53 protein-coding genes (1 of these 53 cut by a window edge) are annotated in these 55,912 nt (G+C 74.1%); 36 read left to right on the forward strand and 17 right to left on the reverse strand.

Going from position 1 to position 55,912, the window contains the following annotated elements:
- Nucleotides 1-33 precede the first annotated feature (33 nt).
- Nucleotides 34-900, forward strand: a complete 867-nt coding sequence (locus IF73_RS0114055) for a lysophospholipid acyltransferase family protein (protein ID WP_078868060.1) — start codon at nt 34-36, stop codon at nt 898-900.
- Here IF73_RS0114055 and egtD read toward each other — a convergent pair.
- The 4 genes from egtD to egtA are packed head-to-tail and all read right to left on the reverse strand — an operon-like array spanning nt 795 to nt 5,114.
- The gene (gene egtD, locus IF73_RS0114060; protein WP_031007381.1) at nt 795-1,760 is read right to left on the reverse strand and encodes an L-histidine N(alpha)-methyltransferase; all 966 of its coding nucleotides are present in this window, start codon (nt 1,758-1,760) and stop codon (nt 795-797) included. The genes IF73_RS0114055 and egtD overlap by 106 nt on opposite strands.
- Complete coding sequence (egtC, locus tag IF73_RS0114065; RefSeq protein ID WP_031007385.1) at nt 1,757-2,509, reverse strand: ergothioneine biosynthesis protein EgtC; 753 nt, start codon at nt 2,507-2,509, stop codon at nt 1,757-1,759. The genes egtD and egtC overlap by 4 nt, the downstream gene beginning before the upstream one ends.
- A complete protein-coding gene (gene egtB, locus IF73_RS0114070; protein ID WP_031007387.1) occupies nt 2,509-3,858 on the reverse strand; it encodes an ergothioneine biosynthesis protein EgtB in 1,350 nt (449 codons plus the stop codon). Before egtB ends, egtC begins: the two co-directional genes overlap by 1 nt.
- On the reverse strand, nt 3,855-5,114 hold the full coding sequence (gene egtA, locus IF73_RS0114075; RefSeq protein WP_031007391.1) for an ergothioneine biosynthesis glutamate--cysteine ligase EgtA: 1,260 nt from the start codon (nt 5,112-5,114) through the stop codon (nt 3,855-3,857). Before egtA ends, egtB begins: the two co-directional genes overlap by 4 nt.
- 220 nt (nt 5,115-5,334) lie before the next feature.
- Here egtA and IF73_RS0114080 point away from each other — a divergent pair, with 220 nt between their 5' ends.
- Nucleotides 5,335-6,165: a TIGR02452 family protein gene (locus IF73_RS0114080; protein WP_031007393.1), complete on the forward strand. Its 831-nt coding sequence runs from the start codon at nt 5,335-5,337 to the stop codon at nt 6,163-6,165.
- An 89-nt stretch (nt 6,166-6,254) separates the two neighbouring features.
- The gene (locus IF73_RS41430; protein WP_199806649.1) at nt 6,255-6,425 is read left to right on the forward strand and encodes a hypothetical protein; all 171 of its coding nucleotides are present in this window, start codon (nt 6,255-6,257) and stop codon (nt 6,423-6,425) included.
- An 87-nt stretch (nt 6,426-6,512) separates the two neighbouring features.
- Here the strand turns inward: IF73_RS41430 and IF73_RS0114090 are convergent, their stop codons facing one another.
- The 3 genes from IF73_RS0114090 to IF73_RS0114100 all read right to left on the reverse strand — a co-directional run bounded on the left by IF73_RS0114090 (nt 6,513) and on the right by IF73_RS0114100 (nt 9,583).
- On the reverse strand, nt 6,513-7,940 hold the full coding sequence (locus IF73_RS0114090; RefSeq protein WP_031007395.1) for a flotillin family protein: 1,428 nt from the start codon (nt 7,938-7,940) through the stop codon (nt 6,513-6,515).
- Between the two features lie 94 nt (nt 7,941-8,034).
- Complete coding sequence (locus IF73_RS0114095) at nt 8,035-8,238, reverse strand: hypothetical protein (protein ID WP_037879187.1); 204 nt, start codon at nt 8,236-8,238, stop codon at nt 8,035-8,037.
- A 79-nt stretch (nt 8,239-8,317) separates the two neighbouring features.
- Entirely contained in the window at nt 8,318-9,583 is a 1,266-nt protein-coding gene (locus IF73_RS0114100) for an MFS transporter (RefSeq protein ID WP_031007399.1), read from the reverse strand.
- Between the two features lie 156 nt (nt 9,584-9,739).
- On the opposite strand from IF73_RS0114100, the gene IF73_RS0114105 reads away from it, so the two are divergent.
- From IF73_RS0114105 to IF73_RS0114115, 3 genes are all read left to right on the forward strand, one after another.
- Nucleotides 9,740-10,786 carry a LacI family DNA-binding transcriptional regulator gene (locus IF73_RS0114105; RefSeq protein WP_031007401.1) on the forward strand — a complete coding sequence of 349 codons (1,047 nt, stop codon included), beginning with the start codon at nt 9,740-9,742 and terminating at the stop codon, nt 10,784-10,786.
- A gap of 17 nt (nt 10,787-10,803) precedes the next feature.
- On the forward strand, nt 10,804-11,073 hold the full coding sequence (locus tag IF73_RS0114110; RefSeq protein ID WP_031007403.1) for a hypothetical protein: 270 nt from the start codon (nt 10,804-10,806) through the stop codon (nt 11,071-11,073).
- 195 nt (nt 11,074-11,268) lie between these two features.
- Nucleotides 11,269-12,456, forward strand: a complete 1,188-nt coding sequence (locus tag IF73_RS0114115) for a thiolase family protein (protein ID WP_031007406.1) — start codon at nt 11,269-11,271, stop codon at nt 12,454-12,456.
- 107 nt (nt 12,457-12,563) lie between these two features.
- On the opposite strand, the gene trxA is transcribed toward IF73_RS0114115, so the two are convergent.
- The gene (gene trxA / locus IF73_RS0114120) at nt 12,564-12,929 is read right to left on the reverse strand and encodes a thioredoxin (protein ID WP_031007408.1); all 366 of its coding nucleotides are present in this window, start codon (nt 12,927-12,929) and stop codon (nt 12,564-12,566) included.
- Between the two features lie 111 nt (nt 12,930-13,040).
- On the opposite strand from trxA, the gene IF73_RS0114125 reads away from it, so the two are divergent.
- Together IF73_RS0114125 and IF73_RS37630 are read left to right on the forward strand one after the other, a co-directional pair.
- Nucleotides 13,041-14,501, forward strand: a complete 1,461-nt coding sequence (locus IF73_RS0114125; protein WP_031007410.1) for a dihydrolipoyl dehydrogenase family protein — start codon at nt 13,041-13,043, stop codon at nt 14,499-14,501.
- Nucleotides 14,502-14,538: 37 nt separating this feature from the next.
- Nucleotides 14,539-15,345, forward strand: a complete 807-nt coding sequence (locus IF73_RS37630; RefSeq protein WP_051716769.1) for a hypothetical protein — start codon at nt 14,539-14,541, stop codon at nt 15,343-15,345.
- A gap of 11 nt (nt 15,346-15,356) precedes the next feature.
- Here the strand turns inward: IF73_RS37630 and IF73_RS0114135 are convergent, their stop codons facing one another.
- Nucleotides 15,357-15,914: a TetR/AcrR family transcriptional regulator gene (locus IF73_RS0114135; protein ID WP_234338232.1), complete on the reverse strand. Its 558-nt coding sequence runs from the start codon at nt 15,912-15,914 to the stop codon at nt 15,357-15,359.
- 246 nt (nt 15,915-16,160) lie between these two features.
- Between IF73_RS0114135 and IF73_RS0114140 the strand changes: the two genes are divergently transcribed.
- Nucleotides 16,161-17,621 (forward strand): purine-cytosine permease family protein, encoded by a 1,461-nt coding sequence (locus IF73_RS0114140; RefSeq protein ID WP_051716771.1) that lies wholly within the window; start codon nt 16,161-16,163, stop codon nt 17,619-17,621.
- A gap of 61 nt (nt 17,622-17,682) precedes the next feature.
- The gene (locus IF73_RS0114145) at nt 17,683-19,344 is read left to right on the forward strand and encodes an amidohydrolase (protein ID WP_031007418.1); all 1,662 of its coding nucleotides are present in this window, start codon (nt 17,683-17,685) and stop codon (nt 19,342-19,344) included.
- A gap of 27 nt (nt 19,345-19,371) precedes the next feature.
- On the opposite strand, the gene IF73_RS0114150 is transcribed toward IF73_RS0114145, so the two are convergent.
- The 4 genes from IF73_RS0114150 to IF73_RS0114165 form a co-directional block, all read right to left on the reverse strand.
- Nucleotides 19,372-20,247, reverse strand: coding sequence for a F510_1955 family glycosylhydrolase (locus IF73_RS0114150; RefSeq protein WP_031007420.1), 876 nt, complete (start codon nt 20,245-20,247; stop codon nt 19,372-19,374).
- Nucleotides 20,248-20,379: 132 nt separating this feature from the next.
- Nucleotides 20,380-21,009, reverse strand: coding sequence for a DUF305 domain-containing protein (locus tag IF73_RS0114155; RefSeq protein WP_031007421.1), 630 nt, complete (start codon nt 21,007-21,009; stop codon nt 20,380-20,382).
- Nucleotides 21,010-21,101: 92 nt separating this feature from the next.
- Complete coding sequence (locus tag IF73_RS0114160) at nt 21,102-21,563, reverse strand: DUF6153 family protein (RefSeq protein ID WP_324616081.1); 462 nt, start codon at nt 21,561-21,563, stop codon at nt 21,102-21,104.
- 25 nt (nt 21,564-21,588) lie between these two features.
- Nucleotides 21,589-21,933 (reverse strand): tetratricopeptide repeat protein, encoded by a 345-nt coding sequence (locus IF73_RS0114165; protein WP_031007425.1) that lies wholly within the window; start codon nt 21,931-21,933, stop codon nt 21,589-21,591.
- A 159-nt stretch (nt 21,934-22,092) separates the two neighbouring features.
- On the opposite strand from IF73_RS0114165, the gene IF73_RS0114170 reads away from it, so the two are divergent.
- The 23 genes from IF73_RS0114170 (at nt 22,093) to IF73_RS0114280 (ending at nt 49,562) form a co-directional block, all read left to right on the forward strand.
- A complete protein-coding gene (locus IF73_RS0114170) occupies nt 22,093-23,058 on the forward strand; it encodes a pirin family protein (RefSeq protein WP_031007428.1) in 966 nt (321 codons plus the stop codon).
- Nucleotides 23,059-23,278: 220 nt separating this feature from the next.
- Nucleotides 23,279-23,941 (forward strand): hydrolase, encoded by a 663-nt coding sequence (locus tag IF73_RS0114175; RefSeq protein ID WP_031007430.1) that lies wholly within the window; start codon nt 23,279-23,281, stop codon nt 23,939-23,941.
- A gap of 5 nt (nt 23,942-23,946) precedes the next feature.
- A complete protein-coding gene (locus tag IF73_RS0114180; protein ID WP_031007432.1) occupies nt 23,947-24,456 on the forward strand; it encodes a DoxX family membrane protein in 510 nt (169 codons plus the stop codon).
- A gap of 120 nt (nt 24,457-24,576) precedes the next feature.
- Nucleotides 24,577-25,155, forward strand: coding sequence for a Dps family protein (locus IF73_RS0114185; protein ID WP_031007433.1), 579 nt, complete (start codon nt 24,577-24,579; stop codon nt 25,153-25,155).
- Complete coding sequence (locus IF73_RS0114190; protein ID WP_031007436.1) at nt 25,155-26,579, forward strand: dihydrolipoyl dehydrogenase family protein; 1,425 nt, start codon at nt 25,155-25,157, stop codon at nt 26,577-26,579. The genes IF73_RS0114185 and IF73_RS0114190 overlap by 1 nt, the downstream gene beginning before the upstream one ends.
- Nucleotides 26,580-26,701: 122 nt before the next feature.
- A complete protein-coding gene (locus IF73_RS0114195; RefSeq protein ID WP_031007438.1) occupies nt 26,702-27,523 on the forward strand; it encodes an alpha/beta fold hydrolase in 822 nt (273 codons plus the stop codon).
- Nucleotides 27,524-27,565: 42 nt separating this feature from the next.
- Nucleotides 27,566-28,519, forward strand: coding sequence for an alpha/beta hydrolase (locus tag IF73_RS0114200; RefSeq protein ID WP_031007441.1), 954 nt, complete (start codon nt 27,566-27,568; stop codon nt 28,517-28,519).
- Nucleotides 28,520-28,536: 17 nt separating this feature from the next.
- Nucleotides 28,537-30,426 carry an amidohydrolase gene (locus IF73_RS0114205; RefSeq protein ID WP_234338237.1) on the forward strand — a complete coding sequence of 630 codons (1,890 nt, stop codon included), beginning with the start codon at nt 28,537-28,539 and terminating at the stop codon, nt 30,424-30,426.
- A 14-nt stretch (nt 30,427-30,440) separates the two neighbouring features.
- The gene (locus IF73_RS0114210; RefSeq protein ID WP_031007445.1) at nt 30,441-31,169 is read left to right on the forward strand and encodes a GPR1/FUN34/YaaH family transporter; all 729 of its coding nucleotides are present in this window, start codon (nt 30,441-30,443) and stop codon (nt 31,167-31,169) included.
- Between the two features lie 47 nt (nt 31,170-31,216).
- Nucleotides 31,217-31,531, forward strand: coding sequence for a GNAT family N-acetyltransferase (locus IF73_RS0114215; RefSeq protein ID WP_031007447.1), 315 nt, complete (start codon nt 31,217-31,219; stop codon nt 31,529-31,531).
- A gap of 30 nt (nt 31,532-31,561) precedes the next feature.
- On the forward strand, nt 31,562-32,290 hold the full coding sequence (locus IF73_RS0114220; RefSeq protein WP_031007450.1) for an alpha/beta fold hydrolase: 729 nt from the start codon (nt 31,562-31,564) through the stop codon (nt 32,288-32,290).
- A gap of 104 nt (nt 32,291-32,394) precedes the next feature.
- On the forward strand, nt 32,395-33,726 hold the full coding sequence (locus tag IF73_RS0114225) for an ABC transporter substrate-binding protein (RefSeq protein WP_031007454.1): 1,332 nt from the start codon (nt 32,395-32,397) through the stop codon (nt 33,724-33,726).
- Nucleotides 33,726-34,691, forward strand: coding sequence for a carbohydrate ABC transporter permease (locus IF73_RS0114230; RefSeq protein WP_031007456.1), 966 nt, complete (start codon nt 33,726-33,728; stop codon nt 34,689-34,691). The genes IF73_RS0114225 and IF73_RS0114230 overlap by 1 nt, the downstream gene beginning before the upstream one ends.
- Complete coding sequence (locus IF73_RS0114235) at nt 34,688-35,575, forward strand: carbohydrate ABC transporter permease (RefSeq protein ID WP_031007459.1); 888 nt, start codon at nt 34,688-34,690, stop codon at nt 35,573-35,575. Before IF73_RS0114230 ends, IF73_RS0114235 begins: the two co-directional genes overlap by 4 nt.
- Nucleotides 35,576-35,607: 32 nt before the next feature.
- Nucleotides 35,608-38,379, forward strand: a complete 2,772-nt coding sequence (locus tag IF73_RS0114240; RefSeq protein ID WP_031007460.1) for a helix-turn-helix transcriptional regulator — start codon at nt 35,608-35,610, stop codon at nt 38,377-38,379.
- A 131-nt stretch (nt 38,380-38,510) separates the two neighbouring features.
- Complete coding sequence (locus IF73_RS0114245) at nt 38,511-39,347, forward strand: alpha/beta fold hydrolase (protein WP_031007462.1); 837 nt, start codon at nt 38,511-38,513, stop codon at nt 39,345-39,347.
- 53 nt (nt 39,348-39,400) lie between these two features.
- Nucleotides 39,401-42,235, forward strand: coding sequence for a helix-turn-helix transcriptional regulator (locus IF73_RS0114250; RefSeq protein ID WP_031007464.1), 2,835 nt, complete (start codon nt 39,401-39,403; stop codon nt 42,233-42,235).
- Between the two features lie 135 nt (nt 42,236-42,370).
- The gene (locus IF73_RS0114255; protein WP_031007467.1) at nt 42,371-43,618 is read left to right on the forward strand and encodes a PucR family transcriptional regulator; all 1,248 of its coding nucleotides are present in this window, start codon (nt 42,371-42,373) and stop codon (nt 43,616-43,618) included.
- A gap of 137 nt (nt 43,619-43,755) precedes the next feature.
- Nucleotides 43,756-44,607: an alpha/beta fold hydrolase gene (locus IF73_RS0114260; protein ID WP_031007469.1), complete on the forward strand. Its 852-nt coding sequence runs from the start codon at nt 43,756-43,758 to the stop codon at nt 44,605-44,607.
- Between the two features lie 41 nt (nt 44,608-44,648).
- Nucleotides 44,649-45,557, forward strand: a complete 909-nt coding sequence (locus IF73_RS0114265; RefSeq protein ID WP_234338233.1) for a helix-turn-helix domain-containing protein — start codon at nt 44,649-44,651, stop codon at nt 45,555-45,557.
- Nucleotides 45,558-45,601: 44 nt separating this feature from the next.
- Complete coding sequence (locus IF73_RS0114270; protein ID WP_031007471.1) at nt 45,602-46,315, forward strand: alpha/beta fold hydrolase; 714 nt, start codon at nt 45,602-45,604, stop codon at nt 46,313-46,315.
- A 308-nt stretch (nt 46,316-46,623) separates the two neighbouring features.
- Nucleotides 46,624-47,115, forward strand: coding sequence for a MarR family winged helix-turn-helix transcriptional regulator (locus IF73_RS0114275; RefSeq protein ID WP_031007473.1), 492 nt, complete (start codon nt 46,624-46,626; stop codon nt 47,113-47,115).
- 374 nt (nt 47,116-47,489) lie between these two features.
- A complete protein-coding gene (locus tag IF73_RS0114280) occupies nt 47,490-49,562 on the forward strand; it encodes an MMPL family transporter (RefSeq protein ID WP_031007475.1) in 2,073 nt (690 codons plus the stop codon).
- A 24-nt stretch (nt 49,563-49,586) separates the two neighbouring features.
- Here the strand turns inward: IF73_RS0114280 and IF73_RS0114285 are convergent, their stop codons facing one another.
- Nucleotides 49,587-51,482 (reverse strand): FHA domain-containing protein, encoded by a 1,896-nt coding sequence (locus IF73_RS0114285; RefSeq protein ID WP_031007478.1) that lies wholly within the window; start codon nt 51,480-51,482, stop codon nt 49,587-49,589.
- A gap of 278 nt (nt 51,483-51,760) precedes the next feature.
- On the opposite strand from IF73_RS0114285, the gene IF73_RS0114290 reads away from it, so the two are divergent.
- Nucleotides 51,761-52,192: a hypothetical protein gene (locus IF73_RS0114290; RefSeq protein ID WP_031007480.1), complete on the forward strand. Its 432-nt coding sequence runs from the start codon at nt 51,761-51,763 to the stop codon at nt 52,190-52,192.
- 29 nt (nt 52,193-52,221) lie between these two features.
- Here the strand turns inward: IF73_RS0114290 and IF73_RS0114295 are convergent, their stop codons facing one another.
- Complete coding sequence (locus tag IF73_RS0114295; RefSeq protein WP_031007482.1) at nt 52,222-52,524, reverse strand: hypothetical protein; 303 nt, start codon at nt 52,522-52,524, stop codon at nt 52,222-52,224.
- 130 nt (nt 52,525-52,654) lie between these two features.
- On the opposite strand from IF73_RS0114295, the gene IF73_RS0114300 reads away from it, so the two are divergent.
- Nucleotides 52,655-52,987: a helix-turn-helix transcriptional regulator gene (locus IF73_RS0114300; protein WP_031007484.1), complete on the forward strand. Its 333-nt coding sequence runs from the start codon at nt 52,655-52,657 to the stop codon at nt 52,985-52,987.
- Nucleotides 52,988-53,016: 29 nt separating this feature from the next.
- On the opposite strand, the gene IF73_RS0114305 is transcribed toward IF73_RS0114300, so the two are convergent.
- Nucleotides 53,017-53,274: a lipopolysaccharide assembly protein LapA domain-containing protein gene (locus tag IF73_RS0114305; RefSeq protein WP_051716774.1), complete on the reverse strand. Its 258-nt coding sequence runs from the start codon at nt 53,272-53,274 to the stop codon at nt 53,017-53,019.
- Between the two features lie 169 nt (nt 53,275-53,443).
- Between IF73_RS0114305 and recQ the strand changes: the two genes are divergently transcribed.
- Nucleotides 53,444-55,531 carry a DNA helicase RecQ gene (gene recQ / locus IF73_RS0114310; RefSeq protein ID WP_107049249.1) on the forward strand — a complete coding sequence of 696 codons (2,088 nt, stop codon included), beginning with the start codon at nt 53,444-53,446 and terminating at the stop codon, nt 55,529-55,531.
- 45 nt (nt 55,532-55,576) lie between these two features.
- Here recQ and IF73_RS0114315 read toward each other — a convergent pair whose 3' ends face one another.
- On the reverse strand, nt 55,577-55,912 hold the final stretch of the coding sequence (locus tag IF73_RS0114315) for an MFS transporter (RefSeq protein ID WP_078868057.1). It continues 966 nt past the right edge of the window; only the last 336 of its 1,302 coding nucleotides appear in the window; its start codon lies beyond the right edge, outside the window — the gene reads right to left on this strand; it ends in the stop codon at nt 55,577-55,579.

Genomic DNA, 55,912 nt, shown 5'->3' on the forward strand with positions numbered 1-55,912 from the left:
GCCCCCGCCGCCTTCCGGCCCGCCCCCGCCCCGCTGGCCTGCGCCCGCCTGGCGGCCGGGCTCGCGACCGTCCTCCTCGGGGTGCTCCTCCTCCCGGCGGTGGGACCGCTGCCCACCGCGGGCAGACTCGCCCTCGTACGGCTCTGGGCGCGGACGGTCCTCCGCGCCTTCGGCGTCCGGCCGGCCGTCACCGGAGCCCCGCCGGCCGCCGGCCGGCCCGTCCTCGTGGTCGCCAACCACGTCTCCTGGCTGGACATCCCCCTCGTCGCCGCGGTCCTGCCCGGCCGGATGATCGCCAAGCGCGAGGTGCGCGACTGGCCGGTGCTGGGGGTGCTCGCGGCCCTCGGCGGCACCCTCTTCATCGACCGCGACGGGCTGCGCCGGCTGCCCGGCACCGTGCGCGAGGTCGCGGGGGCGCTGGCGGCGGGCGGCCGGGTGGCCGCCTTCCCGGAGGGCTCCACCTGGTGCGGCCGGGCCGGCGGGTGGTTCCGTCCGGCCCTCTTCCAGGCCGCGGTGGACACCGGATCCGATGTCCAGCCGGTACGGATCGACTACCGGCCGCGGGGGGCGGCGGCGTACGTGGGGGAGGACCCGCTGGGCGCGTCGCTGTGGCGGGTGGTGCGGACACCGGGACTGGCCGCCGAGATTCGGATACTGGACCCGATATCCGTGATCCAGTATCCAGAGCGCAGGCTCCTCGCCGCGGCGGCCCAGCGAGCCGTCCACCCCTCGGAGCCCGCCCGCCCGACCGCCGCCCCGCTCCCCGCCGTCCCCCGGCAGCCCGCCCCGCCCGGCTACCGGGCCGTCGCCAGCGACAGCGCGAACCGGCCCTCGTCGTCCGTCCACCACCGCGACAGCTCGAACCCGGCCTCCGCCAGCTCCGCCCGCACCCCCTCCTGACGGAACTTCGCCGACACCTCCGTCCGCAGCTCCTCACCCGCCTCGAACGGCACCACCAGATCGAGGTCCCGGATCTTCACGGTCAGCGCGTGCCGGGCCCGCAACCGCATCTCGATCCACTCCTGCTCCCGGTCCCACCGGGCCACGTGGTCGAAGTCGGCCGGATCCGCGTCCGCGCCCAGCTCCCGGTCGATCACGGCCAGCACGTTCTTGTTGAACTCCGCCGTCACCCCGGCCGCGTCGTCGTACGCGGCCACCAGGGTCGACTCGTCCTTCACCAGGTCCGTGCCGAGCAGGAAGCCGTCACCCGGCGCCGTCATCGACCGGACCGAACGCAGGAACGCCCGCCGCTCGTCCGGCAGCAGATTGCCGATCGTCCCGCCCAGGAACGCCACCAGCCGCGGCCCGGGCGTCTGCGGCAGCGTCATCCCCTGGGTGAAGTCGGCGACCAGCGCGTGCACCCGCAGCTCCGGCCGCTCCGCCAGCAGCGCCTCCGCGGCCCCCGTCAGCGCCGACTCGCTCACGTCCACCGGCACGTAAGCGGCCAGACCCGGCCGCAGCGCGTCGATCAGGAACCGGGTCTTCTCCGACGACCCCGACCCCAGCTCCACCAGCGTCCGGGCGCCGGTCGCCGCCGCGACCTCCGCCGCCCGCGCGATCAGGATCTCCCGCTCCGCCCGCGTCGGGTAGTACTCGGGCAGCCGGGTGATCTCGTCGAACAGCTCACTGCCCCGCGCGTCGTAGAACCACTTCGGCGGCAGCTCCTTCGGCGAGCGGGTCAGCCCCTTCAGCACGTCGGCGCGCAGATCGGCGGCGGCGGCGTCCGGGGCGAGGGTGCGGGTCAGCTGGAACGTGCTCACGCGGCGAACTCCTTGAGCGGGGTGAGGACGACATCGGCCCGGGAGGCGGTGACGAGCGTGTGCTCGGGCACCTCCCGCCAGCCAGGATCGTCGTCGTACGGTTCGGAGGCCACGACCACCCGGCCGGGACCGGAAAGACACCACAGGCTGTTGCCCCAGGTCGTCGCCGACAGCTGGTCGCCGTCGGTGAGCAGCAGGTTCAGCCGCGCCTCCGGAGCGGCCTCGGCCGCCGCCAGGACCGTCCCGGCGAGCGCGTCACCGGGCGGCTGACCGGCCCGCAGCCGGTGCAGCACCAGCGCCCACAGCAGCGCCGAGTCGGTCCGCGCCTCCAGTTCGAGCAGCTCGGCCGCCGGCAGACCCGCGGCCAGCGGTGTCAGAGCCCCCGGCCAGCCCGGTACGGCTCCGTTGTGGCTGAAGAGCCACGGCCCGGAACCGAACGGCGCCGCCGCGGCCTCCCCGTCCGCGCCCGGCAGCGTCGCCCCCCGCACCGCGCCGAGCAGCGCCCCGCTCCGTACCACCCGGGCGAGGTCCGCGAAGGAGAGGTCGCCCCAGATCGGGCCGGTGCGCCGGTACCGGGCCGGGACCGGGTCCCCGTCCGCGTACCAGCCGACGCCGAAGCCGTCCGCGTTCACCACCCCGCTGGTCTGCGTGCGCGGCGCCCACGCCTGGTACACCAGCGCGTGCGGCGGCCGGACCAGGAGGTCGCCGAGCGCCACCGGATCGCCGAGGTAGGCGAGGTGACGGCACATCAGTCCAGCTCCGCGGAGCGGGCGGTGCGGAAGCCGGCGAAGATCTGCCGCCGCACCGGATAGTCCCAGTTGCGGAAGGTGCCCCGGCAGGCCACCGCGTCGACCGCGAAGGAACCGCCGCGCAGCACCTTGTACTCCGGGCCGAAGAACACCTCCGAGTACTCCTTGTACGGGAAGGCGCGGAAGCCCGGGTACGGCAGGAAGTCGCTCGCCGTCCACTCCCACACGTCGCCGATCAGCTGCCGCACCCCGAGCGGCGAGGCGCCCGCCGGATAGCTCCCCGCCCGCGCGGGCCGCAGATGCCGCTGGCCCAGATTGGCGTGGTCCGGGCCCGGATCGGCGTCGCCCCACGGGTAGCGGCGGGACCTGCCGGTCACCGGGTCGTGCCGGGCCGCCTTCTCCCACTCCGCCTCCGTCGGCAGCCGCCGGCCCGCCCAGCGCGCGTAGGCGTCCGCCTCGTACCAGCTGACGTGGACGACGGGCTCGTCCTCCGGCACCGGCTCGGTCACCCCGAACCGGCGGCGCAGCCACTGCCCGGCCTCCTGTCGCCAGAACAGCGGGGCCACGACGCCGTGTTCACGGACCTGAGCCCAGCCGTCCGGATGCCACCACCGGCGGTCGGTGTAGCCGCCGTCCGCCATGAAGGCCAGATAGGCGCCGTTGGTGACCGGCACGGTGTCGATGTGGAAGGCGGCCACGGTACGGGTGTGCGCGGGGCGCTCGTTGTCGAGCGCCCACGGCTCGTCCGAGGTGCCCATCGTGAACGGCCCGCCGGGCACCAGGACCTCCGCCGGCAGCGGGCCCGAGGGATGGACCGGCGGCGGGGGAGCGGTCAGCGCCACCGGCCCCCGCCGCAGCTGATGGGTGATCAGCATGGTCTCGTCGTGCTGCTGTTCGTGCTGGGCGATCATCCCGAAGGCGAAGCCGGCGTCGAGCAGCGGACGTCCCTCCATCCGGGCCCCGGCCAGCACGTCGAGGACCCGGGTCCGCACGTCGGCGGCGTACGCCCGGGCCTCCGCGGGCGACAGCAGGGGCAGCGAGGGGCGCTCGGAGCGCGGATGGGCGAAGGCGTCGTACAGCGAGTCGATCTCGGGCCGCAGCGCCTCCCGGCCCGCAACCTCCCGCCACAGCCACTGCTCCTCCTGGTTCCCGATGTGCGCCAGGTCCCAGACCAGCGGCGACATCAACGGTGAGTGCTGGGCGGTGAGTTCACCGTCCTCCACGCTGTCGGTGAGGAGCCGGGTGCGGTCCCGGGCCGTGGTGAGCGCGGCCAGCGCGCGGGTCCGCAGCGACTCCGCGTCCGGCACCGTGCCCGTGCCGTGCGTACCGGTGTCGGTCGTTCCGGTCATGACGTCATCACCTGGAGTTCGTCGGCCGGGCAGCCCCCGGGTTCCACGTACCGTTCCTGGAAGGCGTCCACGGCCCGCCGCACCCGCTCGCTCGCGCCGATCCGGCGCAGGGCGGGCCGGGCCGCCGCGAAGGCGTCGAGGGCGACCGCGTGCAGCACCGGATCGGCGAGCCCGTCGCGGGCCGCCCGCCGCCAGAGCGGGTTGCGGGGCGCGGGTTCCGCACCGGACAGCGCCGCCAGCGGGCGTACCGCCCGGTACACCGCCTCGGCCGCCTCCGGGTCCTCGAAGACCGCCGTCGTCAGCGCCACCGGCACCATCCAGCCGTCCGGGCCCGGCTGCGCGTCGATCATCCGCAGCTCCAGATGGCCGCGCGGCCGGACCGGCGGGAACAGCGTCGTCAGGTGGTAGCGCAGGTCGTCGGCGTCGGCCGGCCGAGGCAGCCCGGTCCGCAGCCACTCCCGGAAGGTCAGCCCCTCCGGCACCAGCCAGGGGCCCTCCTCCGCGCGGACGCAGAGCACCGGCGTGTCCAGGACGTGCGCGGTCCACTCGGCGCGCGGCTCGCCGTCCGTCGGCGGCGCGAGGCTCCGCCGCGGGTCGAGGTCAGCCCAGAGCGACTGCCGGGTGGAACGCCAGCCGGTGCGGCGCCCGCCGTGCTGCGGGGAGTTGGCGAAGACCGCCACCAGCACCGCGCCGAACAGGTGCGCCAGCTCCCAGCGGCGCAGATAGCCCAGCGGGCCCGGCTCGTCGAGGCCGGCGTCCAGGCAGACCTGGACCGAGGCCGACTCGCACATCATGGCGCGGCCCGCCGGTCCCGTCCGGGCGAGCGCGGTCTCCATCGCGTCGTACCGCGGCTCGCGCAGCACCCGCTCGCGCGGCGCGTGCCAGGGGTCGACGCCGTAGCCGCTCAGCGTCAGGCCGAGCGGACCCAGCGCCGACCGCACCGCCGCCAGGTCGGAGGCGAGCGAGTCCAGGCATTCCATCAGGGAACCGGCCGGTCGCGAGCTGAGCTCCAGCTGACCGCCGGGTTCGAAGGTGAGCGCCGACACCAGCGGCAGGGACCGCACGGCGTCGAGCGCGGTCGCCAGCCGGGGCGGACGCACCGGCTCGCGCGGGTCGCGCAGGTCGTGGACGAGCCATTCCAGCTCCGCCCCCACGGTCCGGGGCGGGCCGGTCTTGAAACAGATACAGCGCAGCAGGTCCTCCGCCGCCTCCTCGGTGAGGGGCGGGCCGCCGCGCGGGGTGCCGCTGGGCGCCATCCGTGCACCTCCAGGTGCTGGTCGCGGAACCGTTCGGGAAGCCGCTGCCTTCCACCTAAAGGCACCGCCGGGCGGCGTGCAAGAGCGCCTCAGCGCCCCCACGCGCGCCTCCTGTGCCCCCGAACGTCCGTAAAGCGCCGCTCGGGCCGGGGCATGGGCGGGGCACGGGCCAGGGGAAAACCGTTTGTCCTGGTCGCGCGGGAACGATCATCCTGCGGGCATGAGTGCACGACTGCGCGAGATCGCGCGGCAGACCGAGGCGATCGTCGCCGCCGGCTCCTACACCGCCCCCGACGGGCGGACCGTCTCCCTCCACGAGGACCTCGCGGCCGCCCTGGCCGGAACACGTCTCTACGGGCCCGAGCCCGTCCCCGTCACCCCCGGCACCGACCGCCCGGGCCGGATCGAGGTGACCGGCGAGAGCAGCCTCGCCGCCGCCCGCCGGATGACCGACGCCGACCCCGGCCGCCCGGTCGCCGTCCTGAACTTCGCCTCCGCCCGCAACCCCGGCGGCGGCTACCTCAACGGGGCCCAGGCCCAGGAGGAGGCGCTCTGCCGCGCCTCCGCCCTCCACGCCACCCTGCTCCGCGCCCCCGCCTACTACGAGCACCACCGCGGGGACAAGGACACCTTCTACACCGACCGGGTGATCCACTCGCCCCGGGTGCCCGTCTTCCGCGACGACCGGGGCACCCTGCTCGCCACCCCCTTCACGGTCGGCTTCCTGACCTCGCCCGCGCCGAACGCCGGCGTCGTCCGCCGCCGGAACCCGGGGCAGGCCCACCGGCTGCCCGAGGCGCTGGCCTCCCGCGCCGAGCGGGTCCTGGAGACGGCCGCCGCCGAGGGGTACCGCCGGATCGTCCTCGGCGCCTGGGGCTGCGGCGTCTTCCAGAACGACCCCGCCGACGTGGCGGGCGCCTTCAGGGCGCTGCTGACCGGTGACGGACGGTTCGCCGGCCATTTCGACGAGATCGTCTTCGCCGTCCTGGACCGCGCCTCCGGAACACCGACGCTGGCCGCGTTCCGCCGCGCCCTGGAGCCTTCCGTGTGATGCGTCCCGCCATGCGTACCTCGTACCCCCGTGCGAGCCTGTAGGGACACGGATTCGCGTCCGAGAGCCGTCGCACGGGAGGCACGATCGTGGGCAAGAAACAGACCCGGGTCAACAAGGGCGCCCGGACGGGCGGTCACGAGCACCGCGAGACCTCGTCCGCCAAGGAGAAGGGCGGAAGCCGGGCCGCGGCCGAGCCGCCGCGATCCGTCATCGAGACGCCGTCCCACCGCAGAGAGCGGAAGTTCGGGCACAACTGACCACGGGGGAGACGGACACGGCGGGGATACGGGACGGGGCCCGGCGCCTTCGCGGCACCGGGCCCCCTCCTTCGCGCGTCCGGGGTGTCACGCGTCGTCGCCGACGGTGATCTCCACGGTCGTCACCTCCCCCTCGCCGTCCCGGGCGGCCGGCACCGCCGCGGTGGCCGCCGCCCCGCCGGTGCCGTTCGGCCCCATGTCGGCCAGGAGCCGGCGGGCCAGGCCGAGGCCGGTCCCGCCCATGGTCAGGGCCTTGGCGAACATGTCGGCCATGCCGTCGGCGCCGTTCAGCAGGACCATCTGGTCCACGTTGCCGAAGGCGGACGCGCCCGCCTCGACGATCTCCGGCCACTTCTCGGCCAGCTGCTGGGCGACCACGGCCTCCTGGTTCTCCGCGAGCGCCGCCGCCCGCGCCTTGATCGCCTCCGCCTCGGCCAGACCCCTGGCCCGGGCGGCCTCGGCCACCGCGAGCCCCTTGGCGTGCGTCGCGGCGGCCTCGGCCTCGCCGGTGACCCGGGTGGCCGTCGCCGCGGCGGCGCTGGCCAGCTCGGTCTCCCGCGCCTTGGCCTGGGCGGCCGAGATCCGGGCGTCGCGCTCGGCCTCGGCGAGCGTCCGCGTCTCGTACGCCATCGCGTCGGCGGGCTTGCGGACGTCCGCCTGGAGCTGCTGCTCCTTGCGGTGCGCCTCCAGCTCGGCGACCCGGGTCTCCTGGACGACGACCTCCTGGCGGGAGGCGGCCTCGGCGAGCGGGCCCGCCTGCCGGGCCCGGGCACTGGCCTGGTCCCGCTCGGCCTGGTAGCCGGCCTGGAGGATCTCGCTGTCGCGGGTGGCCTCCGACATCCGGGCGGCCGCCTGCTGCTCGGCCTCGGTCGCCCGCCGGTTGGCCTCCGCCTGCGCGATGCGGGCGTCGCGCTGGACGGCGGCCGCGTGCGGGGCGGCGAGGTTCCTGATGTAGCCGGTCGGGTCCTCGATCTCGTGGATCTGCAGCGAGTCGACGATCAGACCGAGCTTCTCCATCTCCGTGCCACAGGCCGAACGGGCCTGCCCGGTCAGCTTCTCCCGGTCACGGATCATGTCCTCGACGGTCAACCCGCCCACGATGGCGCGGAGATGACCGGCGAAGACGATGTGCACCCGCTCGCTCATCAGCTTCTGCTGGTCGAGGAAGCGGCGGGCCGCGTTGGCGATCGACACGAAGTCGTCGCCCACCTTGAAGATCACCACACCGCGGACCTTGAGCGGAATGCCCTGGTGGGTGACGCACTCGACCTGCAACTGGGTCTCGTTGAGGTCCAGCGACAGCTTCCGCACCGCCTGGACGCCGGGCACCACCAGGGTGCCGCGTCCGGTCACGATGCGGAATCCCATCCCCTCGCCGAGGCCCTCGTTCTTGTGGTTGGAACCGGAGATGATGAGCGCCTCGTTGGGTTCCGCGACACGCCACATCATCTTGAACAGGACGATCAGGACGGCGAGCGAGCCGACGACGGCGCCCGCCAGAATGCCGATGCCCATGGGCAGGGTCCCCCTTCACCGGAGCCGTGCGGATCCGGTGAGGGGAGTGTGCGCCCGGGAGGGACGCGGCTCAACCGCCGTGCCGTACGTCGTGTCAGACGTCGTACACGGTTGTGACGTAGACGGTGCGCGGAGGGAGGTGTTCCACGACGGTGACGAGGGTGCCGACCTCGATCCGCTGCTTCGGCGAGGCGGCGTAGGCGAGGAAGTGCTCGGCTCCGCCGCGGATCCGGAGGATCACCTCGCCGACGAGCCCGGGGCCGACGGTCCCGGTCACCCGGCCGAGCAGTCCCACCATCGAGCTGTCCATCGACTCGTCCATGCCCGAACGGTACGTCAGAACCCGTGGCTCCGGAGGGGGGTGCGCGTCCGGGTGATCAGCGGACCGAGCGGATCGGCCGCACCGCGAGGGCGCCCAGGACCGACAGGACGGCCGCGACGAGGAACAGCGGCGTGTAGCCGCCGCCGATCGAGACCACCGCGGAGGCGACGAACGGCGCCACGATCTGCGGCCCGGCGTTGGCGATGTTCAGGACGCCCATGTCGCGCGCCGCGTCCTCCGCCTTCGGCAGGACCATCGTCACCAGGGCCGTGTCCACCGCCATGTAGCAGCCGAAACCGAGGCCGTTGACGACCGAGAAGGCGAGCATCGCCGTCCAGCTGGTGGAGACCGCCGGGACCAGCAGGGCGACCGCGGCGAGCGCGGCCGAGGCGCCGACGAAGAGCTTGCGGCGGTCGAAGCGGTCCGACAGCCAGCCGCCGAGGACCGTGGAGACCACCATGGCCACGGAGTTCACCGGCATGAGGATGGCGACGGCCTCCTCGGCCGAGAGCCCGGCCGGCAGCTCGGTGTGGTCCTTGAGGATGTACAGCTGGAAGCCGGCCACCGCGAAGTAGCCGAGGACCAGCAGGGCGCGGCCGATGAACGCCCAGCGGAAGTCGTGGTCCCTGAGGGCGCTGCCGAAGGCGGCGATCTGCGCCTTGACCGGCATGGGCGCCCTGGCCGGCATCCGCTCCTCGCGGGCGAGCGAGGTGAAGACGACCGAGGTGACGGCGACGACGGCGCCGAAGACCAGGTAGCCCGTCCGGAAGTCGTCGGAGAAGGCCGCACCGACCAGCGCGCCGACGGTGGAGCCGATCGGCAGGCCGAGGCCCACCGCCGCCGACGCCTTGCCCCGCGAGGCGAGCGGCACCCGGTCGGGCACCACGGAGGTGATGGCCGCCTGGTAGACGTTCATCACGGCCTGCCCCAGACACCAGGCGATGGTGACCAGCAGGATGGTGTCCACGCTGCCGAGCAGCAGCATCACCGGCACGGCGAGCAGACCGCCGGCCAGGATCCACGGGTTGCGGCGCCCCGAGCGGTCGGAGAGCGCGCCGGCGACCGGGTTGAAGACCGTGGCGAAGATCGCGGATATGCCGGAGACGAGGCCGAAGTTCGCCACCTTCGAGGCCGGGTCGATGGCCTCGATCTGGAGCGCGAGCAGCAGCCCGGGCACGCCGATGTAGAGCGCGTACATCGCGGTGTTGCCGAGGAGGAGCAGCGGGAGCAGGCCGCGGGTGGGGCGGGCGGCGGGGGAGTCGGGGCCGGCGGTGGCGGCGGAGCCCGTACCGGCTCCGGTCCCGCGGGAGGAAAGGGCCACGTTGCCCTCCAGGGGAGAACGCCCGGTGAGGGGGCGGTAAGCGGATGATTTCGGGGTAGTGACACGTGTCAGTGACGCGTGTCAGCATTGTGTAGCACTCAAATCCGGCCATCCGCCAGACCCTGCGCCGGATTGTTCTGGAAAGATGCCGAAGCGATGAGTCAGTCGATCGAACAGCCTGCCGACGGCCCTCCGGGCCGCACTCCCGTCCGTGCCGTGCCGACCAGCGCGGACGTGGCGCGCCTCGCCGGCGTCTCCCGGGCCACCGTCAGCTACGTCCTGAACAACACCTCGGCCGTCCGCATCAGCGAACCGACCCGCGAACGGGTCCGCGAGGCGGCCCGCGAGCTGGGCTACGTCCCCCACGCGGCCGCCCGCACGCTGCGTGCCGGCCACAGCCGGATGGTGCTCCTGCCCACCGCGCACGTGCCCGTCGGCCCGCTCTACAGCCGCTTCCACAACGACCTCCAGTGGGCCCTGCGCCGCCTGGACTACACCGTCGTCCAGTACGGCAGCGTCGGCCTCGCCCCCGAGGACGCCGCCCGCGCCTGGGCCGAACTGCGCCCCGCCGCCGTCGTCTCGACCGGAGAGGTGGAGGTGACGCCCGAGGCCGTGGAGATCCTCAAGCGCTCCGGCGTCAAGGCCGTCATCACCGTCGGCACCCGGCCGTCCGACGGCACCCACTCCCTCGTCCTGGACCAGCCGCGCGTCGGCGCGGCCGCCGTCGAGCACCTGATCGCGACCGGCCGCCGCCGGATCGGCGTCATCGTGCCCGAGGAGCCGGGCCTCGGGATGTTCTCCGGACCGCGCCTGGAAGGCGCCCGCCGCGCCGCCGAGGCCGCCGGCGCCACCGTCGTGCCGCTGCCCCTCGCGTACACCGAGGAGTCCGCGGAGGAGCTCGCCGGGCGCTGGCCCCGCCTCGGCCTCGACGCCGTCTTCGCCTACAACGACGAGTACGCCATGCTCCTGATGCGCGCCCTCCAGGACGCCGGCACCACCGTGCCCGAGGAGACCGCCGTCGTCGGCGCCGACGACCTCCTCCTCGGCCGCCTGCTGCGCCCCCGCCTGAGCACCGTCCGGATCGACATGATGCTCGGGCGCGAGCTGGCCGAGCTGGTCGACAACGCCGTGAACGGCGTCGCCGGCGCCACGGACGCCCGCTCCCTCCTGGACTCGCGGGTCGTCCGGCGGGAGTCCAGCTGACGGCTTAGCGTCGGGACATGAGCACTCACCCGAACCGTTACGAGATCCTCCTGGTGCCCGCCCACGTCCAGGACCGGGGCGGAGCGAGCGTCGCCGACAGCGCGGTCCGGTCCGCCGTGGTGGAGCGCACCGGCCGCCACGGCGAGTCCGGGTACCCGATCTACGAGGGCCACGGCATGGTCGCCGACATCGACCCGGAGACCGGCACGGTGGAGGCCCTCCTGGTGGACGGCCGCGAACTGGACTACGGCCTGGTGGCGCTGGTGCGGGACGCGACGACGGGGTGACGGGGCCCGTCAGCGGGTCCGCCGCGCGCTGGGCGGGGGCACCGCCCGCACCCCGCGGCCCGCGCCGGCCGGCCCGGGCCTCGGGGTGCCGTTGACAGGGCGGACCGGGAGGCCCAGACTCTGCGCGCGCACCAGCGCGAAACTTCTTTCACCAGGCGAACAGAGTCGTTCCGCCGGTCACCCGGGAGAGATCCGATGAGCATCCGCGACGTGTACATCGTCGACGCCGTCCGCACCCCGATCGGGAAGTTCGGCGGCGGCCTCGCCTCCGTACGGCCGGACGACCTCGCCGCCCATGTCGTCAAGGCCCTCGTCGACCGCACCCCCGGCCTGGACCCGGCCCGTATCGACGACGTCTACTTCGGCGACGCCAACGGCGCCGGCGAGGACAACCGCGACGTGGCCCGCATGGCCGTCCTGCTCGCCGGACTGCCGGCCGGCGTCCCCGGCGTCACCGTCAACCGGCTCTGCGGCTCCGGCCTGGAGGCCGTCATCCAGGCCGCCCGCGCGATCGCCCTCGGCGACGCCTCCGTGGCGATCGCCGGCGGCGTCGAGTCCATGTCCCGCGCCCCCTGGGTCCTCCAGAAGCCCGAGCGCGCCTTCCCCGCCGGCCACCAGCAGCTCCACTCGACCACCCTCGGCTGGCGCATGACCAACCCCCGGATGCCCGCCGAGTGGACGGTATCCCTCGGCGAGGGCGCCGAGCTCGTCGCCGACCGGCACGGCATCGGCCGCGACCGCCAGGACGCCTTCGCCCTCGACAGCCACCGCAAGGCCGCCGAGGCGTGGGCCAAGGGCCTGTACGACGGCGAGGTCGTCCCGTACCCCGGCGCGGAGCTCGACCGCGACGAGTGCGTCCGCGAGAACACCTCCCTGGAGGCGCTCGGCCGCCTCAAGCCCGCCTTCCGGCCCGACGGCGGCACCGTCACCGCCGGCAACGCCTCCCCGCTCAACGACGGCGCCGCCGCCCTCCTCCTCGTCGACGAGGACGGCCTCCGCGAGACCGGCCGCGAGCCGCTCGCCCGCGTCCGCACCTCCGCCGTCACCGGCATCGAGCCCCAGCTCTTCGGCCTCGGCCCGGTCGAGGCCGTCCGCCGCGCCCTGACCAGGTCCGGCCGCTCCTTCGCCGACCTCACGACCTTCGAGCTCAACGAGGCGTTCGCCGCCCAGGCCCTCGGCTGCCTCGCCGAGTGGCCGGAACTCGACCCCGCCGTCGTCAACCCGCGCGGCGGCGCCATCGCCCTCGGCCACCCGCTCGGCGCCTCCGGCGCCCGCCTCGCCGGCTCCGTCGCCCACCAGCTCGCCGCGGCCGGCTCCGGCACGGGCCTCGCGGCCCTCTGCATCGGCGTCGGCCAGGGCCTGGCGCTGGTCCTGGAGCGCTGACACGCCCTCCGCGCACACACGCCCTCCGCGCACACACGCCCTCCCGCACAGACGGAAGGAGCCCCCGCCGGAGCGGGGGCTCTCTCACCGTACGGGGCGCTTCCGCGTCACTCCGCCTGCTGCGCGGCGACCGACTTGCGGACCTCGTCCATGTCCAGCCGCCGGGCCTGCCCGATGACGTCCTCCAGGGCGGCCTCCGGCAGCGCGCCCGGCTGCGCGAAGATCGCCACCTTCTCCCGGACGATCATCAGGGTCGGGATCGAGCGGATCTCGAAGGCGGCGGCCAGCTCCTGCTGCGCCTCCGTGTCGACCTTGGCGAAGACCAGGTCCTGGTGGCGCTCGGACGCCGCCTCGTAGACCGGGCCGAACTGACGGCACGGACCGCACCAGGAAGCCCAGAAATCGATCAGGACGAAGTCGTTCCCGCTCACGACCTCGTCGAAGTTGTCCTTGGTGAGCTCGATGGTGCTCATGCCGCCGCCTTTCCGTCTCCGATGGTGCCCTTACGGTCCCCTGGGGACTCGTCCCGCACAACGGACCTTCGCGCCGTGCTATTCCGGCCTCCACCGACCAGACTGGTCCGCATGACGCGAACGGTGGAGAACGAGCACGAGTACGACGTGGTGGTCCTCGGGGCGGGACCGGTCGGCGAGAACGTGGTCGACCGGGTGAGGGCCGCCGGTCTGACCGCCGCGATCGTGGAGGCCGAACTCCTCGGCGGCGAATGCTCCTACTGGGCCTGCATGCCCAGCAAGGCCCTGCTCCGGCCGGTCCTCGCCCGCTCCGACGCCCGCAAGGTCCCCGGACTGCGCGAGGCGGTCTACGGGCCGCTGGACGCCCTGGACGTCTTCGCCCACCGGGACGAGACCGTCGGGCACTGGAAGGACGACGGGCAGGTCGACTGGCTGGACTCGATCGGCGTACCCGTCTACCGCGGGCACGGGCGCGTGCGGGGGCCCCGCCGGGTCGCCGTCGACGGCCCCGAGGGCGAGCACCACGTCCTGACCGCCCGGCACGCCGTCGCCGTCTGCATCGGCAGCCGCGCCGTCCTGCCCCCGCTGCCCGGGCTCACCGGCGCCCGCCCCTGGACCAGCCGCGAGGCGACCAGCGCCGACCGGGTCCCCGGACGCCTGGTCGTCGTCGGCGGCGGTGTCGTCGGCGTCGAGATGGCCACCGCCTGGCACGCCCTCGGCTCCCACGTCACCATGCTCGTCCGCGGCGACCGGCTGCTCCCGCGGATGGAGCCCTTCGTCGGCGAGCGGGTCGCGGAGGCCCTGCGGGCCCGCGGCGCCGACGTGCGCACCGGAGTCTCGGTCGAGGCGGTCGTCCGCGACGGCGGCACCGGCCCGGTCACGGTGGTCCTGGAGGGCGGCGAGACCGTCGAGGGCGACGAGGTCCTCTTCGCCACCGGCCGCGCCCCCCGCACCGACGACATCGGCCTGGAGACCGTCGGCCTGGAACCCGGCTCCTGGCTCGACGTCGACGACAGCCTCCGCGTCACCGGCACCGACTGGCTCTACGCGGTCGGGGACGTCAACCACCGCGCGCTCCTGACCCACCAGGGCAAGTACCAGGCGCGGATCGCGGGCGCCGCCATCGCCGCCCGCGCGGACGGCGGCGGCGGGTCCGAGGACCCCGCGCCCTGGGGCCCGCACGCCGCCACCGCCGACCACGCCGCCGTCCCCCAGGTGGTCTTCTGCGACCCCGAGGCGGCCGCCGTCGGCCTCAGCCTCGCCGAGGCCGAACGCGCCGGTCACCGGGTCCGCGCGGTCGACGTCGACATGAGCTCGGTCGCCGGCGCCGGCCTCTACGCCCACGGCTACCGCGGCGCGGCGCGCCTCGTCGTGGACCTCGAGCGCGAGGTCCTCCTCGGCGCCACCTTCGTCGGCCCCGCCGTCGGCGAGCTGCTCCACGCCGCCACCGTGGCCGTCACCGCCGAGGTGCCCGTCTCCCGCCTGTGGCACGCCGTCCCCTCGTACCCCACGCTCAGCGAGGTCTGGCTGCGGCTCCTGGAGGCGTACCGGGACGGCGCCGACCCGGCGTGAGCCCGAGCGCGAGCGCCGCACCAGCCGGGTGGAGCCCGTGAGTCCCGAGGAGCGCGCCAACGCCTACGACGCCGTCTGCGCCCGCTGCGGCGGTCCGGTACCGGCGGGCGTCGGCGTGCTCCGGCACGGCGCCCGGGGCTGGGACGTGTACCACCGTGACCACGCACCCGCGCCGGGGCCCCCGCCGGCCGGTGACCATCCGGGCTGGCACCGGCGGCGGCTGCTCTCCCTGGATATCGGATCCACCGGGAACCGTCCGGAGCGGGACCGGATCACGGCGGCGGCGGTGCGGGGGAGCGACGGGGTGGCGCGGGATTGGGTCTTGGATCTCGGATCCAAGACCCAGGAGACCGGATCCGATGTCCCGCTCGCCCCACCCGCCCAAGCCCTCGAGGAGCTCGCCACCCTCCTCGCCGCCCACCTCGCGAGCCGTGAACTCCTCGTCGTCTGGTACGCCCCCCACGTCCTGACGACCCTCCACGCCGAGCTCCTCCGCCACGGTCTCGCCCCGCTCGCCGGCCGTCTCCCGGAGGGCGTGGTCGCCCCGGTCTGCGATCCGCTGGTCCTCGACCGGCACGCGGACCGGTACCGGCCCGGCGGGCGGTCGCTCTCCGCCGTCGCCGCGTGGTACGGCGTGGCGCACGAGCGGCCGGGCGACCCGGCGGCGGACGCGCGGGCGGCGCTGGGGGTGGCGGTCGCGGTGGCCGCCGCGTACCCGGCGGTCGCGCGGCTCTCCCGGCCGGCTCTCCACACCGAGCAGGTCCTCTGGTACGCGGAGCAGACGGAGCGTCATCCCGACGCGCCCGCCTGGCCGTTCGAGGAGGTCATGCCTGTCGACGAGTGACAGGGCGGGCGTCAGGCGCGCGGGACCAGCAGGGCCGCCGCGGCGCGGGCGGCCTGCAGGGCGGGGCGGGGGTCGGGGGCGGAGTCCTGGCCGAGGACGACGCGGGTGCTCAGCCCGTCGAGGAGCGCGAGGAGTTCGGAGGCGCGGGCGGTCGCGTCGAGCGGCGCGAAGCGGCCACGGGCCGCACCGGTGGCGAGCAGCGACTCCAGGTCGCGCTGCCAGTCGGCGTCCAGCTCCCGCTGGGCCTCGCGGAGTTCGGGGTTGCCGGGGGTCCTGGCCCAGAGCTCGATCCACAGCGTCCAGCGCGGGTCGCGCGGGCCCCGCGGAAGGTAGAGCCGCAGGAAGTCGTCGAGCTTCCGCTCGGCGGTGGTCCGCCGGGCGAGCAGGGCCCGGCGCTCGTCGGCGAGCGCGGCCTCGCTCCAGCGCAGCGCGGCGAGCAGCAGCCGGTCCTTGGAGCCGAAGTAGTACAGGATGTGGCCGCCGCTGGTGCCGAGCCGTTCGGCCAGCGCCGACATGGTGAGGGAGGCGAGGCCGTCCTCGGCGATCGCCGCCATGGCCTCCTCCAGCATCCGTTCCTGCGTGACGTGTCCGTCGCGCCGTCGCGCCGCCCCTGCCACCGTCGCCCTGCCCCGTTCCCTCGCCCGGCCCGTCCTCGTACGCCCACGACCTTAACCGGATCGCGGTCGGGGTCTTGACGTGGCCGGAACCTGTCACTCATCTTGAATGCCGTTCAAGAACTTAGAACGTCATTCAAGATCCGGCCCGACGGCCGGTCCACGAGAGATCCAGGCAGGGGTTCAGGCATGGGTTCAGGCATGCGAAGAGAGGAGCGCGGGGTGCTCGACGACCAGCCGGCGGCCACGACCGCCACCACCGGTACCACCGCCACGACGACCGCGACCGTCACCAAGGACGAGGTCTTCCAGGTCGAGGAACACGGCATCGACCCCATCCCCGACGCCGAGCGCCACGGCAGCGCCAAGGACGTCTTCTGGGTCTGGTTCGGCTCGAACCTCACCTTCACCTACGTCATCAACGGCGCCCTCGCCGTCGCCTTCGGCCTCTCCTTCTGGCAGGCCACCGCCGTCGTCGTCATCGGCGGCCTGGCCTTCCTCGCCATCGGCGCCGCCGGCCTCGGCGGCGTCCGCACCGGCACCGCCACCCTGGTGCTCTCCCGCGCCGCCTTCGGCCCCCGCGGCAACCGCCCCGCCGGCGCGCTCAACTGGGTCGTCAGCATCGGCTACACCATCGTCAACACCGTCGTCGGCACCCTCGCCCTCGAAGCGTTCCTGGCCGCCCTCGGCTGGACCGGCGGGGCCGCGCCGCGTGCCCTGGCGCTCGCCGTCACCCTCGCCCTGACCTTCGCGATCTCCTTCTGGGGCCACGCCACCGTCCAGTTCGCCGAGCGCTGGATGGCGTACGTCCTCGCCGCCGGCTTCGGCGTCCTCGTCGTCCTCCTCGTGCCCGGCGCCGACACCTCGGCCCCCGCGACCGGGCCCGGCGCCGCCGGCTGGAGCCTCGCCTTCGTGGTGATGCTCGCCGGCCCGTTCTCGTACCTCCCGATGCCCGCCGACTACACCCGCTACCTGCCCCGCACCACCAGCCTGCGCGCGGTCACCGTCAGCGGCGCACTCGGCGGCTTCGTCTCCTCGGTCGCCCTCGGCGTCGCCGGCGTCGCCGCCGCCACGCGGACCGACATGACCGACGCGGTGGCCGGTGCCGAGAGCCTGCTGCCCGGCTGGTTCCGGCCGGTCTTCCTCGCCCTCGTCCTCGGCGGCTCCGTCACCAACTCGGTCATCACCCTCTACTCCTCCGGCCTCAACCTCCAGGTCCTCGGCATCCCCTGGAGCCGCGCCCGCGCCCTCGTCGTCAGCGCCGCCGTCACCGCCGCCGGCTCCCTCGGCGCCCTCTTCCTCACCGACTTCACCACCTCCCTCCTCTCCTTCCTCTCCCTCCTGATCATCGTCTTCGCCCCCTGGGGCGGCGTCTTCCTCGCCGACATGGTGCTGCGCCGCTGCCGGTACGACGCCGACGCCCTCCACCGCACCGGCCCCGGCGGCGCCTACTGGTACCGCGCCGGCTGGCATCCGGCCGGTGCCGCCGCCCTGCTCGCCGGCGGTCTCTTCGCCGCCCTCACCTGCGACTCCGCGCTCTGGACCGGCCCGCTCGTCGCCCCGCTCGGCGGCGCCGACCTCACCCTGCTCGGCGCGCCCGTCGCCGCGCTCGTGTACGTCCTCCTGGCCCGCCGCACCGCCGTCCCGCACCCGGCCGCCTGACCGGGCGCGACCCGTCCCGGACCGCCGCCACCCCACCCGTACGACAAGGAACGCACCCCGCATGAACGGCACCGCCCCCGCCCCCGCCGACCTGCTCGTCACCGGCGCCCGCATCCACACCGTCGATCCCGCGCTTCCGGAGGCGGAGGCGATGGCCGTACGGGACGGGCGGATCGTCTGGATCGGCGCCGACGCCGACGCGGCCGCCTGGACCGGTCCCGGCACCCGCGTCCTCGACGCCGCCGGACGGCTCGTCCTGCCCGGCTTCGTCGACGCCCACAACCACGTCCGGCTCGGCTCCGACGACGCCTGCGTGCAGCTCGCCGGCGCCCGCACCCTCGACGAGATCCACGCGCGCGTGCGGGCCTGGCACACCGCCCACCCCGACGCCGCCTGGATCGAGGCCGAGGCGTTCGACTACTCCGCGATCCCCGGCGGCCGCATGCCGACCGCCGCCGACCTCGACCCCGCCACCGGCGACACCCCCGCCCTCGTCCTCAGCTACGACGTCCACACCGCCTGGCTCAACACCGCCGCCCTGCGCGTCCTCGGGGTCGACCGCGACCACACCGACCTCCCCTTCGGCAGCGCGGTCACCGACCCCGCCACCGGCGAACCGACCGGCTTCGTCAAGGACTTCGCCGTCAAGGGCCTCTCCCGCGACGGCCACCGCGCCCTGCGCGCCCTCGGCGTCCCCTGGGCCTCGCCCGACCGCCAGTACGGCCGCCTGGCGAAGAGCCTCGACGACGCCGTCCGCTTCGGCATCACCACCGTCGTCGAACCGCAGAACTCCCTCGACGACCTCGCCCTCTTCACGCGCGCGCGTGCCGAGGGCCGGCTCCGCTCCCGGATCGTCGCCGCCCTCTTCCATCCGCGCGGCACCACCGACGCCGACCTCGACGCCTTCGAGGCGGCGGCCCGGGAGCACGCCGACGACCGCTTCCGGGTCGGCCCGCTGAAGCTGTACATCGACGACGTCGTCGAACCCCGCACCGCCGCCCTCCTGGAGCCGTACGCGGGCTGCGCCCACCACCGGGGCGACACCTTCTACCCGCCCGAGGAGTTCGCCGCCCTGCTCGCCCGCCTCGACGCCCGCGGCTTCCAGTGCTTCGTGCACGCCACCGGCGACCGCGGCATCCGGACCGTGCTCGACGCCGTCGCCCACGCGCGCGTGGCCAACGGCCCGCGCGACGCCCGCCACCAGGTCGTCCACGTCGAGTGCCTCGACCCCGCCGACACCCCGCGCTTCGCCGCGCTCGGCGTCGTCGCCTGCATGCAGCCCCGGCACGCCGCCCCCGACATCGCCGGCCCCGGCCAGGACTGGGCGGAGAACGTCGGCCCCGAGCGCTGGCACAAGGCGTGGCCCCTCCGCGACCTGCGGGACGCCGGCGCCGTGCTGGCCCTCTCCAGCGACTGGAACGTCGCGGAGATGGACCCCATGGTCGGCATCCACGCCGCCGTCACCCGCCGCCCGCTCGCCGGCGGCGAGCCCTGGACGGAGGAGCAGGCCCTCACCGTCGCCGAGGCCGTCGAGGGCTACACGATGGGCTCCGCCTACGCCAACTTCCTGGAGCACGAGCGGGGCTCGCTCACGGTGGGCAAGCTCGCCGACTTCGTGGTCCTCTCCCGGGACATCCTGCGCATCGCCCCGGAGGACATCCCGGGCACGGTCGCGGAGACGGTCGTCGTCGGCGGCGAGGTCGTCGTGCCCGCCGCCGGGTGACCGGGAGGGCGTCCCGGCTCCGCGCGCTCAGTGCCCGTCGGAGCCGGACGCCACCTCCATGCGGCGCACGAACGAGCGACCCGCGTCCCCGGACTCGTACACCCCGTCCCGCGTGGCCACGAGCAGCCGTCGCCCGTCGACGGCGGTCAGCGCCTGCGGCCGCCCTCCGGGCACGGTGCCGATCCGGGTCCAGGCGGTGCCGCCGTCCCCGGAACGGAAGAGGGCCCCGTCCGGTGAGACGCCGTAGAGGGCGTCCGCCGCGCCCCAGGAGACGTACGCGAGGACCTGCCCGGTCGCCGGCGCGAAGGTCCTGCCGCCGTCGGTGCTGCGGGCGACGCCGGTCTCGGTGGTGGCGAGCACGGTGTCCGGCGCGGCCGGCGAGACGGCGATGTCGAGCGCGCGGAGATCGGCCCGGTCCTCCCACGTCTTCAGGTCGTGGGTGACCCGGAGCCGGCCGTCGGTGCTGTCGTAGCCGTAGACCGGCCCGCCGGGCGCGGTGTCGAGGGAGTGGAAGTCGACCTCGCCGCCGAGGGACTGCTCCGTCCAGGTGCGGCCGGTGTCGGCGGAGGCGATCAGACCGAGGTTCGAGGGGCCGCCGCTGCCGGGCGCCGGGTGGCCGCCGGCGAGGAAGGTGCCGTCGGGCGCGACGGTGAAGCCCATGAAGTCGTCGCGGCGGTCGCCGACCAGGACGGGGGCGCCGCCCGGGCCGGGGGAGTGGATCCCCTCGTGCGTGGCGACGTACAGGGTGCCCCGGTGGAGGCCGAGCCCGTGGATGTGGGAGAGCGCGGAGGCCGGTTCCGTGCCGGTGTCGGCGGGCCGGGAGCAGGCGGTCAGGGCGAGTGAGAGGGAGAGGAGGGCCGCGGCGGAGACGGCGGCGGCCCGGGGAAGGCGCTGCGTGGTCATGCGTTCTTTCCAAGGAGGGAGAGGGGGGCGTCCGGGCGCGGCCGAGGGGCCCGCCCCGGTCTCCCGGGGCGGGCTCGGCGGATCACGCCGCGGACGTCAGGTCGCGGACCGGAGGCCGGCCCGGCCGTGCCGTCAGAGCCGGTCGAGGATCGTCCGCAGCTCGGCGATCTCGGCGGTCTGGGCCCGGACGACCTCGCCGGCCAGGGCCTTCGCCTCGGCGTTGGCGCCGTTCTGCTGCTCGTCCTTCGCCATCTCCACCGCTCCCTCGTGGTGGGCGATCATCAACTCGGCGAAGGCGCGGTCGAAGTTCCCGCCCTTGGCGGCGGCGAGGTTCTTCATGTCCTGCTCGGACATCATCCCGGCCATCGCGTGGCCCGTCCCGGCGGACTCGGGCTTCCCCCAGCCCTTCAGCCACGCCTTCATCTTCTGGATCTCGGGGTCCTGGGCCTTCTCGACGGCGGCGACGATCTTCCTGACGCCGTCGTCCTCGGCGCGCCCGTCGGCGAGCTTCGCCATCTCCAGGGCCTGCTCGTGGTGGGGGATCATCATCTGCGCGAACATCACGTCCGCGTCGTTGAAGGCCCCGGAGGCCGACGGGGCGGCGGAGGACGCGGCCGGGGCGGTGGCCGAGGCGGTCGCGCCGCCGTGGTCCATCCCGCTCATGGCGGCGTCGTCGCCGCAGGCGGCCAGGAGCAGGGCGGTGGCCGTGACGGCGCCGGCCAGGCCGAGGGTGCGGGTGGTGCGGTTCAGGAGAGTACGCATGGTGATACCTCGTGTGCTGTACGTACGGTCATGGGCTCATACCGGTGGTGCCGCGGGGCGTCGCGAAGCGACCCGCGGCGCGGGGGTACGGCCTAGATCCGCAGGACCGACAGCCGGGCGAGGTCGGGCGGGCGGCGCGGCGGGGCGTGCGGCCGGAGGGCGGGCGCGAGCCGCGCCAGGAGGAGGACGAGCCAGTCGGGGCGGCGGCCGAGCGCGGCCCGGACGAGACCGGCGAGCAGCCAGGCGCCCAGGACGGCCACGCAGAGCGTGGTCATGTCCATCCCGGAACCGGGTGCGTGCCCCTCGTCCTGAGAGGAGGACCCATGGGCGCCGGCGCCCGCACCGGCGTCCGCCGCGTGGGCCCCGCCGCCATCGACAGCCGCGGTGGCCGCGTGGGAGGACGACGTCCCCTCGGGATGTCCCACGGAGTGCATCATGAACACCCCGAGCGCGAGCACGACGACGAGCAGGAGGTGCGCGAGGGCACCTCCCGCTCGTGCGCCGTGGCGCGGCCGGGGTGTGGGCATGATCAGGACCTCCAGGGTCCCGACCATACCGTGCCGGGGTATCAGATCCGCGTCAGGACGGCAGCTCGCCGCTCATCGCCGCGGCCATCCGCAGATGCGGGGCGGCCTCGTCCGCGCGGCCCTGGCGCTCCAGCGTGCGGCCGAGCATCAGCCGCGCGTAGTGCTCCACGGGGTCGCGCTCCAGGACGGCCCGCAGCTCGGTCTCGGCGAGCCGCAGCTGGGCGGAGTGGTAGTAGGCGCGGGCGAGCAGCAGCCGCTGGGCCGTCTGGTCCGGGTGCTCGGCGACGAGGCCGCGCAGGATGCGGACGGCGGTCTGGTACTCCTTCGCGTCGAAGAACAGCCGCGCGCGATCCCAGCGGTCCGCGGCCGTTCCGAACTCGTAGTACGTGTCGCTCACTTGCTCTCCCTGTTCCGGGGTGCCCGATCTGCCACCCTGGGGGGTGGCACGCCCTCGTCAACACCGAAGAGTAGTTGAACATTCCACCATCGGACTCCGGTGGATCCCGCATCGGATCCCCCATCGGATCTCCCCCCACCCGAGAGGTGTCGATCCCCCATGAGCAATCTCGACCGCAAGGCCGAGCTCGCGGTGTGCGGTGGCCGCGGCTTCGTCGTCGCCGAGCCCGTACGCGAACTCCTCAGCCCCCGTCACGTCCAGCTCGGCGAGTCGACGGAGGTACGGCGGCTGCTGCCGAACCTCGGCCGGCGGATGGTCGGCGCCTGGGCCTTCGTCGACCACTACGGCCCCGACGACATCGCGGACGCCCCCGGCATGCAGGTCCCGCCCCACCCCCACATGGGCCTCCAGACCGTCAGCTGGCTGCACGAGGGCGAGGTCCTGCACCGGGACTCGACCGGCAGCCTCCAGACGATCCGGCCCCGCGAGCTGGGCCTGATGACCTCGGGCCGGGCGATCTCCCACTCCGAGGAGAGCCCCCGCTCGCACGCCCGCCTCCTGCACGGCGCCCAGCTCTGGGTGGCACTCCCCGACGCCCACCGGCACGTCGAGCCGCACTTCCAGCACCACAGCGACCTGCCCCGGGTCACCGCGCCCGGCCTCACCGCCACCGTGATCCTCGGCTCCCTCGACGGCGCGGCGTCGCCGGGCACCACGTACACCCCGATCGTCGGCGCCGACCTCGCGCTCGCCGCCGGCGCCGAGACGGAGCTCCCGCTCGACCCGGACTTCGAGTACGCCGTCCTCGCCATGTCCGGCGAGGCCCACGTCGACGGCGTCCCCGTCCTCCCCGGCTCCATGCTCTACCTCGGCTGCGGCCGCACCGCCCTCCCGCTCCGCGCGGTCTCCGACGCGGGCCTGATGCTCCTCGGCGGCGAACCCTTCGAGGAGGAGATCGTCATGTGGTGGAACTTCATCGGCCGCACCGACGACGAGATCCGCAAGGCGCGGCAGGACTGGGCGGCCGGCGACCGCTTCGGCGAGGTGAGGGGGTACGACGGCGCCCGGCTGGACGCCCCGGAGGTTCCGCCGGCCCGGCTGAAGGCCCGCGGCAGGCGGCGCTGACCCGGGATCTCCTCCCGGAGCCGCGAGAAGGGCGGGGCCGCCACGGCCGGGCCGGCCACGGCCCGCCCGTGGCAGCCCCCTGCCTCGGCCGGTTGTGCGCCCTCGTGCCAACTCCCGGGCGCGGGAGGTCAACACGGCCGGTCGGCCCGCTCGTAGCTTGAGGACGTGCCGAGCCGCCGAGGCGGCGGGCGCGCTACCGAACGCTTCGAAGGGACCCCTCATGTTCGACATCACCAAGGTGCACGCCGCTCCGAGCAAGGACCTGCTCACGCCCGACAACTCGGTCATGCTCTTCGTGGACCACCAGCCGCAGATGTTCTTCGGCACCGGCAGCGGCGACCGCGCCGCCATCGTCAACAGCACCGTGGGCCTCGCCAAGGCGGCCCGGGCGTTCGACGTGCCGGCCGTCCTGACCACCGTCGCCGCCGAGTCCTTCTCGGGCCCCCTGCTGCCGCAGCTCGCGGAGGTGTTCCCCAAGAACGAGATCATCGACCGCACCACCATGAACGCCTGGGAGGACGAGGCGCTCGTCGCGGCGGTCAGGGCGACCGGACGCAAGAAGATCATCCTGTCGGGCCTGTGGACCGAGGTCTGCCTGGTGCTGCCCGCGCTCTCCGCGCTGGAGCAGGGGTACGAGGTGTACGTCGTGACCGACGCCTCCGGTGGCGTCAGCCCGGCCGCCCACGAGCACGCGCTGCAGCGGATGATCGCCGCCGGCGCCGTCCCGGTGACCTGGGTCCAGGTCCTCCTGGAGCTCCAGCGCGACTGGGCGCGCCAGGAGACGTACGGCGCGGTCATGGAGATCGTCAAGGCCCACGCGGGCGCGTACGGCCTGGGTGTCGTGTACGCGCAGGCGGTCATCGGCGCGCACGCGGCCGGCTGACCCCCGTGGACACCGGCATTCTGATCCTGCGTCTGCTGGTGGGCCTGCTCGTCGCCGGCCACGGTGTGCAGAAGGTCAGCCGGCACCTGGGCGGAAAGGGACTCGAGGGCGGTACCGAGGAGTTCCGCGGCGACGGCTTCCGCGGCGGTGTCCTCACCGCCCTGGCGGCGGGCGGCGGCCAGATCGGCTCCGGCCTGCTGCTCGCCGCCGGCCTCCTGACCCCGCTCGCCGCGACCGGCGCCATCGGCGTCATGACGGTCGCCCTCACCGTGAAGTGGCGCCACGGGCTGTGGGTGCAGAACGACGGGTACGAGTACCCGCTCGTCCTCATCGGCACCGCCGCCGCCCTCGCCGCCACCGGTCCCGGCGCCTGGTCCCTCGACGCGGTCCTCGGCCTCACGCCGTACCCGCTGTGGTGGGCCGCCCTCGCCCTCGCGGCCGGTCTCGGCAGCGGACTCCTCACCCGGCTCGTCCTGCACCGGCCCCCCGCCGCCCCGGCGATCGCCGAGCGCTGAGCACCGGCGCCGGCGCTCGGCGCCCGGCGCGAGCGACACGGACCGGGTCCGGCCGGCTGTGCGCCCCCCGACCGGACGGCCGGGCCCACCCCCTCACCTCTCCCCGTACTGGAGCACTCGATGGACACCCTCATGTCCCCGCACGGCGGCGGCCAGCCGCTGCTGCATCAGAAGGGCGCCGAGACCCAGGCGTTCGGCACGCTCAAGCAGCTGCCGATCGGCCTCGGCCACGACACCCGCATGTACGCCTGCCAGCGGCTCAACCGCGTCCTCGCCGACACGCAGATCCTCCACTCCCTCTACAAGAAGCACCACTGGCTCATGCGCGGGGCCACCTTCTACTCGCTGCACCTGATGCTCGACAAGCACGCGGAGGCCCAGCTGGCCATCGTGGACGCGCTGGCCGAGCGGGTGCAGAGCCTCGGCGGCGTCGCCGTCGGGGACCCGCGCCACGTCGCGGAGCTGACGTCGGTCCCCCGGCCGCCGGACGGCGTCGAGCCGGTGCCCGTCATGCTGTCGCGGCTCCTCGACGCGCACGAGCGGATCCTGATCGACACCCGGGACGCCGCCGCCCGGCTCTCCGCCGAGGGCGACGAGGGCAGCGCCGACCTGCTCGTCTCCGACGTCGTCCGCACCGGCGAGGCGCAGGTGTGGTTCCTGGCCGAGCACCTCGTGGACACCCCTCTGGTGCGCGGCTGATGGACACGTACGACGTCGTCGTGGTCGGCGGCGGGCCGGCCGGCGAGGTCGTCGCCGGCCGCGCCGTCGGCTCGGGGCTGACCGCCGTCGTCGTCGAGGCCGACGCGGTCGGCGGCGAGTGCTCCTACCGCGCGTGTGTGCCGAGCAAGGCCCTGCTGCGTCCCGGCGCCGCCCGGGCGGACGCCCGCTCGGTCGACGGGGCCCGGCAGACGGTCACGGCGGCACTCGACCCGGCGCGGGTACTGGCCCGCCGGGACCGCTTCACCGGGCGCGGCGACGACACCGGCCAGGCCGACTGGCTCGACGGCGCGGGCATCGCGCTCGTCCGGGGCCACGGACGGCTCGCCGGCGCACGCCGGGTGCGGGTGACCGGGGCCGACGGCACGGTCCGTACCCTGCGGGCCCGGCGCGCGGTGGTGCTCTGCACCGGCACGGAGCCCGCCCTGCCGCCGGTCGACGGGCTCGACCGGATCGGTGTCTGGACCAACCGGCAGGCCACCACCGCCGACGCGGTGCCCGAGCGGCTCGTCGTCATCGGCGGGGGAGTGGTGGCCTGCGAGATGGCCACCGCGTGGCGCTCGCTCGGCTCCTCCGTCACCCTGCTCGTCCGGGACCAGGCCCTGCTCACCGGCTGGGAGCCCTGCGCCGGTGAGGAGGTCACCCGGGGGCTGGGCGATCTGGGCGTCACGATCCGCTTCGGGGTGTCGGCCGTCCGGGTCGCCCGTGACGGGGCCACTCGTACCGTGACGGTGGAGACCGACGACGGCACCGCCCTCGTCTGCGACGAGGTCCTCGCCGCCGTGGGCCGGCGCCCGCGCACGGCCGACCTCGGGCTCGACTCCGTCGGACTGCGGCCGGGCGACTGGCTCGCGGTCGACGACACCTGCCGGGTCACCGCGGTCGACGGCGACTGGCTCTACGCCGTCGGTGACGTCAACCGGCGGGCTCCGCTGACCCATATGGCCAAGTACCAGGCCCGTGCCTGCGCGGCGGCGGTCGCCGAGCGGGCCGCCGGGCGTCCGGCCGTCACCGGCGGCCGGCAGCCGTGGAGCGCGGAAGCCGACCGCTTCGCCGCCCCGCAGGCGGTCTTCACCCGCCCCGAGGTCGCGAGCGTCGGTCTCACGGAACGCGCGGCACGCGAAGCGGGCCTCGCCGTACGCGCGGTGGAGTACCGCGTCGACGACGTCGCCGGTGCCGCGCTCCACGCGGACGACTACCGAGGCCTCGCGAAACTCGTCGTCGACGAGAGCCGAGGGGTCGTCGTCGGCTGCACGCTCACCGGCCCGATGGCGACGGAGCTCATCCACACGGCCACGGTCGCCGTCGTCGGGGAGGTCCCGCTGGAGCGCCTGTGGCACGCCGTGCCCGCCTTCCCGACGGTGAGCGAGGTCTGGCTCCGTCTCCTGGAGGCGTACGGCCTCTGAGCCCCGGTGCCCGTCTCCCGAGCCCCGCGCGACCGGCGTACCGCTCCCGCACGGCCGGCGTACCCCCCCGCCCGACCGAGTACACCCCCGACGCTTCCCCACCGACAAGGAAACACCCACCCATGCAGCTCACGAGGCGCACCCTCGCCCTCGCCGTGCCCGCGACGCTGGCCGCTCTGGTCGGCGCCGCACCCGCGAGCCGCCGGGCCGCGGCCGACGCCGGCCGGCACGACCCCAGGCCGACGATCGTCCTCGTCCACGGAGCGTTCGCGGACGCCTCCAGCTGGCACGGCACGATCCGGCGGCTGCAGCAGGCCGGCCATCCCGTCCTGGCCCCCGCCAACCCGCTGCGCGGCCTCGCCGCGGACACCGCCTACCTGCGCAGCGTGCTGGCCGCCGTCGACGGGCCCGTCGTCCTGGTCGGCCACTCCTACGGCGGCGCCGTCATCAGCGGCGCCGCCGTGGGCGACCGCCGGGTGAAGGCCCTCGTCTACATCGCCGCGTTCACCCCGGACGAGGGGGAGAGCGCGGCCGAGCTCGCCGCCAGGTTCCCGGGCTCCACCCTCGGTGACACCGTGACGCCGCGCGCGTACCCGCTGCCCGGCGGCGGCGCCGGCACCGAACTCCTCATCGAGCAGTCCGCGTTCCACCGGCAGTTCGCCGCCGACGTACCCGCCGCCGACGCGGCGGTCATGGCCGCGACCCAGCGCCCGGTCGCCACCGGCGCGCTGGAGGAGAAGGCAGGCGAGGCCGCCTGGAAGACGATCCCGTCCTGGGCGCTGATCGCCACCGCCGACAGGAACATCCCGCCGGCCGCCGGACGGTGGATGGCCCGCCGCGCCGGTTCGCGCGTCACCGAGGTGGATGCGTCGCACGCCGTGGCCGTCTCCCGCCCCGCCGCGGTCACCCGCGTGATCCTCGCGGCCGCGCGGGCGACCCGCTGACGCCCCGCCCCCGTCCCGTACACCCCTCAAGGAGAACCCCTCATGACGAACCGTCCGGTCCTCGAACCCGCCGCCCAGGCGTTCGCCGACGCCACCGCCCGGCCGCCGTACCTCCACCAGATCCCCGTCGCCGAGGGCCGCAAGGCCGTGGACGACGTCCAGAACGGCGAGGGCGTCCCGCTGCCCGCCGTCGACGAGGAGTGGATCACCGTCCACGGCGGCCCGACCGGCGACGTCCGCGCGCGGATCGTCCGCCCCCGCGGTGCCACCGGCCACCTCCCCGTCGTCCTCTACATCCACGGCGCCGGCTGGGTCTTCGGCAACGCGCACACCCACGACCGGCTCGTCCGCGAACTCGCCGTCGGCACCGGGGCGGCCGTGGTCTTCCCCGAGTACGACCTGTCGCCCGAGGCGCGCTACCCCGTCGCGATCGAGCAGAACTACAGCGTCGCCCAGTGGGTGGCCCGCGAGGGACACCACAAGGACCTCGACGGCACCAGGATCGCCGTCGCCGGCGACTCAGTCGGCGGCAACATGAGCGCCGCCCTCACCCTCATGGCCAAGCAGCGCGGCGACGTCACGCTCCTCCAGCAGGTCCTCTTCTACCCGGTCACGGACGCGAGCCTCGACACCGAGTCGTACCACCGGTTCGGCGAGGGCTACTTCCTGCGCCGCGACGCCATGGAGTGGTTCTGGGACCAGTACACGACCGACGAGGCCGAGCGCGCCCAGATCACCGCCTCACCGCTGCGCGCCTCCACCGAGCAGCTCACCGGCCTGCCGCCGGCCCTGGTCGTCACGGCCGAGGCCGACGTCCTGCGCGACGAGGGCGAGGCGTACGCGGCGAAGCTGCGCGCCGCCGGCGTCCCCGTCACCGCCCTGCGCGTCCAGGGCGTCATCCACGACTTCGTGATGCTGAACGCGCTGCGCGAGACCCGGGGCGCGGAACTCGCCATCGGCGTCGCCACCGACATCCTCCGCAAGGCCCTCGCATGACCGGGCCCTCGACGAGCATGCCCGTGGCGGGCCTTGTCCCCGCCCCGCGCCGGGAACACGCGCACGCCGACCTCCTCGTCCGCAACGCCAAGGTGTTCACGGGCGACCCCGCCCGTCCCGGGGCCCGCGCCGTCGCCCTCCGCGACGGCCGGGTGGCGGCCCTCGGCGACGACCACGACCTCGCCCACCTCGTCGGGCCGGGGACCAGAGTCGTCGACGCGCTGGGCCGCCGGGTGATCCCCGGCCTGAACGACGCGCACCTGCACGTCATCCGGGGCGGCCTCAACTACGTCCTGGAACTGCGCTGGGACGGCGTGCGCAGCCTCCGCCACGCCCTGGCCATGCTGCGCGAGCAGGCGGGCCGCACGCCCAAGGGGCAGTGGATCCGGGTGGTCGGCGGCTGGACCGCCGAGCAGTTCGCCGAGCGCCGGATGCCGACCGTCGCCGAGCTGAACGCCGCCGCCCCCGACACTCCGGTGTTCGTCCTGCACCTGTACCAGTCCGCCCTGATGAACCGGGCCGCGGTCAAGGCCGCCGGGTTCACCCGGGACACCCCCGACCCCCGGGGCGGGCAGATCGTCCGGGGCCGGGACGGCGAACCCAACGGCGTCCTCCTCGCGGCGCCGAGCGCGCTCGTCCTGTACTCGACGCTGGCCAAGGCCCCCGTCCTCGACGCGGCCGACAAGCGGACCTCGACGCGCCACTTCCTGCGCGAGCTGAACCGCTTCGGACTGACCTCCGCGGTCGACGCCGCCGGCGGCTTCCAGAACTTCCCCGACGACTACGCGACGGTCACCGACCTCGCCGGGGCGGGGGAGCTGACCCTCCGGATCGCCTACCACCTCTTCCCGCAGACGGCCGGGCAGGAACTCGCCGACCTGAAGCGCTGGACCGAGACGGTCCAGCCCGGGGACGGGGACGAGTGGCTCCGGCTGAACGGCGCGGGCGAGAACCTCACCTGGGCCGCCGCCGACTTCGAGAACTTCTCCGAGCCCCGGCCCGAACTCGCCGCGGGGTACGAGACCGAGTTCGAGAGCGCCGTCCGGCTCCTGCTGGAGAACGGCTGGGGCTTCCGGCTCCACGCGACCTACGACGAGACCATCCGCCGCGACCTGGCCGTCTTCGAGAAACTCGCCGCGGAGGGGCTCTTCCCCGGCGGAAACCGCTGGCTCTTCGACCACGCGGAGACCGTCTCGGCGGGCAGCCTCGACCGGATCGCCGCCCTCGGCGGCGCCGTCTCGGTCCAGAACCGGATGTCCTTCCAGGGCGCCGCGTTCCTCGACCGCTACGGCCCCGAGGCCGCCGCCCACACCCCGCCGGTCCGGGCCATGCTCGACCGCGGCCTCACGGTCGCCGCCGGAACCGACGCCACCCGCGTCTCCTCGTACAACCCGTGGGTCGCACTGCACTGGCTGGTGACCGGGCGCACCGTCGGCGGCACCGCGCTCTCTCCGGCGGGGAACCCGCTCGACCGGGAGACCGCCCTCGGCCTCTACACCCGGGGCGGGGCGCTGCTCACCGGCGAGCAGGACGTCAAGGGAACCCTGCGAGAAGGCTGTTACGGCGACCTCGCGATCCTGTCCGACGACTACCTCACCGTGCCCGAGGACGTCATTCCCGGCATCGAGTCGGTCCTCACCGTCGTCGGCGGCCGCATCGTCCACGCGGCCGCGGAGTACGAGGGTCTCGACGAGGCCGTCCCGCCGGTGAGCCCCGCGTGGAGCCCCGTCGCCCACTTCGGCGGCTATCAGAACGGCCGGCAGAGCGGCTGCCCGAGCGGTGCCCGTCAGGCGTCGCTGGTGGCCGAGGCCGTCGCCGAGTCCGAGCAGCACCGCCGGTGGCGCGTCGCGCGCGGCTCCGTCCCCGAGACGCGGCCGTCCTTCGTCGACCCCTGCTTCGAGCACTGAAGGAGAGACTTCCGATGACTGCCGCCTCCCCGGCCGCCGACGGCGGCGCACAGGACCCGGCCGCGCCCCCGGGACGCCGGTTCGAGCCGGACCTCCGGTCGATGACCCGGATCAACCTCCGCCCCATCGCCTCCCCCATGCCGCTCGGCTTCTTCACGATCGCCCTCGCGTCCGTGATGACGGGCTGCCTCCAGCTCGGGATCCTCGGCGACGAGGCCCGGACCGCCGTCGCCTTCACCGTCCTGCCCGCCTTCGTCCTCCAACTCCTGGTCAGTTACCTGGCCTTCGGGGCCCGCGACGTGATCGCGGCGACCCTGATGGCGGTGTTCGCCGGCAGCTGGCTGCCGTACTCGCTCATCATGCTCAGCGGCGCGGCCGACGGCCTGAAGGTCCTCGGCGTCTTCAACCTGGCGCTCCTCTGCTTCGGCGCGCTGATGACCGCGGTGACCGGGCCCAAGCGGGCGCTGTGGCTCGTCCTCGCGGTCTCCCTGCCCCGCTGGGCGGCCACCGGCCTCGCGGGCGTCACCGGCGCCGAGTGGCTGACGCGCACGTCCGGAGCGCTGGGCCTGCTGGTGGCGGCCGTCGCGATGTACACGGCCTTCGCCCTCATGCTCGAGGACATGCGCAGCGAGCAGGTCCTGCCCATCGGCCGCAGCGGCCCCGCCCACCTCGCCGTCGAGGGCGACCTCGCCGTCCAGCTCCGCAACCTGGAACGCCAGGCGGGCGTGCGCCGCACCCTCTGAGCGGGACCACCGCCCCGCCCTCACACCACGTCAGCACAGGAGCACCGATGGAACCCCGAGTGACCGACCGGCCCGAGAAGTCCCGGTACGAGATCCTCGCCGGCGACGGCGGCACCGAGACCGCCGGCTTCGCCGAGTACCACCTCTCGGACGGCGAGATCGCCTTCATCCACACCGAGATCGATCCCCGCTTCGGCGGCCAGGGGCTGGGCGGCCTCCTCGCCCGCGGCGCCCTCGACGACGCCCGGGCGCGCGGGCTGCGCGTCCTGCCCTACTGCCCCTTCATCCGGGGCTGGATCGGCAAGCACCCCGGGTACGCCGACCTGGTGCCCGAGGCGCGCCGCGCCCGCTTCGGTCTCTGACAACCACCCGTCTGTCCCAGGAGTTCTCCCATGGCCCGACACGCCCGCCCCACCGTCGTCCTCGTCCACGGCGCCTTCGCCGACGCCTCCGGCTTCGCCCGTGTCATCCCCGAACTGACCGCCGCCGGCCTGGAGGTGACGGCCCCGGCGGTGCCCAACCGGAGCCTCGTCGACGACGCCGCGTACATCGCCTCGGTGGTCCGTGCCGTCGAAGGCCCCGTGATCCTGGTGGGGCACTCCTACGGCGGCGCCGTCATCACCCTCGCCGGCGTGGAGGAGAACGTCCGCGCCCTGGTCTACCTCGCGGGCTACGCGCTGGAGGAGGGCGAGAGCCTGGGCGAACTGCAGGGCGGCTTCCCCGACTCCGGTCTCGCCGACGCGCTCGTCCACACCCCGTTCCCGGAGGCCGGGTCCGGCGAGACCGGCACCGACGTCTCGGTGGCGGTCGACCGCTTCCCCGAGCTGTTCGCGGCGGACCTCGACCCCGACCTCGCCGCCGTGCTCGCCGTCTCCCAGCGCCCGCTGGCCGCGCGGGCCTTCTCGGAGGCGGCGCCGGTCGCGGCGTGGAAGACCAAGCCCTCGTGGGGCCTGGTGGCCTCCGCGGACCGGACCATCAACCCCGATGTGGAGCGCTTCGGATACCGGCGCGCCGGCATGACCACCGTCGAGGTCGACTCCTCGCACCTGGTCATGCTCGCCCGGCCGAAGGCCGTGGTGGAGCTGATCCTCGACGCGGCCCGGGCCACCACGGCGCAGTGATCCGGCCCTCGGATTTCGAACGATTGGTCTCTGTCGTTCGAACGCGGTAGCTTTCCGAAACGCCCGCCGAGAACGTGCGGCGGGCGATCGGAGGAAGCACACCCATGAGGTTCGGCGCGAGGCTCGCTCTCGCGGTCACCACCCTCGCCCTCACGGCCACGGCCTGCGGTGCCCCGCAGGACAGCGCCTCGCGGTCGCGCACGAGCGCGGACTGCGCACCGTACGCCCGGTACGGCAAGCACCCCGGCACCGAGGTCACCGTCTACGCGGAGAACCGGGACCGGGAAGCGGATCTGTTCGAAGAGACCTGGGCGGACTTCGCCGACTGCACCGGCATCGACGTCCAGTACGAGGGGGACGGCGAGTTCGAGGCGCAGATCCAGCTCCGGGTCGACGGCGGGAACGCGCCGGACGTGGCGTTCTTCCCGCAGCCCGGGCTCCTGGAACGCTTCGCGCGGGCGGGGAGGCTCAAGCCCGCGAGCCCCGGGGTCGTGGCCCTCGCCGAGCAGGGCTGGTCGGCGGACTGGAACGGCTACGCGACCGTCGACGGCACCCTCTACGGCACTCCCCTCGTCGCGAACGTGAAGTCGTTCGTCTGGTACTCCCCGACGTTCTTCCGCGACAGGGGGCTGGGCGTTCCCCGCACGTGGGCCGAGCTGATGGACCTCACGGAGCGGATCGCGGCGTCGGGCGTCACGCCGTGGTGCGCGGGCATCGAGTCCGCCGAGGCGACCGGCTGGCCCGTCACGGACTGGATCGAGGACGTCCTCCTCCGCCAGCAGGGCCCGCGCGTCTACGACCAGTGGGTCGCCCACGAGATCCCGTTCGACGACCCCCGCGTGATCAGGGCCATGGACACCGTGGGGGCCATCCTCAAGAACGACCGGTACGCCAACGGCGGTTTCGGTCCGGCCCGGTCGATGGCGTCGATCTCCTTCCAGGAGGCCGGCACACCGATCCTCTCCGGCGACTGCGCGATGCACCGCCAGGCGTCGTTCTACGCCGACTTGTGGCCCGAGGGCACCGAGATCGGCCCGGACAAGGACGTCTACGCCTTCCTGCTGCCGGGCGCCGACCCGGCGAGCCGCCCCGTCCTCGGTGGTGGGGTGTTCACCGCGGTGTTCGCCGACCGTCCCGAGGTCCGGGCCTTCCAGGAGTACCTGGCCACCGCGGACTTCGCCAGGGCGCGGATGAGGAAGGGCCCGTTCGTCTCGGCGAACCGGGGGGTGGATCCGGCGGACGCCGCCACCCCGGTCGACAGGCTCTCGATCCGGCTGCTCCAGGACCCCGGCACCCAGTTCAGGTTCGACGGCTCGGACCTGATGCCGGCGTCGGTCGGCGCCGGGACGTTCTGGCGGGGAGCCGTCGACTGGATCGGCGGCGCGAGCACCCGGCAGGTCGCCGGCTCCGTCGAACGGTCCTGGCCGAGCCGCTGATGTCGTTCGACGCCGTCGCCCAGCAGCCCAAGCTGCTGTACCTGCTCCAGGGCGTCGCCGCCTTCGCGGCGGTCGTCGCCCTGGTCCTGCTCGCCCTGCACCGGGGGCCGGTGCGGAGGAGGGCCGCGGCCCTGATCCTGCTGGCCCCCGCGCTGCTGCTGCTCGCGGTCGGACTCGTCCTGCCCGGACTGCGCACCCTGGCGCTGTCGTTCACCGGCGGCGGGGCAGACACGTGGGCCGGCCTCGACAACTACGTGTGGATCTTCACCGACCACCGGTCGCTGGTGGCGCTGCGCAACACGCTGGCGTGGGCGGTGCTCGTGCCGCTGACGTCGACCGCGGTCGGTCTGCTCTACGCGGCGGCCGTCGCCCGGTCCCGGTGCAGGGCCCTCGCGCTGTCCCTCCTCCTGACGCCGATGGCGCTCTCCTTCGTCGGCGCCGGCGTCGTCTGGAAGTTCGTCTACGCCTACCGCCCCGCGGAAGCCGGGCAGATCGGGCTGCTGAACCGGCTCGTCGTCGCGTTCGGCGGCGAACCGCGCCAGTGGCTCGTGGACTCCCCCTGGAACGTCCTGTTCCTCATCGCGGTGATGGTGTGGACCCAGGCGGGCTTCGCCGCCGTCCTGCTGGCCGGCGCGATCAGGGCCGTACCCGCGGAGCTGACCGAGGCGGCCCTGCTCGACGGCGCGTCCCCCCGGCAGATCCTCCGCCGGATCACCCTGCCGTCGATCCGGCCCACGCTGCTCGTCGTGCTCCTCGCCCAGGCGATCGGCACCCTCAAGGCGTTCGACATCGTGAAGACCATGACCGGCGGCCAGTTCGACACGGGCGTCCTCGCCCACGAGATGTACGACCAGGCGTTCCGCTACGGCGAGACAGGCCGTGGCGCGGCCCTCGCCGTGCTCCTCCTCCTGCTCGTCACCCCCTTCGTCGCCCACCAGGTCAGAGCGCAGCGGAGGACGGGGTGAACGGCGTCCGGGAGCGGCTCGCCTCCCGCCCCCTCACCGCGGTCGCCGTGCTGATCGCGGTCCTCTGGACGACACCGACCCTCGGTCTCCTGCTCTCCTCGTTCCGCCCCGAGGAGGAGATCAAGACGACGGGCTGGTGGACCCTGTTCGGTACGCCGCGCCTCACGCTCGACAACTACGGCGAGGTGCTGACCGGCGGCGGGAACGGGGCGGCGCGGCTCGCGGAGTCCTTCGTCAACTCCGTCGTCATCACCGTTCCCTCCGTGCTGTTCCCGCTCGTCCTGGCCTTCTTCGCGGCGTACGCCCTGGCCTGGATCGACTTCAGGGGGCGCGACGCGCTCGTCGTCGGCGTCTTCGCGCTCCAGGCCGTGCCGCTCCAGATGGCGCTCGTCCCGCTCCTGAAGCTCTTCTCCCAGGGCTGGCTGTTCCTGCCCGCGTGGCACCTCACCGGACCCGCGCGGTTCGGCCAGGTCTGGTTCGCGCACACGGTCTTCGCGCTGCCGTTCGCGGTGTTCCTCCTGCACAACTTCCTGGCCGGGCTGCCCCGGGAGCTGATCGAGGCCGCCCGCGTCGACGGCGCCTCGCACGGCACGCTGCTGCTCCGGATCGTGCTGCCCCTGGCCCGCCCGGCCCTGGTCGGCTTCGCCGTCATCCAGTTCGTCTGGGTGTGGAACGACCTCCTGGTGGCGCTGACCCTGTCCGGCGGAACCGCCGAGACCGCGCCGATGACGGTCCGGCTGGCGCGCCTGGCCGGGACCTACGGCAACGAATGGCATCGGCTCACCGCGGGAGCCTTCGTGGGGGCGCTCGTCCCGCTGCTCGTCTTCTTCTCCCTCCGGCGGCACTTCGCACGCGGACTGCTCGCCGGGTCGGTCAAGGGATGAAAGACCCGATGACCCACCCGAGGACTCACCCGATGACAGCCCCGACGACCGACCCGAACCGGCCCGGCGAACGGGCCGTGGCGACGCGGCTGAGCCGGCCCGGACTGCGGGGCCGCGAAGCCGAGCTGGAGGGGCTGCGCGCCCTGGTCGAGGCGGTGCGCGACGGCGGCGAAGGAGCGGTCGCGCTGCTCCTGGGCGAGCCCGGGATCGGGAAGACCGCGCTGCTCCAGGAGGCCGTCTCGCTGGCGCAGGCGCACGGATTCCTCGTCAGCCACGGACGTGCCGAGGAGCTGCACGAGCTGGTCCCCCTCGCCTCACTGGCCTCGGGCCTCCTGCACGGCGACCCGCCGCTGCTGGCCGTCACGGACTTCGCGGACCTCGCCGGCCACCACGACCAGCGCATCTGGCTCGTCGAACGGCTGGCCCAGCTGATCGAGGAACGCTCCGCGGGCACGCCCGTGCTGATCGCCGTCGACGACGTCCACTGGGCCGACCCGCTGAGCCGGTTCGCCCTCGGCGTCATGCCGGCACGCCTGCTCAGCTCCCCGGTCCTCTGGCTGCTCACCAGCAGGGAGGACCCGGAACCGCACGGGCGGGAGCCGCGGACGACGACCTTCCCGCTACGGCCGCTGTCCGGCACGGCCCTGGCCGAGCTGGCCCGCGACGTCCTCGGCGGGGACGTGCCGCCCCCCGTCGAGGAACTCCTCGACGGGGCGGGCGGCAACCCCTTCCTCGCGGCCGAGATGCTGGCGGGCATCGCGGCGTCGGGCACGGACGGGACGGAACCGCCCGAGCGGCTGGTCCTCGGCGTACGCGGCCGGCTGACCGGCCTCCGGCCGGACACCCTGCACTTCCTGCGGATCGGCTCCGTCCTCGGCCGCGCGTTCTCGCTCGCCGACGCCGCCGCCCTGTGCGACCGGCCCGCCTCCGCGCTCAGCGCCGAGGTGGACGAGGCCCTCGCCGCCGCCCTCCTCCACGACGACGGCGAACTCCTCCGGTTCCGCCACGACCTGCTCCGCCAGGCGGTCTACGCCGACCTCGCCCCCTCCGTCCGCCGGGCGCTGCACCGGGAGGCCGCGCGCCGGCTCGTCGCGGCGGGCCGCAGCTCCGGCGACGCGGTCCCGCATCTGCTGAAGAGCGCCGAGCCGGGCGACCTGGAGGCGGTCGCACTGCTCGGCACGGCCGCCGCGGACGTGCTGGCCGTGATGCCCGACCTCGGCGCCGACCTGGCCGTACGGGCCCTGGAACTCGTACCGCCCCGCGCGCCCCTGGCGTACGACGTGGGAGAACGCGCCATCGTCGCGCTGACCCGCGCCGGCCGCTACACACAGGCGCGGGAGACCGGCGACGTGCTGCTCGCCCGTCAGCCGCCGCTGGACGTCTTCGCCCGTCTGCAGTCCGTGCTCGGCGACACGCTGTGGCACCTCGACGACGTCCACGAGCTGACCCGCCGCTCCACGGCCGCGCTGGCGGTCGTCACCGACCCGGTGATCCGGGCCCGGCTGACCGCCCGGCAGGCCCTGGCCAGGTCCCGCGGGAGCGACCTCGGGGCCGCCCGCGAGACGGGCGAACGGGCGCTCGCGGAGGCGGAGCGCGCCGGTGACCGGGAGGCCCGCGTCCTCGCGCTGTGGGGCCTCGGCGAGATCGCCCTCAACGCCGGCGACTGCGCCGCCGCCGTCGAACACCACACGGCGCTGTGCGCGTTCGACTCCGCCTTCCTTCCCGAGGAGGCCGTCGCCCGGATCCACGGGGACGACTTCGACACCGTGCGGCGGCTGCTCCGGACGGCGGGCGACGCTCCGCCGCGCCTCGCGATGCTGATCTGGGCCCAGGCGACCCTGAACATGGGGCTCGGCCGGCTCGACGACGCGGACGCCGACTTCGTCACCGCCGAGCGGCTCGAAGCGGACCTCGACGTGCCCGGCAACCTGGTCAACATCCGCGTCAACCGCGGCCTCCTCGCGATGCTGCGCGGCGACCGCACGGCAGCGCGGGAACACCTCGACGTCGTGAGGGCGACCGTGGCCGACCGGCCGAACACGGGCAACCACGCCACGCACCGGTTCTTCGAGGCCGTCGTCGCCGACGCCGACGGGGACCACGCGGCAGCGGCCGGACTCCTGCGATCCGCGCAGCGCGACCACCCCTTCCTCCGGTGGCGCCTCCTGCGTCCCCACGTCGTGCAGGCCGTGCGGATCGCCCTGCGCGGCGGGGACCGGAGACTGGCCGGGGAACTCGCGGCCCAGGCCGCCGCACACGCCGCCCGCAACCCCGCCGTGCCGACCGCCCAGGGGACCGCCGCCCACGCCTCCGCCCTGGTGAACACCGACCACGGACTCCTGGAGCGGGCGGTGGACATCCTGCTCACCGGCCCCCGGCCGCTGGCCCTGGCCGCCGCCTCCGCCGACCTCGGGCGCGCGCTGCTGACCTCCGGCGACGCCGCCGGGCCGGCCGCCCTGACCAGGGCGCACGACCTCTACGCCCAGGCCGGTGCCGAGGCCGAGGCCGACCGGGTCCGGGCCGATCTGGAACGGGCCAGCCACCGCTCGGGCCGGCGCACCGGCCGCGTCCGGCCCCGCGCCGACCAGGGCTGGGAGGCGCTCACGGCCTCGGAACGCAAGGTCGCCCGGCTGATCGCGGCGGGGCACACCAACCGGCAGGCCGCGGAGGCCCTCGTCGTCTCCCCGCACACGGTCAACACCCATCTGGCGTCGATCTTCCGCAAGCTCGACGTGCGCTCCCGGGTCCACCTGGCCCGGATCGTCCTCGCGGAGGACGACACCGGAACGGACGCCGCCGACTGAGCGACCTCTGCGCCCCCGTGCAAGGCACGGTGCGCGGGACGGCAACCGGAGACGCGGGACACGTCCTAGCGTGACGGGCACACCGCGCCGCTCCGACGCGCGGACCCGTCCACCCGAAACGAGGGACCCCCATGCCGTACATCACCGTCGGCCAGGAGAACACCAACCCCATCGAGCTGTACTACGAGGACCAGGGCGCCGGGCAGCCCGTCGTCCTCATCCACGGCTTCCCGCTCGACGGCCACTCCTGGGAGCGCCAGACCGCCGCCCTGCTCGACGCCGGCCACCGCGTGATCACGTACGACCGCCGCGGCTTCGGGCAGTCCTCGCAGCCGACCACCGGCTACGACTACGACACCTTCGCCGCCGACCTGAACACGGTGATGGAGACCCTCGACCTCAGGGACGCCGTCCTGGTCGGCTTCTCCATGGGCACCGGCGAGGTCGCCCGCTACGTCGCGGCGTACGGCTCCGGCCGCGTCGCCAAGGTCGCCTTCCTGGCCTCGCTGGAGCCCTGCCTGCTCAAGACCGACGACAACCCGGACGGCGTGGCCCCGAAGGAGTTCTTCGACGGGGTGGTCGCCGCGGTGAAGGCCGACCGGTACGCCTACTACACCGCGTTCTTCCAGGACTTCTACAACCTCGACGAGAACCTGGGCACCCGCATCAGCGAGGAGGCCGTCCGCAACAGCTGGGACACCGCGGCCCGCGGCGGCTCCTTCGCCGCGTCCGCCGCGCCGGCGACCTGGTACACCGACTTCCGCGCCGACATCCCCGCCGTCGACGTGCCGGCGCTGATCCTGCACGGCACCGCCGACCGCATCCTGCCCGCCGAGAACACCGCGCGCCCCTTCCACAAGGCCCTCCCGTCGGCCGACTACGTCGAGATCGAGGGCGCCCCGCACGGCCTGCTGTGGACCCACGCGGAGGAGGTCAACGCGGCCCTCCTCGCCTTCCTGGCGAAGTGACCCCGCACGGTCGGCCGACCGGGGTGACGCCGTAGTTCATACTGTTCCGCCGTATGAGCGTGAACCGAATGACGACCGCGACCGCTCCCGAGGGGCCCGACGGCGTACCGACCCCCCTCCGGGGCAGGGACATCGAACGGGCGTTCATCGAGGCACGCCTCGACGCGCTCGACCGGGGCCGGGGCGGGATCGTCCGCGTCGAGGGCCCCGCCGGCATCGGCAGGTCCAGGATCCTCGCCGAGGCGGCGGCCGCCGCGAGGCGCCGCGGGACGCGGGTGTTCCAGGGCGCGGCGGACCCGCACGAGCAGTTCGTACCGCTCGGACCGCTCCTCGAAGGCGTCCTCGCCGGCGAGGAACCGCTGGCGGACGCCCAGCGCCTCCGGGACCTGGCCGGCACACCCGGCCGGCGGTTCTGGCTGCTCCAGGAGCTGGGGGACCGCCTGCGGGAGGCGGCCAGGAACGGACCCCTGCTCGTCGTCCTCGACGACCTCCAGTGGTGCGACGACCTGACCCTGCTCACCTTCCACAGCCTCGCGGCGGGACTCTCCTCCCACCCGATCCTGTGGATCGTCGCCGTGCGCGGCGGCAGCGTGCCGCCGGGAGTGCGCACCACCCTGGACAGGATCCGCCAGGCCGGCGCGCACGGGCTGGCCCTCGGAGCGCTGGGGGACCGGGCGGTCGCGCGGATCGCCGAGGACGTGCTGGGCGCCCCGCCCGGCCCGGACGTCCTCCGGCTCGCCCGGCGCGCCGAGGGGGTGCCCCGGTTGCTGGTCGAGCTGCTCGGCTCGCTGCCCGGGGAGGCGGTGACGATCGAGAACGGCACCGCGAGGCTGACGGCGGGACCCCCCGCCCCACGGGAGCTCCCGTCCGTCGTGCGCCGCCTCGACCAGCTGTCCGACGAGGCGGCGGAGCTGGTGCGGACGACGGCCGCCGTGGGCGGCACGGTCACGGTCGCGCTGCTCGCCGAACTGTTCGGCAGGTCCTCGGCGGCGCTCATGACCGCCGTACGGGAAGCCCTCGACGCCGATCTGCTCGCCGAGAGCGGCGACCGTCTCGCCTTCCGCCACGACCTGGTCCGCGAGGCGGTGGAAGCCGGCCTGCCCCTGTCCCTGCGTCAGGCCCTGAGCCGTCAGGCCGCCGGGTCGGCGCCGGGGAGCACGCCGGCGGACGCGGCGGAGGGCGGGGGAGCGGCGCGGGGAGACGCGGCGGAGGCCGACCGGCTGCGCGCCGAAGCGGCGGAACTCTCCGGCACCGCCCCCGGAACCGCCGCGGAACGCAGCCTCAAGGCCCTGGAGCTGATCGCGGCGGACGCCCCCGAGCGTCCGCGGGTCATCGCCGAGACGATTCCCCTGCTCTGGCAGACGGGCCGGGCCGCGCGGGCGCGTGCGCTGGGAGCCACCGCCCTGGCGGCCGGCGGTCTCGGACCCGAGGACGAGGCGCTGATACGCCTGGCCCTGGCCCGCCTCGCCGTACCGATCGACTTCTCCGAGGCCGTCCTGCAGGCCCGCGCCGGAGCGGCACTGCCCGGGGTCTCCCCGACCGTCCGGGCGCGCCTGCTCGCCACGCTCGCCGTCGGCCTGTCGATGTCCGGCGCACACGCGGCGGCCGAACAGGTCGCGGCGGAGGCGTGGGAGACCGCGGCCGCGGCGGGGGACCGCTCCGCCGAGGCCACGCTGACGACGGTCCGTTCGGCCGTGAGCTTCCACCGCATGGACCTGGCCGAGGCGTTCCGGCAGGCCGAGCGGTCCGCCGCGCTGGCCGACGCCCTGGGCGTCAGCACCTCGCTGTGGGTGCCGGAGGCCCTGTGGCACGCGCTCCTGGCGAACACCACCGGACGCACCGAGGAGGCGCTCGCCGTCGTGGAGGAGGGCATCCGGGCCACCAGGGAGCAGGGCCGGACGGCCGCCACCCGCATGTGGCTCATGACCCGCACCCGCGTCCTCCTGGAGACCGGACGGCTGGCGGAGGCCCGGGCCGACGCGGAGGCCGCGGCCCCGGCGGCCGACGATCCCGGCCCGGGCAACCTCGCCGACGTCACCCTCCGGTACGTGATGCTGCGCGTCGCCCTCCACACCGGCGACCGGCGGACCGCGGAGGCGTACGCGGCGGAGGCGAGGCGCATGCGGAGCGACGGCGCGCCCGTCGTCCGGCACTTCGGCACCTGGATGCTGGCGCTGACGGCCGACCACGAAGGCCGGCCCGACCGCGCCATGGCCGCACTCGACGCGGTGATGACGTCGCCCGCCGCGGACCGGCCCGCCTACGCCGGCCTGATCGACCCGGCCGACGCCCCGGTGCTGGTCCGCATGGCGCTGCGGGCCGGCGCCCACGAACGGGCCGCGCAGGCGGTCGCCATGGCCGAGAAGCGAGCGGTGCTCAATCCCGACCTCCCGTTCCTCGCCGCCACCGCCGCGCACGCCCGCGGCCTCCTCGACAACGACCTCGCCCCCCTCGTACGCGCCGTCCGGCTGTACGAGGACTGCCCCAGGGTCCTGGCCCGGGCGTCGGCGCTGGAGGACGCCGGACGCAAGCTGGCGGCCACCCGGAAGCCGGAAGCCGTCCCGTACTTCGAGACGGCCCTCGCGCTCTACGCGCGGTCGGGTGCGGAGTGGGACGTCGCCCGGGTGGGCCGGCGGCTGAGGGCCGCAGGCGTCCGCCGCCGGCCCTCGACGGACGGACTCTCCGACGCGTGGCCCGAGTTGACGGCCGCGGAACTACGGGTGGTACGGCTCGTGGCCCAGGGGCTGACGAACCGGGAGGCGGCCGGGCACCTCTCCCTCTCGCCGCACACCGTGGGCTCGCACCTGCGCCGGGCCTTCACCAAGCTGGACGTCACCTCGCGCGCCGAACTGACCCGGCTGGTACGACTCCGTGACGACGGAGCGTAGTCGCTTCGTATCCCCCGTGGGCGTCGCGGCAATGGACGATTCACGCGATGTGCGGGCGTCGCCGGCTCCTCAGAATGATCAAGAACCGTGGAACGTGGGAGTCCGCGGGGCAGTTGATCGAGAGAGGAACCACGCATGACCGTCAGGCTCCAGCGAGCCCGCCCCGGCAGCTCCGAGCTCCAGGCACTCGTCGACGAGCTGGCCGAGCGGCTCGGCCGGTCCGTCGCCGTCGACGACCCGCTGGTCCGCATGGTCTGCACGAGCCGCCACTTCGGCGACGAGGACCCGGTGCGCATCGGCACCCTGTTGCAGGGCCGCGCCGACAACGCGGCCATCCGCTACGTCCTCGCCCAGGGCGTGACCCGGTGGTCCCGCCCCGGGTTCATCGACGGACGTGACGACCTCGGACTGCTGCCCCGCTACGTCGTGCCGCTGCGCGAGCGCGGGCACCTCCTCGGGCTGCTCGTCGTGGTCGTGCCCGAGAAGACGCTGGGGGAGGAGGAGACCGCCGCCATCGCCCGGGCCGCGGACGCCATGTCGGCCCAGATGTACGGAGAGCACATCGCCGCCGACAGCCGGAAGGCCGACGAGCGGGACCTGGCCCTCGCCCTCGTCGGCGCCGACGTCGCCGCACGCACCACCGCGCGCCGGCACGGCAGGGAACTCGGGCTGCTCGGGGCGGCCGAGCACGTCCTGGTCACCGTCGTCCAGCTGAGCTGCGGCACCGAGCTCGTGCGGCACTCCGAGGCCGCCCTGTGGGCGGCGCTGGAGGGGTTCCGGCAGACGCGCACCGCCCAGGGCCTCATCGCGATCGGCAAGGAGCGGGCGCTGCTGCTCCAGCTCCGGGACCGGCCGCCGGGCCCGGACGAGATCGCCGCCCAGTCCGCGCACCTCCTGGACGAACTCCGCACCTTCCTCGACCCGTCGGCGGACCCCGTGATCGGCGTCGGCGGCCGGCACGCCGGCCTGGACGACGCGTGGACGTCGTACGAGCAGGCGCTCGTGGCGGCCCGCGCGGCCCGCCGGCTGCCCGCCCTGCGAAGCATCGGGGACTGGGAGTCGCTCGGGGAGCTCGCCGTGCTGCTCCAGCTCCCCGAGCACGCCCTGAACGCGTCCCTGGTCCCGAAGCCGCTCCGGGCCCTGGGCGAGGCCCACGGCGGCGACCGCCTGCGGGACACCCTGCGCTGCTTCCTCGAGAACGCGGGATCGATCCCCAGGACCGCGGACACGCTGGGCATCCACCGCACCTCGCTGTACTACCGCCTGCGCCAGATCCAGGAGACGACCGGACTCGACCTCGACGACGGTGCCCACCGGCTCACCCTGCACCTCGGCCTCAGGATCGAGGAACTCCTCGCCGCGGGCGGCGGCGGGGCCGGCTGAGCGCGGACACCTTCGACAAAGCGAGGAGGATCCACGGCCCGATTCCTACAGCTCGCGGTGGTGCGGGCGGCGGGCCGCATTCGATGATGTCGGGACGGGCGGGGACCCGCGTACCGCCGCTGACCAGGGGAGAGGTCATGAAGGAACTGATCACGACGGACGGCGCGCGGCTCGCGTACCAGGACACCGGCGGCGAGGGCGTGCCGCTGGTGATGCTGCACGGCTGGGGGCAGACGCAGGCGATGTTCCGCCACCAGGTCGAGGGTCTCGCGCCCGGTCGTCGCGTCGTCACCGTCGACTTCCGCGGCCACGGGAAGTCCGGCACCCCGCGTCACGGCCACCGCGTCGCCCGGCTCTCCCGCGACGTGCTCGAACTCGTCGACCATCTCGGGCTCGCCCGCTTCGACGCACTGGGCTGGTCCATGGGCGTCTCGGTGTGGTGGAGCTTCGTGGACCAGTACGGGACCGGACGCATCCGGCGCTTCGTCGCCGTCGACCAGCCCGCGGCGGTCGCCGCCGTGCCCTGGATGACCGAGCGGGAACAGCGCGACTCCGGCGCCATCTTCGACGTGTCGGGGCTCTTGTACCTGGGCGCGGCGCTCGCGGGCGCGGACGGCGACGCGGTCCGCGCCGACTTCGTGCGCGGCATGTTCTCCGGCGAGCCCGACCCGGAGGTGCTGGCCTTCGTCGCCGAGGAGATCGGGTCGACCCCCGCCCACGCGGGCGTGCCGCTGCTGTTCGACCACTGCGCGCAGGACTGGCGCGACGTGCTGCCCCGCATCGACGTGCCCACCCTGGTGATCGGCTGCGAGGGAAGCCATGTGCACCCCGATGCGCAGCGCTTCGTCGCCGAGCGGATCCCCGGCGCACGCCTCCACGTCTTCGCCTCCGACGTGGCGAGCTCCCATTTCCCCTTCCTGGAGAACCCGCCGGCCTTCAACGCCGTGGTGGAGAAGTTCCTGGCCGAGGAGGGTGCGAGCGGGGACTGACCCCACCCTCCACCCGCACGAACCCACGGCTAAGGATCCCCATGGCTCCCACACTGATGTCCCGTGCGCCCGAACGGGTGCCCCGGCAGGCGCCCGCTCCGGCCTCGCCCCCCGCCCGCCCGGAGTGGCTGGTCCAGATGGTCTCCGAGATGCCGGAGACCAACGACCGCAACCACGTCTACCTCGGTGTCCACGTCCGCGGGCCCGTCACCGTCGTCGGCGAACGGTCCGAGACCCTGCTGGAGCCGAACGACCTGGTCCTCTGCGACCCGGCCCGCCGGCACCTGCTGCGGTTCGGCGAGGACTGCCGGATGATCTTCTTCCGGGTGCCCCGCTGCCATCTGGGCGTCACGGAGCGGGAACTGGACCAGGTGCTCGGGGTACCCGTACCCGGCGGGGAGGGGCTCGGGGCACTGGTCTCGGAGTTCCTGACCTCGCTCGCCGCCACGGCGGAGGTCCGCCGGTCCACGATCGGCGACCGGCGCGCCCGGACGGCCGTACACCTCCTCTCCGTCCTGGTCGTGGAGCTCCTCGGGGCGCACACCGCGGACGGGACCGACGAGGCGTCCGGGACCGGCAGCGAGCTGCTGTCCCGCATTCACGCCCACATCGAGGAACACCTGAGGGACCCGGACCTGTCACCGGAGTCGATCGCCCGCGCCCACCACATCTCCGTCCGGTACCTGCAGAAGCTCTTCCAGAACGACGGCACCACGGTGAGCCGGTGGGTGCGGCGGCGCAGGCTCGAGTCCTGCCGGTTCGAACTCGGCCGCTCCGACCGGCGCGTCACCATGGCCGCGATGGCGCACCGCTGGGGCTTCAGCAGCCCCTCGCACTTCAGCCGCACCTTCCGCGGTGCCTACGGCATGAGCCCCAGCGCATGGCAGGCGCTGGCGACCTCGGCCCGCGTGCCGACGACCGCCGGCGCCCAGGACGAGCGAAACCGCTGACACGCGTGTGCGCCGTCATGCCCGACACCGAGAAGAGAACTCGCATGTCCCCTCCCACCGTCGTCCTCGTGCACGGTGCCTTCGCCGACGCGACCGGCTGGATAGGCGTCGTCGCGGAACTGCGGAGCAGCGGCATCCCGGTGATCGCCCCGCCGAACCCGCTCCGGGGCCTGCTGTCGGACGCCGCCCACCTCGCCTCCGTCCTGACGCAGGTCGAGGGTCCGGCCGTACTCGTCGGCCACGCGTACGGAGGTGCGCTGATCACCGTCGCGGGCGCCGCGGAGAACGTCGTGGGCCTCGTCTACGTGGCCGCCTACATACCCCATGAGGGCGAGAGCCTCGGCCGGCTCCAGGGGGGCTTCCCCGATCCCCCGGTGGCGGGCAGCCTGAAGGAGTGGACCTACCCGCTCCACGACGGCGCCCAGGCGGTCGAGGTCACCATCGAGGAGGCGGCGTTCCCCTCCGTCTTCGCGGCGGACGTGGCCGAGGAAGTCGCCGGCGCCCTGGCGGCGACCCAGCGCCCGCTCGCCGCGGCGGCGTTCACCGAGACCGTGGCCGTGGCGGCGTGGCGTACGAAACCGTCCTGGGCTCTGGTGGCCGGGGCGGACCGCACGATCGGCCCCGAGGTCCAGCGCTTCGGCGCCGCACGCGCCGGAGCCGTCGTCGTCGAACTCCCGGGCGCCTCACACGCCGTCGCCCTGTCCGAGCCCACGAGGGTCGCCGACCTGATCAGGGCCGCGGTCCGGGCGACGAGCTGACCGACCGGTCGGCGGTTCTCGCTGACAGGCCCTGGTCGTGGGCCGGCCGCGGGCAGGCGTGCCGGGACATGAAGCCCGGGTGGGGAGGTCCAGGACCGGTCGAGGGGACGAAGGGACGAAGCCGTTCACACACGGTCTCCTGCCGAGAGGGGCTGAAGCGAAAAGGGGGCGCGGCGCACGGCTGCCCGCTCCGGCGGCGGGACGCCGTGTGGCGACCGCGGGGACGATCCCAGGCAGAACGTGACGTGGGGAGGAGCGAAGGGTGGGGTGATGCGCCGCCCGGCCGGGCCGCGGCATAGGCTTGTCCGGTGAACGAAGGGAACGTCGAGCCGGGTGCGGCCAGGGCCGTGGACAGCGGTGCCCGGCAGAGGTTCGGCGTGGCCCTGCGGCGGATGCTCGGCGAGATGAACCGTCTGGTCCACGGCTTCGCCCAGGAGCAGAGACTCCACCCGACCGACGTCCACGCCCTCTCGTTCGTGATGGACAGTCCCGGCGCGACCACCCCCGGGCTGCTCAGGGAGCACCTCGGTCTGACCTCCGGTGCCGTGACCGCGTGCCTCGACAGGCTGGAGAAGGCGGGCCACATCCGGCGCAGCAGGGCGGACGACGACCGCAGGGTGGTCCACATCCACTACGCGGAGGGCGCGCGGCCGGTGGCCCGGGCCTATTTCATGCCGCTCGCGCAGGCGGCCGACCGTGCGAGCGGCCGGTTCAGCGACGACGAACTCGCGGTCGTCCTGCGGTACCTGGACGCGTTGAACGACGAACTCGGCGAGCTGCGGGTTCCGCCGCGCGGCTGACCCGCGCCGCTGACCCGCGCTCGGAGACCGCGCCGCTGACCCGCGCCCGGAGACCGCGCCGCTGAGCCGCGCCCGGAGACCGCGCCGCTGTGTGCGGGCTCCCTCCGCCGTCCCTCCTCGCCGACCCGTGGTGACCGTGCCCACGGGGAGTCGCCCGCGTCGGGACCCCTTTTCCCGAGGCCCGTCAGACGTTCCCGGCGGCGTCCGGTCCTTCCCGTCCCCGTCCGCATCCGTTCGGCGCCGACGGGGCGAAGACAGGACGTCACCGCGGTCGACCGTCCCGCCCGGCCCGACTGTTCTCCGTGACTCCCGACGTGATTCACTATCTCTTGATTATTGAGATTATTAATCATCGAGAGAAGCTTGGGGTCTTCATGTCCGCACCCGCACGGTGGGCGAGCAGGCTGCTGCCGCTCCTGGTCCTTGTCGTCTGGCTGGCCGTCGGAGGCGGGCTAGGACCCTACGCGGGCAAGCTCGGCGAGGTGTCGACCAACGACCAGGCCGCCTTCCTGCCCCGCAGCGCGGAGTCGACGCGGGTGTTGCAGGCGCAGGAGGCGTTCCGCCAGGAGGAGAGCCTTCCCGCCCTGGTCGTCTGGACCGCCGAGGACGGCGGGGCCCTCGACCCGTCGGCGCGGGAAGCCGCCACGGCGGCGCTCGCGTCGCTCAAGGACGTCGACGGCGTCGTCGGCACGCCGTCCCCGGCGATTCCCTCATCGGACGGCGAAGCCCTGCGGGGAATCGTTCAGCTCCGCCCGGACCTCGCCGACGAACTGCCCACGGTGCTCGGGAAGATCGACACCGCGGCCGCCGCCGTACCGGCCACCGAGACCTGGCTGGCCGGTCCCGCGGCCACCCAGGCGGACCTCGGTGACGCCTTCGCGGGCATCGACGGCCTGCTCCTCGTCGTCGCCCTGGTGACGGTCCTGGTCATCCTGCTCCTGGTCTACCGCAGCCTGCTGCTCCCGCTGATGATCATCCTGGGCGCGGTGTTCGCCCTCGGTCTCGCCTGTGCCGTCGTGTACGTCCTGGCGGACCACGACGTCGTGCGGGTCGACGGCCAGGTCCAGGGCATCCTGTCCATCCTCGTCATCGGCGCGGCGACGGACTACGCCCTGCTGCTCGCCGCCCGCTACCGCGAGGAGCTCGGCGCGCGCGAAGGCGACCGGATCCCGGCCATGCGCGCCGCGCTCCGGCAGTCCTTCGGCCCGATCGTGGCCAGCGCCGCCACGGTCGCGCTCGGCCTGCTCGCCCTGCTGTTCAGCGACCTCACCAACAACCGGGCCCTCGGCCCCGTCGGGGCCATCGGCATCGTCTGCGCCGTCCTCAGCGCCGTGACCTTCCTCCCCGCCGTGCTGGTGCTGCTCGGACCGGCCGCGTACTGGCCGGCCCGGCCCAAGGCGGCGGCCGGGAGCGAGGCGCACCCCGTCTGGCGCAAGGTCGCGGGGCTCGTCGACCGTGCGCCGCGCAGGGTCTGGGCGAGCTCCCTCGTCGCCCTCCTCGCCTGCGCGGCCTTCTCCTTCTCGCTCGACTCGAAGGGCGTCCCGCTCGACGAGATCTTCGTCAAGGACGCTCCCTCCGTCGCCGCCCAGGCGCGGCTCGGCGAGCACTTCCCCGGCGGCGCCGGCAACCCCGTCGTCGTCATCGCCGACGCCGGGGCCGCCGAGCGGGTGCGCACCGCCGCCGAGGGCGTCGACGGTGCCGACTCCGCCGCCGTGTACAGCGTCCCCGGCACCACGGAGCCGGTCGTCGCCGGCGGCCGCGTCCGCATCGACGTCACGCTCGCGGACGCGGCGGACTCCGACGCCGCCAAGGAGACCGTGGCCCGGCTGCGGAGCACCCTGCACGCCGTGCCCGGAGCCGACGCCCTGGTCGGCGGTTACACCGCCCAGCAGTACGACACCCGCCTCACCGCCGAGCGGGACCGGCAGCTGATCATCCCGGTCGTGCTCGCGATCATCCTGGTGATCCTCGTCGGCCTGCTGCGCTCGCTGCTGCTGCCGCTGCTCCTGGTGGCCACGGTGGCGCTCAACTTCGTGGCCACGCTCGGGGTCGCCTCCCTGGTCTTCGAGCACGTCTTCGGATTCACCGGCACCGACTCGGCGGTACCCCTGTACGGCTTCGTCTTCCTGGTCGCCCTCGGCGTCGACTACAACATCTTCCTCATGTCGCGCGTGCGGGAGGAGACGGAGCTGCACGGCACCCGTGAGGGCGTCCGCAGGGGCCTGATCGCCACCGGCGGGGTCATCACCTCGGCCGGTGTCGTACTGGCGGCCACGTTCGCCGCGCTCGGTGTCATCCCGCTGGCGTTCCTGGTGCAGATCGCGTTCATCGTCGCGTTCGGCGTCCTGCTCGACACGCTCGTCGTGCGGTCCCTGCTGGTTCCGGCGCTCGTCCGGGACATCGGACCGGCGGTGTGGTGGCCGGGGGCGCTGCGCCACCGGCCCTGACGGGGCCGGCCGCCTTCCGCGCGGTCAGGAGGCGGCCGGGGTCCTCGGCGCGGTGGACGGCGGGTCCTGGCGGTAGAAGATGTCGATGTCGACCTCCTCGCCGCCGACGATCAGGGTGTCCCACGCGCCGCTCTCCCACAGCGTGCGCAGGGTCGACGAGTCCAGCGACCGCAGGTGGTCGCGGAGGGTCGCGTCGTCGGGCATGCCGGGGAGGCGGGACGACAGGCGGTCGCGGATCGAGCGCAGCCGTTCCATCAGGGCGTCGACGTCCGCGTCCCGGTCGAGGTCCTTCCCCTCCCACTCCGCGATGCTCTGGGCGATCTTCTCCTTGATCGGGCGGCTGACGCCGTTCTCGTCCGTGGTGATCATCGTGTTCCAGGCGCGGCTCTTGTGCCGGTACTGGAGCATCGACATCGCCGCCTCGTGGCGCGCGAAGTCGGCGTCGCGGAACGGCCGGCCCGTCCAGGCCCCGTCGAGGGACCGGGCCAGCGAGATCGCCGAGCCCAGACCGCTGTTGAGCCCGCGGCCGGGCCAGAAGTGGATGGCGTTGGCGGCGTCGCCGAGGAGGAAGCCGTACGTCCCCGGGGACGTCGACGTGGCCGAGTGCAGCCGGGTGGTGAACCGGGGCCGCTGCACCATGTCGAGCCGGAAGGCGGTAACGGCGCTCAGGTCCCGCTCGGCGACGCCGAACAGCGCCAGTCCCTCCAGCACCCGCCGCCACAGCGCCGAACCCCGGACCATGGCGGGCAGGAAGAGCGTGCTGTGCGTCGAGCACTGGAAATCGCCGTGGTCGTCGCGCCCCATCACGCACGGCCGGGAGGCGATGCACTCCTCGAAGACGTGCCGCACCGGATCGATGCCGACGACTTCCGCGGCCTCGGCGTCGGTGAGCCGCATGTTCAGGAATCCCTCGCCGCGCAGGGCGTTGAGGAGAAAACGGTTCTGGGCGACGGTCAGCAGCACCGTCATGGGATCCGTGAGATTCGACTTCACGCGCAGGCCGAGGACCACGTCCTGAATGTGCTCGCCGTGCAGCGAGTAGATCGACTTGTCGGCGCTGCCGAACCTGTCGCCGAAATACTCCCGGGTACGGGACCTGCCGCCCTCGCAGATGGCGAGCACATGCGGCCTCGCCCCGGAATTCTGGTGCTCGGCCGGGTCGAATGCGGAGGGGACCAGCCGGATACGGTCCGGCTTCTCGTTCGCGAGGTCGAGGAGTGTGTCCTCGATGTAGGCGATCCGGAGGTTCCGCGGGCTGTGGCCGCGGACCGAGTCGGGGCCGACCGGCCACATCTCGGTGAACGCGTCGCCGCGGAAGAGCCGTTGCTGCACCTCCTCGGGGAGGTTCAGGTACTGGCGGCTCTGCACCGTGACGACCTGCTGCCGGCGGACGTTGCCCTCGCTCTCGCCCTTCCACACCACCCTCGGCCCGTCCTGGGTCCAGCGGCCGTCGTAGACGGTGATGGCGACGCGGCGGCCCATCAGGTGTTCCAGGAGCAGGGCGAAGCTCAGGCCGACGGGGCCGCCGCCCGAGACGGTGACCTCGAGGACCGGTCCCGCCGCCAGGGTCGCCCGGGACGAGGGGCCGAGCGGGCGCAGGACGGAGAGGTCGAGGATGGTCTCCATCGCGTCGGCCGCCTCGAACCGGAACGTCTCGGCACCGATCTCGATGAGATCTCCGGGCTGCAGTTCGTGCGAGGTCACGCGCGTCCCGTTGATACGCGTCCCATTACTGCTGCCGCTGTCGTACAGCACGAATCCATGGCCCTCGCGGCGCACTTCGGCGTGAAAGCGTGAGACGTTCTCGCCGACTATCACTATGCTGTTGTCGCCGTTGCGACCCAGGGTTACCGGTGTGGTGCCGATGGGGAACTGCTGTCCAGCCAGGGAACCTTGATGGCCGACAAGCCGAGGAGGCATGGGTCACCCCATTCCATGAGAGTCACGGATCCGATGACGAACGGCGAAGCGCGGGGCAATCTTAGGGCGGCCGCGACGTCGCTGAGAAGGCGTGCGGACCGACTGATCATCACGCGGTGGCCATTCCGTGAAGATGTCACGGGGATTGCTCGGTCGGGACTTCCGAGTCGTATGGGAAGGGTGGGACCGGAATGACACGAGAGGCTTTCACCACCGACTCGTCGACGCAATCCGCATCGGAAATCACGTCCGCGTCCCCGTCCGGGGATGATGGGGGGATGGAGTCGATCATCTCCCGTCTGCCGGCGGGGTTCTGGACCGTCCGCTACGACGGCTCGCGTTTCCCCGGCGCCGCCGCCGTGGCCGCCCGGCCGGGGCTCGCGGCGGGCGCCAACTGCCAGTTGTTCGCGTACGAGGTGCTCCGGCACTTCGGCCTGACCCCTCCGGAGCTGCGCTCGTCGGAACTGTGGGAGGACACGGAGTCCACCGTCCGCGTGCCGGCCGCCCGCCCCCTCGACCTGCTCCTGTACAACGCCACCGACGACGCCTACGGCGCCCACGTCGGGGTGGACGCGGGCGACGGCGGGATCCTCCACCTCTGCGCGGAGGTGGGGCGGCCGGTGGTCTGGCGGCCGGAGGACTTCGCGGCGCGCGAGCGGTACCGCGTGCTGCTCGGCGTCAAGCGGGTTCTCCCTCCCCGGACGGCCTGACGCCACCGGCGGCCGCGGGCGGCTCCGGCTCAGCCGACGGGGGTGGCCGTCACCCGGATGATGCCCTCGGGCTGGGTGAGCGGGCTGAGGCCGGCGGCCTGGAAGACGCTGGTCAGCGCCTGCTCCAGCGCGGTGCGGATGCCCGGTATCTCGGCGGCGGCATGGACGTCCGGGTCGGACGCGTGCGCTGCGATCGTGGGGCGGATGAGACGGTCAGGGTGCCAGGCGACGATGACGGCCACGCCGTCGCTCTGGGTGCTGATGCCACTGCCCGGACCGAAACCGGCATCGGCGAGCACGATCTGGACCTGGTGGACGAGTTCGCGGCTCATGGCATGCTCCGGTGGGTTCGGTCGTCACGAGGACGCCTCACCCCGAGTGTCCGCTTTCTGGGGAAATGCGTCAAGATTTACATGAAATGGATTGCGTGTGATCCCGTGCGAACCGGGGCAAGGGGACTATATGGCAGCAAACGGAGATGGTCCGGCGGGCTGGACCTTCCTGACCAACCACGCGCGCGTACTCCTCGCCGTCGCCCGCGATCCCGAAGCACGGCTCCGGGACGTGGCCGCCCGCTGCGGAGTGACCGAACGGACCGTCCAGGGGATCGTCGCCGACCTCGAGGAGGGGGGATACCTGGTCAGAGGCCGGGCGGCCGACGGCCGCCGCAACCGCTACCGCGTCAACCCGGAAGCCCCCTTCCGGCACCCCGCCGAGGCCGGCCACGAGATCGCAGGACTGCTCGAACTCCTCGCCCGCGAGCCCGCCGCCTCCCGCGGGTCCGCCACCTCCTAGGGAGGCTCCGGACCCCTGCCCGGGCGTCGTCAGCGCTGGGCGCGGCGGCGGGCGAGGAAGAGGCCCAGGACGATGCCGACGAGCAGCGTGACCGTGAGGACGATCCAGAGCGGGAGCGTGACCGTCGGGATCCAGAGCCGGATGGTGACGGAGCCGGTGTTGACGGCGATGAACCAGACGGCGAGCGCGGCGACCAGGAGGAATCCGATGGTCCGCAGCCGCATGTCCCGCCCCTTGACCGTCACCGTCGCCGGATCGTGCGGCTTCTTCGTGGTGTTCCGGGCCATGAGCCGGTTCCTCTCTCGGGGAGGAGGGGTTCCTCCCCAGTATCGAGGCCGGGGGTCCCGCTGTCCCGCCGGAGGGGGCCCGCCGCGCCCGTCACCGAGAGTTGTCCACAGGCTGCGGCGGGCGGCCCGGCGGGCGGGTCCGGGCGGCTAGGCTTTTCGGGTGGCCCTCATCGACGCTTCTTCCGACTCCTCGCCCGCCCCGAGCCCCGACGGAACCTCCGACGCCCTGGAGGTGCTCCACCGGGTCTTCGGCTACAGCTCCTTCCGGGGCGAGCAGCAGGAGATCATCGAGCACGTCGTGGCCGGCGGGGACGCCCTCGTGCTCATGCCGACCGGCGGCGGCAAGTCGCTGTGCTACCAGATCCCGGCACTGGTGCGGCCCGGCACGGGCGTGGTGATCTCGCCGCTGATCGCCCTCATGCAGGACCAGGTGGACGCGCTGAACGCGCTCGGAGTCCGGGCCGGCTTCCTGAACTCGACGCAGGACCCGTACGAGCGGCAGACCGTCGAGCAGGCGTTCCTCGCCGGCGAGCTCGACCTCCTCTACCTGGCCCCCGAGCGGCTGCGCACCGAGGGCGCCCAGCGGCTGCTCGACCGGGGCACGGTCTCCGTCTTCGCGATCGACGAGGCGCACTGCGTCTCCCAGTGGGGCCACGACTTCCGGCCCGACTACCTCGCGCTCTCCATGCTCCACGAGCGCTGGCCCAAGGTGCCGCGGATCGCACTGACCGCGACGGCCACCGAGGCCACCCACGGCGAGATCGCGACCCGCCTGGGCCTGGAGGAGGCCCGGCACTTCGTCGCCAGCTTCGACCGGCCCAACATCCAGTACCGGATCGTCGCCAAGAACAGCGCGACCCGGCAGCTCCTCGACCTCATCCGCACCGAGCACGCCGGGGACGCCGGAGTCGTCTACTGCCTGTCGCGCTCCTCCGTGGAGAAGACCGCCGCCTTCCTCGCCGAGCACGGCATCGACGCCATCCCGTACCACGCGGGCATGGACGCCGCCGCGCGCGCCGCCAACCAGGCGCGGTTCCTGCGCGAGGACGGCGTCGTGGTCGTCGCGACCATCGCCTTCGGCATGGGCATCGACAAGCCCGACGTCCGCTTCGTCGCCCACCTCGACCTGCCCAAGTCCGTCGAGGGCTACTACCAGGAGACCGGCCGCGCGGGCCGTGACGGCGAGCCCGCCACCGCCTGGCTCGCGTACGGCCTGCAGGACGTCGTCCAGCAGCGCAAGATGATCGACGGCTCCGAGGGCGACGAGCGGCACCGGCGCGTCCTCGCCGCCCACCTGGAGGCGATGCTCGCCCTCTGCGAGACCGTCGAGTGCCGGCGCGTCCGCCTGCTCGCCTACTTCGGCCAGGAGTCCGGGCCCTGCGGGAACTGCGACACCTGTCTGACCCCGGCCGAGTCGTGGGACGGCACGGTCGCCGCGCAGAAGCTGCTCTCCACCGTCTGGCGGCTGGCCCGCGAGCGGCGCCAGAAGTTCGGCGCCGGCCAGATCATCGACATCCTCCAGGGCAAGAAGACCGCCAAGGTCATCCAGTTCGACCACGACAGCCTCTCCGTCTTCGGCATCGGCGCGGACCTCGGCACGGCCGAGTGGCGGGGCGTCGTGCGCCAGCTCCTCGCCCTGGGGCTGCTCGCCGTGGAGGGCGACTACGGCACCCTCGTCCTCACCGAGGCCAGCGGCGAGGTCCTCGGCGGCCGGCGCCAGGTCCCGCTGCGCAAGGAGGCCGCCAAGGCCGCGGCGCCCCGCAAGGAGAGCGGCGGCCGCTCCGGCAAGGCCCGCGTCCCGGTCGACCTGCCCGCCGAGGCCGTGCCCGTCTTCGAGGCCCTGCGCGCGTGGCGCGCGGCGACCGCCCGCGAGCAGGGCGTACCCGCGTACGTCGTCTTCCACGACGCGACGCTGCGGGAGATCGCGACGACGCTCCCCACGACCGTCGCCGAGCTCGGCACGGTCGGCGGCGTCGGCGAGGCCAAGCTCGCCAAGTACGGCGAGGGCCTGCTGGAGGCCCTGGCCGAGAGCGCCGGCACCGCGGGCGTGCCCCCGGCCGCCCCCCCGGCCCGCGCGGTCGCCGAGGCGGCGGACCACCGGGCGGCCCGCTCGGTCGCCACCCCGCCGGCCCCGGCGCCGGCCCCGGCGTCGGCGGGCAAGCCGGCGCCCCGCCCCGCCGCGGCCTCGGCACCCGAGGACGAGCCGCTCTTCTTCGGCGAGGACGAGACGGAGCCGTCCTGGGACGACTGGGAGTGACCCACAGGGCCCGGCCGGACAGCCGTCCGGCCGGGCCCGCCGAGGTCACGGCGCCGTCGTCTCCGCCGTCGCGGGCCGCTGGTCCCGGAGGAGCGGCGCGTCCGGGACCGGGCGGTCACGGCGCTCCAGACGGCGGATGGCGGGGACGCAGAGCATCGCGGCGAGCAGCAGGAACGAGATCGCCGAGGAGAACTGCAGGACCCGGTCCGCGCCGAAGTCGTCCGCCACCGGGCCGGCCAGGGCGCGGCCCAGCGGGATCACCATGATCGAGCCGGCGATGTCGTACGCCGAGACCCGGCTCAGCACGGCCAGCGGCACATGGGACTGCACGCTCGTCGCCCACATCACGCCCCAGAAGGCGAAGCCGCAGCCGGCGACCAT

The sequence above is a fragment of the Streptomyces sp. NRRL F-5727 genome, from assembly GCF_000719555.1.
In the GTDB taxonomy this organism is placed as follows: Bacteria; Actinomycetota; Actinomycetes; order Streptomycetales; family Streptomycetaceae; genus Streptomyces.

Bases quoted from the DNA above. Each gene is read 5' to 3' on its own strand.
- IF73_RS0114295 (WP_031007482.1), bottom strand. From the start codon at position 52,524: ATGAGCCGCGAACTCGTCCACCAGGTCCAGATCGTGCTCGCCGATGCC.
- IF73_RS0114205 (WP_234338237.1), top strand. From the start codon at position 28,537: ATGCCCGTGGCGGGCCTTGTCCCCGCCCCGCGCCGGGAACACGCGCAC.
- IF73_RS0114110 (WP_031007403.1), top strand. From the start codon at position 10,804: ATGAGCACTCACCCGAACCGTTACGAGATCCTCCTGGTGCCCGCCCAC.
- IF73_RS0114115 (WP_031007406.1), top strand. From the start codon at position 11,269: ATGAGCATCCGCGACGTGTACATCGTCGACGCCGTCCGCACCCCGATC.
- IF73_RS0114250 (WP_031007464.1), top strand. From the start codon at position 39,401: ATGAGCGTGAACCGAATGACGACCGCGACCGCTCCCGAGGGGCCCGAC.
- IF73_RS0114220 (WP_031007450.1), top strand. From the start codon at position 31,562: ATGGCCCGACACGCCCGCCCCACCGTCGTCCTCGTCCACGGCGCCTTC.
- trxA (WP_031007408.1), bottom strand. From the start codon at position 12,929: ATGAGCACCATCGAGCTCACCAAGGACAACTTCGACGAGGTCGTGAGC.
- IF73_RS0114230 (WP_031007456.1), top strand. From the start codon at position 33,726: ATGTCGTTCGACGCCGTCGCCCAGCAGCCCAAGCTGCTGTACCTGCTC.
- IF73_RS0114215 (WP_031007447.1), top strand. From the start codon at position 31,217: ATGGAACCCCGAGTGACCGACCGGCCCGAGAAGTCCCGGTACGAGATC.
- IF73_RS0114260 (WP_031007469.1), top strand. From the start codon at position 43,756: ATGAAGGAACTGATCACGACGGACGGCGCGCGGCTCGCGTACCAGGAC.
- IF73_RS0114090 (WP_031007395.1), bottom strand. From the start codon at position 7,940: ATGGGCATCGGCATTCTGGCGGGCGCCGTCGTCGGCTCGCTCGCCGTC.
- IF73_RS0114145 (WP_031007418.1), top strand. From the start codon at position 17,683: ATGAACGGCACCGCCCCCGCCCCCGCCGACCTGCTCGTCACCGGCGCC.
- IF73_RS0114195 (WP_031007438.1), top strand. From the start codon at position 26,702: ATGCAGCTCACGAGGCGCACCCTCGCCCTCGCCGTGCCCGCGACGCTG.
- IF73_RS0114150 (WP_031007420.1), bottom strand. From the start codon at position 20,247: ATGACCACGCAGCGCCTTCCCCGGGCCGCCGCCGTCTCCGCCGCGGCC.
- IF73_RS0114305 (WP_051716774.1), bottom strand. From the start codon at position 53,274: ATGGCCCGGAACACCACGAAGAAGCCGCACGATCCGGCGACGGTGACG.
- IF73_RS0114185 (WP_031007433.1), top strand. From the start codon at position 24,577: ATGGACACCCTCATGTCCCCGCACGGCGGCGGCCAGCCGCTGCTGCAT.
- IF73_RS0114265 (WP_234338233.1), top strand. From the start codon at position 44,649: ATGGCTCCCACACTGATGTCCCGTGCGCCCGAACGGGTGCCCCGGCAG.
- IF73_RS0114155 (WP_031007421.1), bottom strand. From the start codon at position 21,009: ATGCGTACTCTCCTGAACCGCACCACCCGCACCCTCGGCCTGGCCGGC.
- IF73_RS0114200 (WP_031007441.1), top strand. From the start codon at position 27,566: ATGACGAACCGTCCGGTCCTCGAACCCGCCGCCCAGGCGTTCGCCGAC.
- IF73_RS0114175 (WP_031007430.1), top strand. From the start codon at position 23,279: ATGTTCGACATCACCAAGGTGCACGCCGCTCCGAGCAAGGACCTGCTC.
- IF73_RS0114170 (WP_031007428.1), top strand. From the start codon at position 22,093: ATGAGCAATCTCGACCGCAAGGCCGAGCTCGCGGTGTGCGGTGGCCGC.
- IF73_RS0114300 (WP_031007484.1), top strand. From the start codon at position 52,655: ATGGCAGCAAACGGAGATGGTCCGGCGGGCTGGACCTTCCTGACCAAC.
- IF73_RS0114095 (WP_037879187.1), bottom strand. From the start codon at position 8,238: ATGGTGGGACTGCTCGGCCGGGTGACCGGGACCGTCGGCCCCGGGCTC.
- IF73_RS0114255 (WP_031007467.1), top strand. From the start codon at position 42,371: ATGACCGTCAGGCTCCAGCGAGCCCGCCCCGGCAGCTCCGAGCTCCAG.
- IF73_RS0114270 (WP_031007471.1), top strand. From the start codon at position 45,602: ATGTCCCCTCCCACCGTCGTCCTCGTGCACGGTGCCTTCGCCGACGCG.
- IF73_RS0114160 (WP_324616081.1), bottom strand. From the start codon at position 21,563: ATGGTCGGGACCCTGGAGGTCCTGATCATGCCCACACCCCGGCCGCGC.
- egtA (WP_031007391.1), bottom strand. From the start codon at position 5,114: ATGGCGCCCAGCGGCACCCCGCGCGGCGGCCCGCCCCTCACCGAGGAG.
- IF73_RS0114140 (WP_051716771.1), top strand. From the start codon at position 16,161: ATGCGAAGAGAGGAGCGCGGGGTGCTCGACGACCAGCCGGCGGCCACG.
- IF73_RS0114210 (WP_031007445.1), top strand. From the start codon at position 30,441: ATGACTGCCGCCTCCCCGGCCGCCGACGGCGGCGCACAGGACCCGGCC.
- IF73_RS0114285 (WP_031007478.1), bottom strand. From the start codon at position 51,482: ATGCCTCCTCGGCTTGTCGGCCATCAAGGTTCCCTGGCTGGACAGCAG.
- egtC (WP_031007385.1), bottom strand. From the start codon at position 2,509: ATGTGCCGTCACCTCGCCTACCTCGGCGATCCGGTGGCGCTCGGCGAC.
- IF73_RS0114245 (WP_031007462.1), top strand. From the start codon at position 38,511: ATGCCGTACATCACCGTCGGCCAGGAGAACACCAACCCCATCGAGCTG.
- IF73_RS0114135 (WP_234338232.1), bottom strand. From the start codon at position 15,914: ATGCTGGAGGAGGCCATGGCGGCGATCGCCGAGGACGGCCTCGCCTCC.
- IF73_RS0114190 (WP_031007436.1), top strand. From the start codon at position 25,155: ATGGACACGTACGACGTCGTCGTGGTCGGCGGCGGGCCGGCCGGCGAG.
- IF73_RS0114105 (WP_031007401.1), top strand. From the start codon at position 9,740: ATGAGTCAGTCGATCGAACAGCCTGCCGACGGCCCTCCGGGCCGCACT.
- IF73_RS0114240 (WP_031007460.1), top strand. From the start codon at position 35,608: ATGACAGCCCCGACGACCGACCCGAACCGGCCCGGCGAACGGGCCGTG.
- IF73_RS0114280 (WP_031007475.1), top strand. From the start codon at position 47,490: ATGTCCGCACCCGCACGGTGGGCGAGCAGGCTGCTGCCGCTCCTGGTC.
- IF73_RS0114290 (WP_031007480.1), top strand. From the start codon at position 51,761: ATGGAGTCGATCATCTCCCGTCTGCCGGCGGGGTTCTGGACCGTCCGC.
- IF73_RS0114125 (WP_031007410.1), top strand. From the start codon at position 13,041: ATGACGCGAACGGTGGAGAACGAGCACGAGTACGACGTGGTGGTCCTC.
- IF73_RS0114080 (WP_031007393.1), top strand. From the start codon at position 5,335: ATGAGTGCACGACTGCGCGAGATCGCGCGGCAGACCGAGGCGATCGTC.
- egtB (WP_031007387.1), bottom strand. From the start codon at position 3,858: ATGACCGGAACGACCGACACCGGTACGCACGGCACGGGCACGGTGCCG.
- IF73_RS0114225 (WP_031007454.1), top strand. From the start codon at position 32,395: ATGAGGTTCGGCGCGAGGCTCGCTCTCGCGGTCACCACCCTCGCCCTC.